The sequence below is a fragment of the Nocardioides sp. CER19 genome, assembly GCF_029846275.1.
Lineage (GTDB): Bacteria > Actinomycetota > Actinomycetes > Propionibacteriales > Nocardioidaceae > Nocardioides.
The window spans coordinates 844,223-897,492 of record NZ_JARVWS010000002.1 but is presented as its reverse complement, the minus strand read 5'-3'; the positions used below and the strand labels follow the sequence as shown (position 1 = coordinate 897,492).

At 72.1% G+C, this 53,270-nt stretch carries 64 protein-coding genes (1 of these 64 cut by a window edge); 30 read left to right on the top strand and 34 right to left on the bottom strand.

The features are described 5' to 3' along the window. Positions 1-17 precede the first annotated feature (17 nt). Positions 18-170 carry a hypothetical protein gene (locus QDS12_RS12825; protein WP_279879434.1) on the bottom strand — a complete coding sequence of 51 codons (153 nt, stop codon included), beginning with the start codon at positions 168-170 and terminating at the stop codon, positions 18-20. 32 nt (positions 171-202) lie between these two features. Continuing rightward, positions 203-898: a GNAT family N-acetyltransferase gene (locus QDS12_RS12820; RefSeq protein ID WP_279879432.1), complete on the bottom strand. Its 696-nt coding sequence runs from the start codon at positions 896-898 to the stop codon at positions 203-205. 84 nt (positions 899-982) lie between these two features. On the opposite strand from QDS12_RS12820, the gene QDS12_RS12815 reads away from it, so the two are divergent. The 5 genes from QDS12_RS12815 to QDS12_RS12795 are packed head-to-tail and all read left to right on the top strand — an operon-like array spanning position 983 to position 5,152. Next, positions 983-1,963, top strand: a complete 981-nt coding sequence (locus tag QDS12_RS12815) for a Ku protein (protein ID WP_279879431.1) — start codon at positions 983-985, stop codon at positions 1,961-1,963. Further along, complete coding sequence (gene kynB / locus QDS12_RS12810; RefSeq protein WP_279879430.1) at positions 1,964-2,593, top strand: arylformamidase; 630 nt, start codon at positions 1,964-1,966, stop codon at positions 2,591-2,593. Continuing rightward, positions 2,590-3,858 (top strand): kynureninase, encoded by a 1,269-nt coding sequence (gene kynU, locus QDS12_RS12805; RefSeq protein ID WP_279879429.1) that lies wholly within the window; start codon positions 2,590-2,592, stop codon positions 3,856-3,858. The genes kynB and kynU overlap by 4 nt, the downstream gene beginning before the upstream one ends. After that, positions 3,858-4,649: a tryptophan 2,3-dioxygenase gene (gene kynA, locus QDS12_RS12800; protein ID WP_279879428.1), complete on the top strand. Its 792-nt coding sequence runs from the start codon at positions 3,858-3,860 to the stop codon at positions 4,647-4,649. Before kynU ends, kynA begins: the two co-directional genes overlap by 1 nt. A gap of 23 nt (positions 4,650-4,672) precedes the next feature. Further along, positions 4,673-5,152 carry a DUF2505 domain-containing protein gene (locus tag QDS12_RS12795; protein WP_279879427.1) on the top strand — a complete coding sequence of 160 codons (480 nt, stop codon included), beginning with the start codon at positions 4,673-4,675 and terminating at the stop codon, positions 5,150-5,152. Here the strand turns inward: QDS12_RS12795 and QDS12_RS12790 are convergent. The 4 genes from QDS12_RS12790 to QDS12_RS12775 all read right to left on the bottom strand — a co-directional run bounded on the left by QDS12_RS12790 (position 5,109) and on the right by QDS12_RS12775 (position 7,981). After that, positions 5,109-5,324, bottom strand: coding sequence for a hypothetical protein (locus QDS12_RS12790; RefSeq protein ID WP_279879426.1), 216 nt, complete (start codon positions 5,322-5,324; stop codon positions 5,109-5,111). The two genes, QDS12_RS12795 and QDS12_RS12790, sit on opposite strands and share 44 nt — an antisense overlap. Positions 5,325-5,375: 51 nt before the next feature. After that, on the bottom strand, positions 5,376-6,092 hold the full coding sequence (locus QDS12_RS12785; protein ID WP_279879425.1) for a hypothetical protein: 717 nt from the start codon (positions 6,090-6,092) through the stop codon (positions 5,376-5,378). A gap of 81 nt (positions 6,093-6,173) precedes the next feature. Continuing rightward, the gene (locus tag QDS12_RS12780) at positions 6,174-6,521 is read right to left on the bottom strand and encodes a hypothetical protein (protein WP_279879424.1); all 348 of its coding nucleotides are present in this window, start codon (positions 6,519-6,521) and stop codon (positions 6,174-6,176) included. Continuing rightward, complete coding sequence (locus QDS12_RS12775; protein WP_279879422.1) at positions 6,521-7,981, bottom strand: wax ester/triacylglycerol synthase family O-acyltransferase; 1,461 nt, start codon at positions 7,979-7,981, stop codon at positions 6,521-6,523. Before QDS12_RS12775 ends, QDS12_RS12780 begins: the two co-directional genes overlap by 1 nt. A 134-nt stretch (positions 7,982-8,115) precedes the next feature. Here QDS12_RS12775 and QDS12_RS12770 point away from each other — a divergent pair, with 134 nt between their 5' ends. Together QDS12_RS12770 and QDS12_RS12765 are read left to right on the top strand one after the other, a co-directional pair. Continuing rightward, positions 8,116-8,487 carry a hypothetical protein gene (locus QDS12_RS12770; RefSeq protein WP_279879421.1) on the top strand — a complete coding sequence of 124 codons (372 nt, stop codon included), beginning with the start codon at positions 8,116-8,118 and terminating at the stop codon, positions 8,485-8,487. Next, positions 8,484-9,815, top strand: coding sequence for a hypothetical protein (locus QDS12_RS12765; RefSeq protein WP_279879420.1), 1,332 nt, complete (start codon positions 8,484-8,486; stop codon positions 9,813-9,815). Before QDS12_RS12770 ends, QDS12_RS12765 begins: the two co-directional genes overlap by 4 nt. 13 nt (positions 9,816-9,828) lie before the next feature. Here the strand turns inward: QDS12_RS12765 and QDS12_RS12760 are convergent, their stop codons facing one another. Genes QDS12_RS12760 through QDS12_RS12750 form a run of 3 tightly spaced genes read right to left on the bottom strand, consistent with a single transcriptional unit; the run spans position 9,829 to position 12,798 of the window. Continuing rightward, entirely contained in the window at positions 9,829-10,821 is a 993-nt protein-coding gene (locus QDS12_RS12760) for an NAD-dependent epimerase/dehydratase family protein (protein ID WP_279879418.1), read from the bottom strand. A 40-nt stretch (positions 10,822-10,861) separates the two neighbouring features. Beyond that, a complete protein-coding gene (locus QDS12_RS12755) occupies positions 10,862-12,106 on the bottom strand; it encodes a hypothetical protein (protein ID WP_279879417.1) in 1,245 nt (414 codons plus the stop codon). Next, the gene (locus tag QDS12_RS12750; protein ID WP_279879415.1) at positions 12,103-12,798 is read right to left on the bottom strand and encodes a hypothetical protein; all 696 of its coding nucleotides are present in this window, start codon (positions 12,796-12,798) and stop codon (positions 12,103-12,105) included. Before QDS12_RS12750 ends, QDS12_RS12755 begins: the two co-directional genes overlap by 4 nt. Before the next feature lie 127 nt (positions 12,799-12,925). Between QDS12_RS12750 and QDS12_RS12745 the strand changes: the two genes are divergently transcribed. Continuing rightward, the gene (locus QDS12_RS12745) at positions 12,926-13,165 is read left to right on the top strand and encodes a helix-turn-helix domain-containing protein (protein WP_279879414.1); all 240 of its coding nucleotides are present in this window, start codon (positions 12,926-12,928) and stop codon (positions 13,163-13,165) included. Positions 13,166-13,199: 34 nt separating this feature from the next. Here QDS12_RS12745 and QDS12_RS12740 read toward each other — a convergent pair whose 3' ends face one another. The 3 genes from QDS12_RS12740 to sigE form a co-directional block, all read right to left on the bottom strand. Further along, positions 13,200-14,471, bottom strand: a complete 1,272-nt coding sequence (locus QDS12_RS12740; protein ID WP_279879413.1) for a trypsin-like peptidase domain-containing protein — start codon at positions 14,469-14,471, stop codon at positions 13,200-13,202. An 80-nt stretch (positions 14,472-14,551) separates the two neighbouring features. Next, complete coding sequence (locus QDS12_RS12735; RefSeq protein ID WP_279879412.1) at positions 14,552-15,016, bottom strand: hypothetical protein; 465 nt, start codon at positions 15,014-15,016, stop codon at positions 14,552-14,554. After that, entirely contained in the window at positions 15,013-15,606 is a 594-nt protein-coding gene (sigE, locus tag QDS12_RS12730; protein WP_279879411.1) for an RNA polymerase sigma factor SigE, read from the bottom strand. The genes QDS12_RS12735 and sigE overlap by 4 nt, the downstream gene beginning before the upstream one ends. Before the next feature lie 138 nt (positions 15,607-15,744). Here sigE and QDS12_RS12725 point away from each other — a divergent pair, with 138 nt between their 5' ends. The 8 genes from QDS12_RS12725 (at position 15,745) to QDS12_RS12690 (ending at position 21,578) form a co-directional block, all read left to right on the top strand. Then, complete coding sequence (locus QDS12_RS12725) at positions 15,745-16,398, top strand: O-methyltransferase (RefSeq protein WP_279879410.1); 654 nt, start codon at positions 15,745-15,747, stop codon at positions 16,396-16,398. A gap of 36 nt (positions 16,399-16,434) precedes the next feature. Further along, a complete protein-coding gene (gene dapE, locus QDS12_RS12720) occupies positions 16,435-17,499 on the top strand; it encodes a succinyl-diaminopimelate desuccinylase (protein ID WP_279879409.1) in 1,065 nt (354 codons plus the stop codon). A 12-nt stretch (positions 17,500-17,511) separates the two neighbouring features. Beyond that, complete coding sequence (locus QDS12_RS12715) at positions 17,512-18,237, top strand: TIGR00730 family Rossman fold protein (RefSeq protein ID WP_279879408.1); 726 nt, start codon at positions 17,512-17,514, stop codon at positions 18,235-18,237. Then, complete coding sequence (locus QDS12_RS12710; protein ID WP_279880440.1) at positions 18,237-18,572, top strand: DivIVA domain-containing protein; 336 nt, start codon at positions 18,237-18,239, stop codon at positions 18,570-18,572. The genes QDS12_RS12715 and QDS12_RS12710 overlap by 1 nt, the downstream gene beginning before the upstream one ends. Positions 18,573-18,586: 14 nt before the next feature. After that, positions 18,587-18,997, top strand: a complete 411-nt coding sequence (locus QDS12_RS12705) for a hypothetical protein (protein WP_279879407.1) — start codon at positions 18,587-18,589, stop codon at positions 18,995-18,997. Between the two features lie 22 nt (positions 18,998-19,019). Then, positions 19,020-19,769, top strand: a complete 750-nt coding sequence (locus QDS12_RS12700) for a M14 family zinc carboxypeptidase (RefSeq protein WP_279879406.1) — start codon at positions 19,020-19,022, stop codon at positions 19,767-19,769. 101 nt (positions 19,770-19,870) lie between these two features. Then, positions 19,871-20,038, top strand: a complete 168-nt coding sequence (locus QDS12_RS12695; protein ID WP_082599809.1) for a DUF3117 domain-containing protein — start codon at positions 19,871-19,873, stop codon at positions 20,036-20,038. Next, positions 20,031-21,578, top strand: coding sequence for a leucyl aminopeptidase family protein (locus tag QDS12_RS12690; RefSeq protein ID WP_279879403.1), 1,548 nt, complete (start codon positions 20,031-20,033; stop codon positions 21,576-21,578). The genes QDS12_RS12695 and QDS12_RS12690 overlap by 8 nt, the downstream gene beginning before the upstream one ends. 141 nt (positions 21,579-21,719) lie before the next feature. On the opposite strand, the gene QDS12_RS12685 is transcribed toward QDS12_RS12690, so the two are convergent. From QDS12_RS12685 to QDS12_RS12670, 4 genes are all read right to left on the bottom strand, one after another. After that, the gene (locus QDS12_RS12685; protein ID WP_279879402.1) at positions 21,720-22,019 is read right to left on the bottom strand and encodes an AzlD domain-containing protein; all 300 of its coding nucleotides are present in this window, start codon (positions 22,017-22,019) and stop codon (positions 21,720-21,722) included. Further along, positions 22,016-22,741, bottom strand: a complete 726-nt coding sequence (locus tag QDS12_RS12680; protein ID WP_279879401.1) for an AzlC family ABC transporter permease — start codon at positions 22,739-22,741, stop codon at positions 22,016-22,018. The genes QDS12_RS12685 and QDS12_RS12680 overlap by 4 nt, the downstream gene beginning before the upstream one ends. Beyond that, on the bottom strand, positions 22,741-26,031 hold the full coding sequence (gene ileS, locus QDS12_RS12675; protein ID WP_279879400.1) for an isoleucine--tRNA ligase: 3,291 nt from the start codon (positions 26,029-26,031) through the stop codon (positions 22,741-22,743). The genes QDS12_RS12680 and ileS overlap by 1 nt, the downstream gene beginning before the upstream one ends. Before the next feature lie 246 nt (positions 26,032-26,277). After that, positions 26,278-26,574, bottom strand: coding sequence for a hypothetical protein (locus QDS12_RS12670; protein ID WP_279879399.1), 297 nt, complete (start codon positions 26,572-26,574; stop codon positions 26,278-26,280). A 26-nt stretch (positions 26,575-26,600) separates the two neighbouring features. On the opposite strand from QDS12_RS12670, the gene QDS12_RS12665 reads away from it, so the two are divergent. From QDS12_RS12665 to QDS12_RS12655, 3 genes are read left to right on the top strand one after another with little or no spacing between them, the layout of a single operon-like run. Further along, positions 26,601-27,164 (top strand): DinB family protein, encoded by a 564-nt coding sequence (locus tag QDS12_RS12665; RefSeq protein WP_279879398.1) that lies wholly within the window; start codon positions 26,601-26,603, stop codon positions 27,162-27,164. Between the two features lie 26 nt (positions 27,165-27,190). Further along, positions 27,191-28,129 (top strand): 2,3,4,5-tetrahydropyridine-2,6-dicarboxylate N-succinyltransferase, encoded by a 939-nt coding sequence (dapD, locus tag QDS12_RS12660; protein ID WP_279879397.1) that lies wholly within the window; start codon positions 27,191-27,193, stop codon positions 28,127-28,129. Between the two features lie 38 nt (positions 28,130-28,167). Beyond that, positions 28,168-28,983, top strand: a complete 816-nt coding sequence (locus tag QDS12_RS12655; protein ID WP_279879396.1) for a hypothetical protein — start codon at positions 28,168-28,170, stop codon at positions 28,981-28,983. A gap of 34 nt (positions 28,984-29,017) precedes the next feature. Here QDS12_RS12655 and QDS12_RS12650 read toward each other — a convergent pair whose 3' ends face one another. Next, entirely contained in the window at positions 29,018-29,476 is a 459-nt protein-coding gene (locus QDS12_RS12650) for an aromatic ring-opening dioxygenase LigA (protein ID WP_279879395.1), read from the bottom strand. Positions 29,477-29,596: 120 nt separating this feature from the next. Between QDS12_RS12650 and QDS12_RS12645 the strand changes: the two genes are divergently transcribed. Continuing rightward, positions 29,597-30,352 carry a hypothetical protein gene (locus tag QDS12_RS12645; RefSeq protein WP_279879394.1) on the top strand — a complete coding sequence of 252 codons (756 nt, stop codon included), beginning with the start codon at positions 29,597-29,599 and terminating at the stop codon, positions 30,350-30,352. Here the strand turns inward: QDS12_RS12645 and dapC are convergent. Further along, positions 30,349-31,470 carry a succinyldiaminopimelate transaminase gene (gene dapC, locus QDS12_RS12640; protein WP_279879392.1) on the bottom strand — a complete coding sequence of 374 codons (1,122 nt, stop codon included), beginning with the start codon at positions 31,468-31,470 and terminating at the stop codon, positions 30,349-30,351. The two genes, QDS12_RS12645 and dapC, sit on opposite strands and share 4 nt — an antisense overlap. Before the next feature lie 8 nt (positions 31,471-31,478). Beyond that, positions 31,479-31,805 carry a ferredoxin gene (gene fdxA, locus QDS12_RS12635; RefSeq protein WP_091119636.1) on the bottom strand — a complete coding sequence of 109 codons (327 nt, stop codon included), beginning with the start codon at positions 31,803-31,805 and terminating at the stop codon, positions 31,479-31,481. A gap of 55 nt (positions 31,806-31,860) precedes the next feature. Between fdxA and QDS12_RS12630 the strand changes: the two genes are divergently transcribed. Next, on the top strand, positions 31,861-32,760 hold the full coding sequence (locus QDS12_RS12630; RefSeq protein ID WP_279879391.1) for a GNAT family N-acetyltransferase: 900 nt from the start codon (positions 31,861-31,863) through the stop codon (positions 32,758-32,760). Between the two features lie 3 nt (positions 32,761-32,763). On the opposite strand, the gene QDS12_RS12625 is transcribed toward QDS12_RS12630, so the two are convergent. Genes QDS12_RS12625 through QDS12_RS12610 form a run of 4 tightly spaced genes read right to left on the bottom strand, consistent with a single transcriptional unit; the run spans position 32,764 to position 36,542 of the window. Further along, positions 32,764-34,569, bottom strand: coding sequence for a VanW family protein (locus QDS12_RS12625; RefSeq protein ID WP_279879390.1), 1,806 nt, complete (start codon positions 34,567-34,569; stop codon positions 32,764-32,766). 10 nt (positions 34,570-34,579) lie between these two features. Then, positions 34,580-34,903, bottom strand: coding sequence for a DUF6113 family protein (locus tag QDS12_RS12620; RefSeq protein WP_279879389.1), 324 nt, complete (start codon positions 34,901-34,903; stop codon positions 34,580-34,582). A gap of 28 nt (positions 34,904-34,931) precedes the next feature. Further along, on the bottom strand, positions 34,932-35,834 hold the full coding sequence (gene mshB, locus QDS12_RS12615; protein WP_279879387.1) for an N-acetyl-1-D-myo-inositol-2-amino-2-deoxy-alpha-D-glucopyranoside deacetylase: 903 nt from the start codon (positions 35,832-35,834) through the stop codon (positions 34,932-34,934). A gap of 9 nt (positions 35,835-35,843) precedes the next feature. Next, on the bottom strand, positions 35,844-36,542 hold the full coding sequence (locus QDS12_RS12610) for a (deoxy)nucleoside triphosphate pyrophosphohydrolase (RefSeq protein ID WP_279879386.1): 699 nt from the start codon (positions 36,540-36,542) through the stop codon (positions 35,844-35,846). A gap of 34 nt (positions 36,543-36,576) precedes the next feature. Between QDS12_RS12610 and QDS12_RS12605 the strand changes: the two genes are divergently transcribed. Then, positions 36,577-37,569 (top strand): hypothetical protein, encoded by a 993-nt coding sequence (locus tag QDS12_RS12605; protein WP_279879385.1) that lies wholly within the window; start codon positions 36,577-36,579, stop codon positions 37,567-37,569. Here the strand turns inward: QDS12_RS12605 and QDS12_RS12600 are convergent. Continuing rightward, positions 37,566-38,375, bottom strand: coding sequence for a thioesterase family protein (locus QDS12_RS12600; RefSeq protein WP_279879383.1), 810 nt, complete (start codon positions 38,373-38,375; stop codon positions 37,566-37,568). The two genes, QDS12_RS12605 and QDS12_RS12600, sit on opposite strands and share 4 nt — an antisense overlap. Between QDS12_RS12600 and QDS12_RS12595 the strand changes: the two genes are divergently transcribed. The 4 genes from QDS12_RS12595 to QDS12_RS12580 all read left to right on the top strand — a co-directional run bounded on the left by QDS12_RS12595 (position 38,374) and on the right by QDS12_RS12580 (position 44,215). Beyond that, positions 38,374-38,790 (top strand): DUF202 domain-containing protein, encoded by a 417-nt coding sequence (locus QDS12_RS12595; protein WP_279879382.1) that lies wholly within the window; start codon positions 38,374-38,376, stop codon positions 38,788-38,790. The genes QDS12_RS12600 and QDS12_RS12595 overlap by 2 nt on opposite strands. A gap of 479 nt (positions 38,791-39,269) precedes the next feature. Continuing rightward, positions 39,270-40,616: a hypothetical protein gene (locus tag QDS12_RS12590; RefSeq protein ID WP_279879381.1), complete on the top strand. Its 1,347-nt coding sequence runs from the start codon at positions 39,270-39,272 to the stop codon at positions 40,614-40,616. A gap of 43 nt (positions 40,617-40,659) precedes the next feature. Continuing rightward, entirely contained in the window at positions 40,660-42,162 is a 1,503-nt protein-coding gene (locus QDS12_RS12585) for an AtzH-like domain-containing protein (protein ID WP_279879380.1), read from the top strand. Positions 42,163-42,265: 103 nt separating this feature from the next. Then, the gene (locus QDS12_RS12580) at positions 42,266-44,215 is read left to right on the top strand and encodes a S53 family peptidase (protein ID WP_279879379.1); all 1,950 of its coding nucleotides are present in this window, start codon (positions 42,266-42,268) and stop codon (positions 44,213-44,215) included. A gap of 7 nt (positions 44,216-44,222) precedes the next feature. Here QDS12_RS12580 and QDS12_RS12575 read toward each other — a convergent pair whose 3' ends face one another. Together QDS12_RS12575 and QDS12_RS12570 are read right to left on the bottom strand one after the other, a co-directional pair. Beyond that, complete coding sequence (locus QDS12_RS12575; RefSeq protein WP_279879378.1) at positions 44,223-44,945, bottom strand: YoaK family protein; 723 nt, start codon at positions 44,943-44,945, stop codon at positions 44,223-44,225. Then, entirely contained in the window at positions 44,942-45,514 is a 573-nt protein-coding gene (locus tag QDS12_RS12570; protein WP_279879377.1) for a TetR/AcrR family transcriptional regulator, read from the bottom strand. The genes QDS12_RS12575 and QDS12_RS12570 overlap by 4 nt, the downstream gene beginning before the upstream one ends. Positions 45,515-45,587: 73 nt before the next feature. Between QDS12_RS12570 and QDS12_RS12565 the strand changes: the two genes are divergently transcribed. After that, the gene (locus QDS12_RS12565; protein ID WP_279879376.1) at positions 45,588-45,914 is read left to right on the top strand and encodes a multidrug efflux SMR transporter; all 327 of its coding nucleotides are present in this window, start codon (positions 45,588-45,590) and stop codon (positions 45,912-45,914) included. Between the two features lie 4 nt (positions 45,915-45,918). Here the strand turns inward: QDS12_RS12565 and QDS12_RS12560 are convergent, their stop codons facing one another. The 3 genes from QDS12_RS12560 to QDS12_RS12550 are packed head-to-tail and all read right to left on the bottom strand — an operon-like array spanning position 45,919 to position 48,660. Next, positions 45,919-47,574 (bottom strand): FAD-binding dehydrogenase, encoded by a 1,656-nt coding sequence (locus QDS12_RS12560; RefSeq protein WP_279879375.1) that lies wholly within the window; start codon positions 47,572-47,574, stop codon positions 45,919-45,921. Beyond that, positions 47,571-48,071, bottom strand: a complete 501-nt coding sequence (locus QDS12_RS12555) for a GNAT family protein (protein ID WP_279879374.1) — start codon at positions 48,069-48,071, stop codon at positions 47,571-47,573. The genes QDS12_RS12560 and QDS12_RS12555 overlap by 4 nt, the downstream gene beginning before the upstream one ends. 10 nt (positions 48,072-48,081) lie before the next feature. Then, on the bottom strand, positions 48,082-48,660 hold the full coding sequence (locus QDS12_RS12550) for a TetR/AcrR family transcriptional regulator (protein WP_279879373.1): 579 nt from the start codon (positions 48,658-48,660) through the stop codon (positions 48,082-48,084). Positions 48,661-48,743: 83 nt separating this feature from the next. Here QDS12_RS12550 and QDS12_RS12545 point away from each other — a divergent pair, with 83 nt between their 5' ends. Further along, positions 48,744-49,184: a hotdog domain-containing protein gene (locus QDS12_RS12545; protein WP_279879372.1), complete on the top strand. Its 441-nt coding sequence runs from the start codon at positions 48,744-48,746 to the stop codon at positions 49,182-49,184. On the opposite strand, the gene QDS12_RS12540 is transcribed toward QDS12_RS12545, so the two are convergent. Both QDS12_RS12540 and rnhA read right to left on the bottom strand, forming a co-directional pair. Then, positions 49,171-49,587, bottom strand: coding sequence for an oxidoreductase (locus tag QDS12_RS12540; RefSeq protein WP_279879371.1), 417 nt, complete (start codon positions 49,585-49,587; stop codon positions 49,171-49,173). The two genes, QDS12_RS12545 and QDS12_RS12540, sit on opposite strands and share 14 nt — an antisense overlap. 7 nt (positions 49,588-49,594) lie before the next feature. Beyond that, positions 49,595-50,068: a ribonuclease HI gene (gene rnhA / locus QDS12_RS12535; protein WP_279879370.1), complete on the bottom strand. Its 474-nt coding sequence runs from the start codon at positions 50,066-50,068 to the stop codon at positions 49,595-49,597. Between the two features lie 34 nt (positions 50,069-50,102). Between rnhA and QDS12_RS12530 the strand changes: the two genes are divergently transcribed. Then, positions 50,103-50,576 carry a DinB family protein gene (locus QDS12_RS12530; protein ID WP_279879369.1) on the top strand — a complete coding sequence of 158 codons (474 nt, stop codon included), beginning with the start codon at positions 50,103-50,105 and terminating at the stop codon, positions 50,574-50,576. 35 nt (positions 50,577-50,611) lie between these two features. Here the strand turns inward: QDS12_RS12530 and QDS12_RS12525 are convergent, their stop codons facing one another. After that, positions 50,612-50,980, bottom strand: coding sequence for a hypothetical protein (locus QDS12_RS12525; protein ID WP_279879367.1), 369 nt, complete (start codon positions 50,978-50,980; stop codon positions 50,612-50,614). Positions 50,981-51,085: 105 nt separating this feature from the next. On the opposite strand from QDS12_RS12525, the gene QDS12_RS12520 reads away from it, so the two are divergent. Continuing rightward, positions 51,086-52,348 carry an HDOD domain-containing protein gene (locus tag QDS12_RS12520; RefSeq protein WP_279879366.1) on the top strand — a complete coding sequence of 421 codons (1,263 nt, stop codon included), beginning with the start codon at positions 51,086-51,088 and terminating at the stop codon, positions 52,346-52,348. A 39-nt stretch (positions 52,349-52,387) separates the two neighbouring features. On the opposite strand, the gene QDS12_RS12515 is transcribed toward QDS12_RS12520, so the two are convergent. Together QDS12_RS12515 and QDS12_RS12510 are read right to left on the bottom strand one after the other, a co-directional pair. Continuing rightward, on the bottom strand, positions 52,388-53,131 hold the full coding sequence (locus QDS12_RS12515; RefSeq protein ID WP_279879365.1) for a hypothetical protein: 744 nt from the start codon (positions 53,129-53,131) through the stop codon (positions 52,388-52,390). After that, a protein-coding gene (locus tag QDS12_RS12510) for a class I SAM-dependent methyltransferase (RefSeq protein WP_279879364.1) crosses the window boundary here: on the bottom strand, positions 53,124-53,270 show its 3' end. The gene runs 606 nt beyond the window's last position; 147 of the gene's 753 nt are visible here — the last part of the coding sequence; the start codon falls outside the window, past its right edge — the gene reads right to left on this strand; it ends in the stop codon at positions 53,124-53,126. The genes QDS12_RS12515 and QDS12_RS12510 overlap by 8 nt, the downstream gene beginning before the upstream one ends.

Below are 53,270 nucleotides of genomic sequence, written 5' to 3'. Positions count from 1 at the left end.
CCATCGATATCGGAACGCTACTCCGGCGGGCGTTCTCCCACGGCTGCCTCGTCGGCGACCCCGCCCTCCTCGTCCGCGACGGCGAGCCGGCGGTGCTCCACGGCCCGCTCCGCCGCCTGCTCACCCCGCGTCAGGGTGATGGCCCCCAGTGTCCCACCTCGGGCGGACACGCGGGGCGCCTGTTTTCGAGGGACCGGCCAGGTCAGGCCGGCGGCGTGCGGTAGCCGCGGAACGTCACGTCCCGGCGGACCGAGAAACCGAGGCGTCGATAGAGCTCGAAGGCTCCGGCGTTCTCGACGACGACGTGGAGGAACGGCCGCTCGCCGCGACCGATGATGCGGGCCGCCGCCGCCCGCACCAGCCGTGCCCCGAGGCCGCGGCCACGCGCCGCAGGAGCGGTGCACACGGCACTGATCTCGGTCCATCCAGGGGGTCGCAGCCGCTCGCCGGCCATCGCCACGAGCTCGCCGGCCTCCCGGATGCCGAGATAGGTGCCCAGGCGATGGGTCTCCGGCCGGAACGGCCCCGGCCGCGTCCGAGCGACCAGGTCCAGCATGTCGGCCACGTCAGCCTCGCCCAGCTCGACGACGTCCGGGTCCGGCCCCGCAGCCGCGAGGCGGTCGGGGTCGCCGACCATCTGCACACCGTCCACGGCGAAGGCGGGCGCCCAGTCGGGGGGCGGCGCGGCCGGCGAGCTGAACATGTCCGCGAAGCCGTCAGGTCCGAGGAGCGCCGCGAGGTCCGCCCAGTCGTCGGCCCCCGGCTGGAGCGGCACTGCCGAGAACGTGGCGACGGCGGACCGATAGCTGAGCGCCCGCCCGTGGCGGCGGGCGAGGTGGGCGTGCCGTCCCCGCAGCGACTCGCCCACGGGGTCGTCGAGCACCGCTGCGTCATCCATGGCGAGGCGAAACGTACGCCGTCTCGTGGGTCTCCCGCCAAAGTACGGAGGCACGTGTGGGCCCTGAGCGGGATACTGGGCGGCATGCGAGCGATCTGGAAGGGCGCGGTCTCCTTCGGCCTGGTGAGCGTGCCGGTCAAGCTCTACGCGGCGACAGAGTCGCACGACGTGTCGTTCCGGCAGGTCCACGTGGAGGACGGTGGGCGGATCCGCTACCAGCGGGTCTGCTCGATCGACGGCGAGGAGGTGCCCTACTCCGACATCGCGAAGGGCTACGAGACCGAGGACGGCGAGATGGTCATCCTCACCGAGGACGACATGGCGGCGCTGCCGTCGACGTCGAGCCGGGAGATCTCCGTCGAGAAGTTCGTGCCGAGCGAGCAGATCGACCCGCTGCTCTTCGAGAAGTCCTACTACCTCGAGCCCGAGAACACCGGGAAGAAGCCGTACGCGCTGCTGCGCGAGGCGCTGCGCGAGGCCGACCGGATGGCGGTCGTCACGGTCGCGCTGCGCAACCGCACGACCACCGCTGTGCTCCGGGTCCGGGAGACCGAGCGTGGCGACGTCATCGTGCTGCAGACGCTGATGTGGCCCGACGAGGTCCGCGTCCCCGACTTCTCCGTCGACGTCGACGGCGAGGTGAAGCCGGCCGAGGTGAAGATGGCACGGATGCTCGTCGACACGCTTGCCGGCGACTTCGACCCGAGCGAGTTCGAGGACGACTACGCCGAGGCTGTCGAGACGCTCGTCAAGACCAAGATCGAGGGCGGCGACATCACTCGGACGGAGACGTCCACGAAGTCCGCGGGCGAGGTCGTCGACCTGCTGGCCGCGCTGCAGCGGTCGGTCACCGCGGCGAAGAAGGGCCGCGGCGAGGACGTGCCCGAGGAGGCCGAGGAGGCGGAGGAGGCCGACGAGAAGCCGGCCGAGAAGACCGCGAAGAAGGGCGCCGCCAAGAAGTCCAGCACCACGAAGACGGCTGCCAAGAAGACGACGGCGAAGAAGACCACCGCCAAGAAGGCCGCCGCCAAGAAGGCCACCGCCGCGAAGAAGAAGGCCAGCTGATTGGCCGGCCTCTGGGACATCACGCCGCCCGTCGACGTGACCACGCCCGTCTTCCCCGGCGACCAGGCCTACGACGCCGGCTGGACGTTCCGGATCGGCCCCGGCTGTCCGGTCAACGTCGCCCGGCTGACGCTCTCCCCGCACACGGGAGCGCACGCGGACGCTCCGCTGCACTACGCGAGCGGCGGTACGCCGGCCGGCGCACTCGACCTGGCGGCGTACCTCGGTCCCTGCCGCGTCGTCCACGCGACCGGCGCCCGGCCGCTCGTCACGCGCGACCACGTCGCCCAGGCGCTCGACGAGGGGCTGCCACCGAGGCTGCTCGTCAGGACCTACGATCGTCAGCCCACGACCTGGGACGAGGCGTTCGCCGGCCTCCACCCCGACCTGGTCGACGAGCTCGGCGGACGGGGCGCCGTGCTGGTCGGCACCGACGCCGCGAGCCTCGACCCGACCGACAGCAAGACGCTCGACGCCCACCACGCCGCCGACCGCCACGACCTACGGATCCTGGAGAACCTCTTGCTCGACGACGTGCCCGAGGGTGACTACGAGCTCATCGCCCTGCCCCTCAAGCTGGCCACCGCCGACGCGGCCCCGGTCCGCGCCGTCCTCCGGGAGCTGGCGTGACGACCCGCGAGGAGACCGAGAAGCTCGACGAGCAGGACCCGCTCGCGCCCCTACGGGACCTCTTCGACCTGCCCGTCGGGACGATCTACCTCGACGGGAACTCGCTCGGCGCCCTCCCCCGCGCCACCGCCGCGCGCGTCCAGCAGGTCGTCGCCGAGGAGTGGGGCCGCGACCTGATCGGTAGCTGGAACAGCGCGGGCTGGATCGACCTGCCCCACCGCGTCGGCGACAAGATCGCCCGCCTGGTCGGCGCGGGTCCCGGCGAGCTCGTCGTCGCCGACTCCACGAGCGTGAACGTCTACAAGGTCCTCAAGGCGGCCCTCGCCATCGCCGCCGAGGAGGCGCCCGAGCGCACCGTCATCGTCAGCGAGCGCACCAACTTCCCCACCGACCTCTACGTCGCGCAGTCGGTCGCCCGCGAGCACGGCTGCGAGCTCGTCCTCATCGACCCGGGCGAGGATCCGGCAGACCGGCTGGACGAGCGGGTGGCCGTCCTCCTGCTCACCCACGTCAACTACCGCACCGGCGCGATGTGGGACCTGGCAGCGGTCACCGAGCAGGCGCACGCCCGCGGTGTCCTCACCGTCTGGGACCTGTGCCACTCGGCCGGCGCGGTCCCTGTCGACCTGACCGGCGCCGGAGCCGACTTCGCGATCGGCTGCGGCTACAAGTTCCTCAACGGCGGACCGGGCGCGCCGGCGTACGTCTGGGTGAGCCCGCGGCACGCCGACCGGTTCGCGCAGCCGCTGTCCGGCTGGATGGGCCACGCGGCACCGTTCGCGTTCACGACCGACTACGAGCCGGCGCCGGGCATCGGCCGCTACGTCTCCGGCACGCCGGGCGTCCTGGCGACGGCCGCGCTGGAGTGCGGGGTCGACACCCTCCTCGCCGCCGAGCCGTACGGCGGCCTCGCGGCCCTCCGCCGCAAGTCGCTGGAGCTGACGCGGCTCTTCGCCGACCTGGTCGAGGACCGTGTCGGCGGCTTCGACCTCGAGTCGCCCCGCGACGACGACGCGCGGGGCAGCCAGGTCTGCCTGACCCGCACCGAGGGTGCCTACGAGATCGTGCAGGCCCTCATCGCCCGGGGCGTGATCGGCGACTTCCGAGCCGGGCAGGACGGACTGCCCGACATCCTCCGGTTCGGGGTGACACCGCTCTACACCCGCTTCGTCGACGTGTGGGACGCCGTCGAGCACCTGCGCCAGGTGATGGAGAGCGACGAGTGGCGCGACGAGCGCTGGGCCCAGCGACTGGCGGTGACCTGATGGACTACGGCGACTACCTCCATCTCGACGAGGTGCTCGCGGCACAGCACCCGCTGTCCGGCGAGCACGACGAGATGCTGTTCATCGTCCAGCACCAGACCAGCGAGCTGTGGATGCGGCTCCTCCTCCACGAGCTGGGGTCGGCGACGAGGGCGGTGGCCGAGGACGAGCTGCCGTTCGCGTTCAAGACGACCGCGCGGGCGTCGAAGATCATGGAGCAGCTCGTCCACGCGTGGGACGTGCTCGCGACCATGACACCGACCGACTACGGCAGGTTCCGCGACGTGCTCGGGTTCGGCAGCGGCTTCCAGTCGTGGCAGTACCGCTGCGTCGAGTTCACCCTCGGCAACAAGAACCCGCGCTGGGCCGACGCCGTCTCCGGTCCGCACGCCGCCCAGGCCGCGCGGCTGCAGCCGGTGCGGGAGGCGCTCGAGCGGCCGTCCCTCTACGACGAGGCGCTGCGGCTGCTCGCCCGCCGTGGACTCTCGGTGCCCGAGGCCAAGCTCGACCGGGACTGGACCCAGCCTTACGAGGCCGACGCCCAGGTCGAGCAGGCGTGGCTCGAGGTCTACCGCGACCCGCAGAGCCACTGGGACCTCTACCAGCTCGGCGAGGAGCTGACCGACCTCGAGGACGCCTTCCGGCTGTGGCGTTTCCGGCACGTCACCACGGTGCAGCGGATCATCGGCTCCAAGGCCGGGACCGGCGGCACGAGCGGCGTCGGCTACCTGCGGACCCGCCTCGACGTCGTGCTGTTCCCGGAGCTGTGGCGCCTGCGCACCGACCTGTAGGCCGCCCCGGCAGAATGGCGCCCATGAGCACGCCCCTCCGCCACGACCTGACCTACGACGCCCCGCTGGCTGAGGTGGCCGCGATGCTCGCCGATCCCGCGTTCCGCGAGGCGGTCTGCGACGCCCAGCACGCCCTGTCCCGGACGGTGACGATCACGGGCACCACGGAGAGCGGCAGCGTCGCCGTCGACTACGCGCAGGCCGCGAACGGCGTGCCGTCGTTCGCGAAGAAGCTCGTCGGCGAGCGCATCGAGATCGCCCAGCGCGAGCAGTGGAGCGGCAACCACGCGGCGCTCGAGATCACCATCCCCGGCAAGCCGGGCGAGATGAAGGGCACGATCACGCTCACCGAGTCCGGCGGCACGACGGTTCAGCGGGTCGCCGCGGACATCCGGGTGAACATGCCGCTGGTCGGCGGCAAGGCCGAGCGGGTGATCGAGGAGATCCTCCTCAAGGCCCTCAGGAAGGAGAACCAGGTCGGCCGGGAGTGGCTCGCCCGCTGAGCTCCTGCTCGGCCGCCACCTCCTCGGCCCGCTCCTCCGCCAGGTCCTGCCGCCGGCGTACGGCGATCACGAGGCCCAGCACCACGAACGGCCCGAACGCCAGCAGCAGCGTCAGCACCTTCTCGTAGGGATGCAGCGCGCCCATGTGCAGCGCCACGATCTCCAGGAACATGCGTCCAGGGTAGATCGCCACGCTCGCACACGGGCGCGCAGGGTTGGTGGGTCAGAGGCGCTTGACCCAGAACGGCACCGCGAGTGCCGGGAAGCCGCCGGCGGCCGGGACGACGATCCGGTAGGTCGTCTTGCCGCGGCGCGGGTAGCCGACCTTGAGCTTCAGGTGGCCGCTCCGCATCTGGGGCTTGCGGACCTTCTTCCACTTCTTGCCCTTCTTCACCTGCAGGAGGACCTTGCCGGAGAAGGCGGGCGAGACCTTGATGTTGAAGACGGCCTTGCCGTGCGCGTTGCGCGAGGTGCTGCCCGCGTAGGACCGGTAGACGGTGCCGGTCGAGACGGCGGCGGACGCGGTCGGCGTGATGGTCTCGCCGTAGGTGTTGGTGCCGCCCGTGTAGGTGATCCGGTAGGCGGCCTTCGCGGCGTAGCTGGTGCTCAGGTAGGGGTAGCCGTTGGAGAACGACCCGATGCGGACCCAGCCCGTGCCGGTGTTGCGCTCGATGGCGACCGTGCCGACGTTGACGTGGTAGGCGTACGTCGGGTCGGACGGGCAGACGTAGGTGACGTCGCCGTCGAGGTAGAGCGCCTGACCGTAGTAAGGCGCCGGCGAGTACGACGCGTAGCCCGCCTTCAGCGTGATGGTGGCCTTGCTCGTGCAGGTCTCGGCCGCGCTCGCGGGCGCCGCCGCGCCCAGCGTGGCGAGCGTCGTGGTGCCCAGGACCAGAGCGACGATCGCGCCGCTGAGCCTGGACAGGAGAGATCGATTCATGTGTCCCCCTGGATCAGTGCCGGATTCCGACGACCCGGCCCAGCGCTTTGTACCCCAAGGCAAAGCCCTGGAACAGCGAATTCACGCGATCAGATCGGGGATCTCCTGCGTCGCGAACCAGCCGAGGTCCTCGTCGGGGTCCGCGCCCTCGGGCCGGTCGACCAGGTCGGCGTGCACCGCCTGCCAGTCCCGGGAGCGAGCCGGGTCGCTCGGTGACCGCGTCTCGACGACGAGGACCACGCGGCGGCCGTGACCGGCGAGCAGCTCGGCCGAGGCGTCGGCCGCGGACATGAGTGCGGCGTACTCCCCCTCCTCGGTGTCGTCGGGCGCCTCGAAGGCGCCGAGCACGCCGGGATCCGCCGCCGGGACCTCGCCGGCCTCGTGCCAGCGTCCGAGCAGGTCGAGCGTGGCCGGGACGTAGAGCCGCATCAGGCGTTCCCCTTCGCCTTCGCGGTGGCCCGACGCCGGCCGCGCGGAGCCCGGGGCCGGTCGCCGTTGACGGTGTCGAGCAGCTCGACGAGGGCGTCGGCGAAGCACTGGCCCAGGATGTCGGCGTCGGGGATGAGGTCGCGATCGGTCGTGATCCCAAAGGACACCCCACCGTGGTAGGACGTCACACCGATCGCCAGCGCGTGGCCGGGCACGAGCGGAGGCACCGGATAGCTGGCCACCATCTCGGCCCCCGCCGCGTAGCGGGCCGACTGCGGACCAGGGACGTTCGTGACGGTCAGGTGATAGCTGCGCCCCGGCTGGGCGGCGGCGGCCCGCGACCCCACGGCGTGGAACGTCGTCGGCGCGAACCCGGCGATCCCCGCGAGCCGGCTCGCGGCGACGCCGCGACCGGTCGCCTTGTGGGACTCGAACGAGTAGGAGACCTGGTGCAGCCGTACGACGGGGCTGGGCTCGCTGACGGGCAGGTCGACGAAGTGCACGGCGATCTGGGACCCGAGCGAGGTCGCCTCCTCGTTCTCGTCGATGACCGAGATCGGGACCACCGCGCGCACCTGGCGCATGCCGGCCAACGATTCGGGCCGCGTCATGAGCCAGGCACGCAACCCGCCGGCGACGATCGCGAGGACGACGTCGTTGATCGTGCCGCCGTGCACGGCGCGGATCGCGCGCAGGTCGTCGAGCCGCGCCTCGAGCGTGACGAAGCGGCGCTGCTGCGAGAGGCGGCCGTTGAGCGGGGTCATCCAGTCGGGCCGACCGCGGACGACCAGCTCGGCCGTACCGACGCCGCGCCGCACGAGGCGCCGCCCGCGGCGCGCCAGCCGGGCGGTCGTGCTGCGCGCGGCGTCGAGCGCGATCTCGGGCTCGGCGAGCACGTCGCGGACCGCGTCGACCAGCAGGCCGACCGGCGTCGCCGCCCGGCCGGGTCGCCAGTCGTCGTACTCCGGGTCGAGGAGCTTGGTGTCAGGGCTGACGTCGAGCAGCAGCTGCCCGAGGTCGACGGTGTGCACGCCGTCGACGAGCGCCTGGTGGGCCTTGGTGAGGATCGCGACGCGGCCACCCTCGAGTCCCTCGACGAGATACATCTCCCACAGCGGCCGGTGCCGGTCGAGCGGCCGCGAGACGATGCGGGCGACCAGGTCGCGGAGCTGGTCGGCGTTGCCGGGGCGCGGCAGCGCGGAGCGCCGCACGTGGTACTCGAGCTCGAACGTCGGGTCGTCGACCCAGACCGGGTTGGCCAGCCGGCCCGGGAGGAACTGGACCCGCTGCCGGTAGCGCGGGACGAACGAGATGCGGTCGGCGATGAGCGCCAGCAGCGCGTCGTAGTCGAAACCCTCCGGCCCGGGCTCGAAGATCTCGACCGTGGCGTTCTGCCGGGGTGCCGTGGCGCTCTCCTCGGTCAGGAACGACAGGTCCCGGGGCGTGAGGCGGTCCCCCATGCGACGGCCCCTTTCCGGGGCCCTCTTGGCCCCCTCTCAGATTCCCGTGCGATTCTTCCAGAGGTACGACGGGCCTTCGCCGCCCGTCGTCTTTCCGTGTGTCGAACCCAGCCGACCCCACCAGAGAGGCAACGATGCGCCAGCTGCGCCACCTCATCGCCGTGATCGCCGTCCTCGCCGGCGCCGTGAGCCTCACTGCGTGCGGGAGCGACGACGACGCGGCGCCTGCCTCGAGCCAGACCACGAAGCGGATCGACATCAAGTTCGAGGGCAACAGCGTCAGCCCGAGCGGTGAGCGCGTCGACGTCGCCATCGGCCAGCCGATCGAGTTCGTCGTCACCGCCGACGCGCCCGGCGAGGTCCACGTCCACTCCGACCCGGAGAAGGAGCTGGAGTACGAGAAGGGGACGACGATCCTCGACCTCGGCCCCTTCGACAAGGCCGGCATCATCGAGGTCGAGTCGCACCACCTCGAGAAGACCATCGTCCAGCTCGAAGTCAAGTGATCTCCGCTCACGGGATCGGGGGTGCTCGCGACCTCCCGATCTCGCCCGAGCTCGCCATCGCCGGCGCCGTCGCCGCGCTGACCGTCTCCTTCACCGTCCTCGCGGTCGCGTGGCGCACGCCGCGCTACGACGAGGCGACGTCGGGTCGCCCCGCGCCGCGGTGGATCGCACGGGTCGTCGACGCGCGCTGGTGGCCGGTCCTCTGGCGCGTCGTCGGGTTCGTGCTGTTCCTCTACACCGTGATGGTCGCGGTGTTCGGCAAGGACCTCCTCACGAACCCGCTGTTCGGCATCTTCTACGTGTGGTGGTGGGTCGCCCTCGTCCCGCTGTCGGTCCTCTTCGGCCCGGTGTGGAAGGCGATCAGCCCGGTCCGGACCATCAACCTGCTCTTCGCCAAGCTCTCCGGCGGCGACCCCGAGACGGGCGTCTACCGCTACCCCGAACGGCTCGGCCACTGGCCGGCCGCGATCGGCCTCTATGCGTTCGTCTGGATGGAGCTCGTCTACCCGCACAACGCCGACCTCGGGCCGGTCCGGCTCTGGGGTGCCGTCTACGTCGCGGTGATGCTCGTCGGCGGCGCGCTGTTCGGCAACGTCTTCTACGCGCGCGCCGACCCGTTCGAGGTCTACAGCTCGCTCGTGGCCAAGCTCTCGATCTGGGGCCGCCGCGACGGCGTGCTCCTCGTGCGCAGCCCGCTGGCCAACCTCGACACGGTGACGCCGCGCGCCGGCCTGGTCGCGGTCACGGCGGTGCTGTTCGGGTCCACGGCGTTCGACTCGTTCAAGGACTCCTCGCACTGGATCCTGTTCTTCCAGAACACCGCGTTCATCAACGAGCACACCTGGGCGCCGACCCTCGTCAACAACCTCGCGCTGCTCGGGTTCTGCCTCGCGGTCGGCGTGATCTTCTCGGTCGGGACGATGCTGACCGGCGTGGAGCCGGGCTTCCGGCGCCGGACGCTCCCTCGGCTCTTCGCGCACTCGATCGTGCCGATCATCGTCGCCTACATCATGGCCCACTACCTCTCCTACCTGCTCGAGGCCGGACAGGCGACGCTCATCAAGGCCAGCGACCCCTTCTCCAACGGGTCGAACTGGTTCGGCACCGCGAACTGGAACGTCGACTACTACTTCTCCTACCACCCGACGTTCCTGGCGAACCTCAAGGTGCTGCTGGTCGTCGTCGGGCACGTGCTCGGCGTCATCGCGGCGCACGACCGGGCGATCAAGCTGCTGCCGCGGCGCCACCAGCTCACGGGCCAGCTGCCGCTGCTGTTCGCGATGGTCGCGTTCACGATCGGCGGCCTCTGGCTGCTGTTCTCCGCCTGAGCCAGGCGATCGGTCAGGACGCGAGCGGCGGGGTGTCCAGCTCCTGCGGGTGGGCCAGGCCCTCGCGCAGCGCGCTGAGCGCCTCGACCGAGGTCCGCTCCGGCCGCCAGCCGAGCTCGTGGTTCGCCCGCTCGCACGACATCAGCGGCATCTGCAGCAGGTAGTCGAGCAGCTGCGGCGGAGCCGGCACGATCCGCGCGTGCCAGGCCGCGGCCGCGAGCTCCCGCACCGGCCGGGCCGGGACCGGCAGCGGCCGACCGCCGAACACCTCCCCCAGCACGGACGCGTCGACGAGCGGGTCGGCGGCCAGGTTGAACGGACCGCGCGCGTCGCCGAGCACGCCCTGCGCGAAGGCGCGCGCGGCGTCGTCGGTGTGCAGCACCTGGAAGACGAGCCCGGGCAGCGCCGGCACCAGCGGTACGCCGACCCGGCCGAGGAGCCGTGTCGGCAGCATCCGGCCGCCGAAGATCCGCTTCTGCTCCGGCGAGGACGGGGCCTTGAACATGAAGGCCGGTCGCATCCGCACCACCCGGATCTCCGGTCGGGCCTGCTCGAAGCCGTCCAGCAGCCGCTCGACGTAGGCCTTCTCGCGGCAGTAGGCGGCGGGCGACCAGCCGTGCGTGGGCCAGGACTCGTCGACCAGGTCGGTCTTGTTGCCGGTCGAGTAGGCGCCCACGGACGAGGCGACCACGACGGCCGAGACCCGGGCCTGCGCGGCGGCGTCGAGCACCCGCGTGGTGCCGTGGACGTTGACGCCCCACGTCACGTCCGGGCGGTGGCTGGGCTGGAACGCCCAGCCCAGGTGGACGACCGCGTCGACGCCCGTGAACACGTCGACCAGGTCGTCGTGCCTCACGTCGGCGTTCCGCCACGCCACGCCGTCGATGTGCCAGTCCGGCCGCCGGCGGGCGAGGCCGACGACCTCGTCGACCTCGGGTCTCCGGGCGAGCTCGGCCACCACACTGGTCCCGACGTTGCCGGTCGCCCCGGTCACCACGATGCGCATCCTTCGCACGTACCCGAGCCGTGGGGGCGCATGCGGCGGCTCAGCCCGCTGCGGCCCGCCCGCGGGACCGTCGCCGCGACCGGTCGGCCCGGCGACCGGCGACCGGGGGCGCGATCTCGTCCACCAGCCCGCCGACCGCCCGCGGGAGCGGGGCGTCGGGTGCGGTCTCGAGCAGCGACCGGGCGGACACCGCCGCCCGGTCGACAGTGGTCTGGTCGTCGGGCAGGAAACGGACGGCCGCGGTCCGCACCACTCCGGCGAGCATGGCCGCGACCTCCCGCTCGGTCCAGCCGAGGCTGGGCCGCATCCGGTTGACGACGACGTAGGGCGGCACCGTCGTGTGCTCGCGCAGGTCTACGAGCGCGCGAGCCAGCCGCGCCAGACCGACCGGGTCCGGCGACCCGACCACGACCACCACGTCGGCGGCCTCGAGCGCGTCGAGCGTGAGCTGGTTGCGGCCGGTCCGGCCCGGCGTGGGTCCGCCGTCGTCCTCCAGGCTGAACCCGGTGTCGACCACGACGTGGCCGCTCCCGCGCCCGCACTCGGCGATCTCGCCGACCAGGCCCGGCCGCAGCTCCGGCCAGCGGTCGGCGCGCGGGAGGCCCGTCACCACACCGAGGTGCGACCCGTAGGTGCGCAGCACGGTCGGGAACCGCACCGCGAGCTCACCGGCCGCGGACAGCCGGGCGGCCGACAGCAGCCCGGAGACCTCGTCGAGCACGCCGAGGAGCGGGGCGACGGCACCGCCGTAGGGGTCGGCGTCGACGAGGACGGTGGGCACTCGCCGGTGCGCGAGCTCGGCAGCGACGGCGGTCGCGACCGTCGTACGGCCAGGGGCTCCGGCGGGCCCCCAGACCGCGACCACCCGGCCACGGAGCGCCGCGCGTGGGAGCTCGACGGAGTCGGCGCGAACCGGCACCTCCTCGGGCTCCTCCGGCGAGGTGAGCGCGCCGGGCAGCTCGGCGAGCGCGTCCTCGGGCACGACGCGGGTCAGTCCCGACCGCGCGGCCCGGGCCCGGACGGGATCGGCGGTCGGACCCGGCGGGGCGACCGCCACGACGCGCACGCCGTGCTGGCGCAGCTGGTCGACGGCGGTGGCGTCGAGACCGGGCAGCTCGGCGGCGACCACCGCGGCGTCGGCCTGGCCCGAGGCGGCCGCTGCGAGCAGGTCGTCGAGGTCCACGCAGCGCTTGAGGACGACCACCCCCGGCGCCCGCTCGAGCGTCGTGAGCCCGGCCGGCTCCCAGCTCGCACCGGCGGCGGCGAGCAGGACGATCGTGGTCATGACCGGCGTACGACGGTGAGGGTCGGCGAGTCGCTCGCCCCGAGCAGGCCGAAGAACCGCCGGGCGTCGTCCTCCGGCACCGCCAGCACCAGCTGCCGCTTGCCGGACACGACGAAGCTGTCCTCGACGTCGGGCGCGTCGACGACCCCCACTGCCGCGAGGGCCGGCTCCGCGTCGCCCGGCGGGTCCGTGTCGCGGGTGCCGGCGCGACCGAGCAGGTAGACGTCGACGACGCTGCCCGCTCCGACCGAGGGCGGCACCTGCTCCGGGTCGACCGAGAGCGGCACCTGGACCGTCCCGTTCTGGCCGGCGGCACCGACGGCCGCGCGTGGCACGAGCTCACCGGAGCCGACGCCGCGGAGGAGCACGCCGACCGGCGGCGGGTCGCTCGCGCGGAAGTAGCCGTCGAGGTCGTCGCCGTCGGCGAACCGCACCTGGTGCCGCTCGAGGTCGCCCGCCGTGAGCGGGGCGCCGGCGGCGAGGTCACCGGAGGCCACCCAGACCGCGACGGTGTCGTCGGCCGCCGCGAGGAGCCGTGCGCCCGCCACGACCGAGACGGCGACGATGGCGGCACCGACCCACAGTCGTGGGTCGCGCCAGCCGGCACGTGGCAGGCGCTGGGCGGCGGGCGCACCCGACAGCCCGTCACCCGGGGGTCGGCTCACTGTCGAGGTGTCGAGCCCGAGATTCACGAGGACATCATGTGACCGGCCCGGCGTGCGCGTCACCTGTCTCTCCACAGGATCCCCCAGACAGGGGTTGTCCACAGGACCCGGGTGCCGATCGGCGGCGCGACCACGGGGGTGGGATCATGTCGGCATGCCAGAGACCCCCCGGTTCCTGACGCTGGCCGATGTCGCGGAGCTGCTCAACACCTCGAGCGCGCAGGTCTACGCCCTGGTGCGGCGCGGCGAGCTGCCCGCCATCAAGCTCGGCGGTCGCGGTCAGTGGCGGGTCGAGGCGAGCAGGCTCGAGGAGTTCATCCAGCAGCTCTACAAGGAGACCGAGGAGTTCGTCTCCGAGCACCCGTTCGTCGACACGGAGACCGACAGCCAGTAGGCCTCTGGTAGGCCCCCCGTAGGCCGCCAGTAGGTCAGCCGACCTGGCCGCCGAGCGTGATCCGGACCTGGTGGTCCTTGCCGGCGTGGTTGACCGTGAACGTCACCTTCTCGCCCGGCTGGTGGGTGCGGATGGCGACGATCAGGCCGATCCCGTCGGTGACCCGCTGACCGTCGACGGACGTGACGATGTCGCCCTTCTCCAGTCCCGCCTTCGCGGCCGGCGTGCCGTCGTCGACCGAGCTGATCTCCGCGCCGTCGCCCGACTGGTCGGCGGTCTGCACCTTCGCGCCGATCACCGGGTAGCGCGCCTGGCCGGTGGCGAGGATCTGCGCGGCCGTCGTACGGACCTGCTCGATGGGGATCGCGAACCCGACGCCGATGCTGCCCGCCTCGTCCTGGATGCCGCCGGTCGTGGCGATCGCCGAGTTCACGCCGACGACCTGGCCGAGCAGGTTGACGAGCGGGCCGCCGGAGTTGCCCGGGTTGATCGCCGCGTCGGTCTGCACTGCGTTGATGTAGGAGGTGTCGTCGGCCGTGTCGCCGGTCGTCACCGGCCGGTCGAGGGCGCTCACGATGCCCGACGTGACCGTCGAGCTGAGCCCGAGCGGCGAGCCGATCGCGACGACCTGCTCGCCCACGCGCAGCGCCTTGGCGGCGCCCAGCGAGGCTGGCTTGAGCCCCTTCGCGTTCGGCGCGCTGATGACCGCGAGGTCGTAGACCGGGCTGCGGCCCACGACGGTCGCCTTCGTACGCCGGCCGTCGGTGTCGACGACCCAGATCGGCCCGTCGTCCTTCGCGGCGTCCGCGACGACGTGGTTGTTGGTGACGATGTCGCCCTTGGCGTCGAGGACGAAGCCCGACCCGGTCGCGCCGTTCTCCTTGCCTTGGTACTCGGCCTGGATCTGCACCGTCGACGGCAGCAGCGCGTCGGCGACGGCGACGACGCTGGCATCACCGGGCTTGATCGGAGCCTGGCTGACGGTCGTGCTACCGAGCGCGCCGATCGTGGTGTAGGACGGGCGACTGTCGTCGTCGTAGTGGTTCCACAGCGCGGCACCGCCGACGCCGCTCGCGGCGCCGACGACAAGCGCGAGCAGGGCGACCGCCGGCCACGTCCAGCGGCTGGGCCGAGCGCGCGGCGGAGCCACCGGTTGGGGGCTCGTCTGCGGCAGCGGGCTCGTGGGAGGAAGCCACGACGCACCGGCGGGGCGGTCCGGCCGGGCCGGCGGCGGAGCCGAGGGTGGGGGCGGCTGGTTCCAGCCGAGGGGCTGCGTGGGCTCGCCGTCCGGCTGCTCGTCACTCACCCGGACATTGTGGCGGCGAGCGCCAAGCGGCCGCACACCGCCGCGCCCGCGCGGTCAGGTGCGAGAGCTCGGTGAGGGGCTCAGGGCGCGTGCCGTCGGAGCTGCCGGTGGACGCCCACGGGGATGGTCGCGCCCCCGGATACCGCGCCGACCGACACGACCGGCTGGGGCCGCTCGGTCGTCGGCGCGGAGGCGGGTCCGGCACCGAGGGCCAGCACGCTCATCACGGCCGCCCCGACGGCACCGCCGCCGACGGCGGCGAGGGCGACGTTGCGGCGGTGGTGGTCGACACCGACGAAGCACTCGCCGGGGGTCAGCTCGGAGGCGCCGAGCAACGATCCCTTGAGCCGGTCGGAGGCAGTCGCCCCGGCGTCGTAGGACAGGCCGGCGAGGCGGCGCTTGACCCAGCCCTCGCGCTCGACCCGGTCACGGCAGGTGTGGCACTGCTGGACGTGTGCCCAGGCCCGCTCCGCATCGTCGGCGGGCAGCTGACCGTCGAGCAGCGCGCTCGTGCGGTTGCCGAGGTGGCCGCTCCGGAGGCTCATGCTCTGGATCCGAATCCGAGGACCTTGGGGCCCGAGTAGCGCAGCCGCCCGGACTTGGGCGCGCGGTGCGCGAGGGCCTCGCGCAGCATCGCCCGGCCGCGATGGATGCGCGAGCGGACGGTGCCGAGCTTGGCGCCGAGGATGCCCGCGATCTCCTCGTAGGTCAGGCCCTCGACGTCGCACAGCACGACCGCGGCGCGGAAGTCCGGCGGCAGGGCCTGGAGGGCGCGCTCGACGTCGTCGTCGAAGCGCTGGTCGGTGTAGACGAGGTCAGGCGTCGGCTGGGTGCTGCTCAGCCGGTCGGCCCGCTCGTCGGAGAGCGCGTCGAAGCGGATCCGCTGCTTGCGGCGGGCCTGGTCGAGGAAGAGGTTCGTCGTGATGCGGTGGAGCCAGCCCTCGAAGGTCCCGGGCGTGTAGGAGTCCAGCGACCGGAACACCCGCACGAAGACCTCCTGCGTGAGGTCCTCGGCGTCGTGCGGGTTGCCGGTCAGACGGTAGGCCAGCCGGAACACGCGGTCGGAGTGCTGCTCGACGATCTCGTCCCAGGTCGGCACGCCGGCCGGCCGTTCGGTCGTCGTCTCGTTCCCCATGCGGGTCGCTCCCTCTTGTCGCGGAGACCTCAGGCTAGGCACGCATCCTGAGCGCAGCCTGAGGTCGTCGACTGTTCAAACGCCGCGCGGCCGGGTTTCGTTCCGCGCCCGTCCGGCGGATCGCGTTAGGTTTCTCCCGTGACCACGGAGCCGATCAACGCCGCGAGCTGGACCTACGCCGAGGAATTCGTGTCCGAGGACGAGATCCTGGCCGCGGCCCGGGCGCGCGCGGCCGAGGTCGGTGTCGTCCCCATCGGCCCCGGCGGGGGCGCCGCGCTGCGCTTCCTCGCCGCCGTCCTCGACGCCCGCGCCGTGGTCGAGGTCGGCACGGGCACCGGTGTCTCCGGGCTGTGGCTGCTCCGCGGCATGCGCGCCGACGGCGTGCTCACCACCGTCGACATCGAGACCGAGCACCAGCGGCTCGCGCGGCAGACGTTCACCGAGGCCGGCATCCCGACCCAGCGCGCCCGCACCATCTCCGGCTCCGCGCTCGACGTCCTGCCCCGCCTCACGGACGGCCACTACGACCTGGTGTTCGTCGACGCCGACAAGCGGGAGTACGGCGACTACCTCACCGAGGCGCTGCGGCTGCTGCGCCCCGGCGGCGTCGTCGCGTTCGACAACGCCCTGTGGCACGACCGGGTCGCCGACCCGTCGCGCCGCGACGAGGAGACCACGGTCATCCGCGACCTCGGCCGCGCCATCGCCAACCACGACGGGCTGCTCCCGCTCCTGCTCCCAGTCGGCGACGGGCTGCTCGTCGCCAAGAAGGAGTGGACCCCCGAGGGCTGACGCCGCTCCGCCATGGCGCTTTGGGAGACTGGCCGCATGGCCCCTCTCGACCTGACGACCGACGTCGTCACCCTCACCCAGCGACTCGTCGACATCGAGTCGGTGAGCGGAGACGAGGGACCGATCGCCGACGCCGTCGAGGGCGCGCTGCGGGCGCTCCCCCACCTGACGGTCGAGCGGTTCGGCCACACGATCGTCGCCCGGACGACGTACGGGCTGAGCGAGCGGGTCGTGCTCGCCGGCCACCTCGACACGGTGCCGGTCAACGAAAACCTGCCGGGCCGGCTGGAGGACGGCATCCTGCACGGCCTCGGCAGCTGCGACATGAAGGGCGGCGACGCCGTCATCCTGCGGCTCGCCGCGACCCTGGAGCGGCCCGTGCGCGACGTGACCTACGTGCTCTACGAGGCGGAGGAGGTCGACGCCGCGCGCAACGGGCTCAACAAGCTCTCCCAGTCGAACCCCGAGCTGCTGGCGGCCGACTTCGCGATCCTCATGGAGCCCTCGAACGCCGGCGTGGAGGCCGGCTGCCAGGGCACGCTCCGCGTCGAGGTCAGGACCTCCGGCGAGCGGGCGCACTCGGCCCGCAGCTGGATGGGTGTCAACGCGATCCACGCCGCCGGCGAGGTGCTCCGCCGCCTCGAGGCCTACGAGGCACGAGAGCCGGTCATCGACGGGCTGACCTACCACGAGGGACTCAACGCCGTCCTCGTCTCCGGCGGCGTCGCCGGCAACGTCATCCCCGACGAGTGCGTCGTGACGGTCAACTACCGCTTCGCACCTGACCGCAGCGAGGAGGAGGCGCTCGCGTTCGTGCGGGAGTTCTTCGACGGCTACGACGTGACGGTGACCGACTCGGCGCCCGGCGCCCTGCCGGGGCTCGACCGGCCCGCGGCGAAGGAGTTCGTCGAGGCCGTCGGCGGGCAGGTCGGGCCGAAGTTCGGCTGGACCGACGTCGCCCGGTTCACGACGCTGGGCGTGCCGGCGGTCAACTTCGGGCCCGGCGACCCGACCTTCGCCCACAAGCAGGACGAGCACGTGGCAGTCTCGGAGATCGAGCACTGTGAGCGGGTCCTCCGAGAGTGGCTCGCCCGCGACTAGGACAGGACACCCATGACGCGACGCACCGGAAGCGGCCCCCGACCGACGGAGAACCGCCCCGAGGGAAGCACCAACGACCAGCGGCTGCTCGACAGCCGCGGCACCGGCGACTGGGTGCACACGGATCCCTGGCGGGTGCTCAAGATCCAGGCCGAGTTCGTCGAGGGCTTCAACGACCTCGCCGAGATCGGCCCGGCGATCTCGGTGTTCGGGTCGGCCCGGACGCCGGTCGACAACCCGGCGTACGAGATGGGCGTGAAGGTGGGCGCCGCCCTCGCCGACGCCGGCTTCGCCGTCATCACCGGAGGTGGCCCGGGCGCCATGGAGGCCGCCAACAAGGGCGCCGCCGAGGCGGGCGGCCAGAGCATCGGGCTCGGCATCGAGCTGCCGTGGGAGGCGAGCCTCAACCCCTACATCACCTTCGGCCTCAACTTCCGCTACTTCTTCGTCCGCAAGACGATGTTCGTGAAGTACGCCCAGGGCTACGTCGTGCTGCCCGGCGGTCTGGGCACCCTCGACGAGCTCTTCGAGGCGATGACGCTCGTCCAGACGCAGAAGATCACCCAGTTCCCGATCGTCCTCATGGGCGTCGAACACTGGCGCGGGCTGATCGACTGGATGAGCCAGTCGATGCTCTCCGACGCGCGCATCAAGGAGAGCGACATCGCCATGCTGACGCTCACCGACGACGTCGACGAGATGGTCGAGCTCATGGTGAAGGCCCGGGACGCCCGATGATGTGGGTGTTCGCGATCGTCGTCGTGATCGTTCTCGGCGGCGTCGCGGTCGTGGCCGCCGGGCGCGGCGAGCCGATGGAGCCGGCGTACGACGACCGCCCCGACGCCCTGGTGCCGGCCGACCGTCCGCTCACAGCCGCCGATCTCCGGAAGGTGCGCTTCTCGGTGGCCCTGCGCGGCTACCGGATGTCCGAGGTCGACGCCCTGCTCACCCGCCTGGGCGCCGAGCTCGAGTCGTCGGGAACCGCGTCCGCGGAGGGCTCCGACGAGACGGAGACCGGCTCCACGCACGGGATCTCGGACGCCGCGCACCTTGTCGACCCGCCGTCGACATAGGAACATGACGCCTCGTGTCTGTGATCGTCGCGTACGTCCTGACTGCTCTGGGCGCGCTTGCCGTGCTCCTCACCCGGCTGCGCCTGCGGCGCAGCCACGCCGGCTGGCCGCTCGCGGTGCACACCGCCGCCGGCACGATCGCCGTGGTGCTCTGGCTGCTGTTCCTCGTCTTCCCGGAGGACTCGTTCCTCGGCGGGGCACTGGTCGGAGTGATCGCGCTCGCCTTCTGGTGGATGATGACCGCCACCGGGCTCATGCTCCTGTTCCGCTGGTTGCCCAGCCGCAGCCGCGGCAAGCGCGCCGCCGACACCGTGGACGCCGCCGACACGTGGACCGGCTCGCCCTGGCTGTCGGTCCTCGCCCACGTCGGGACGCTCCTGGGCGTCCTCTGGCTCACCTGGGCCTACGCGTTCAGCCTCGTTTGATCACCGATCCGGAGTCGATGCCATGCGCCGTGCCGCCCTCGCCCTCCTCCTCCCCCTCGGTCTTGCCCTCGGTCTCTCCCTCGGTCTGCTCGGCGTCGGCGCGCCGGCTCACGCCAGCGCACGTCGACCCGGCGTGCTCGGCGTCAGCGTGATCGGCCATTCCGCGCAGGGGCGGCCGATCCGCGCCTGGCACCTCGGCACTCCGGGCGCCACGAAGGTCGTGCTGATCTCGACCATGCACGGCGACGAGTCGAAGGTCGCCAACATCCTCACCTCGCTGCGCGACGGCCGGCCCGTGCGCGGGGTCGACCTGTGGGTGGTGCCGACCTACAACCCCGACGGGAAGGCGCACGGCACCCGCCAGAACGGCCACGGCGTCGACCTCAACCGCAACTACCCCACGGGGTGGCGCCGCGTCGGCGGCCGCTACAACTCAGGCAGCGCGCCCGCCTCCGAGCCGGAGACGCGGGCGATGATGGGCTTCCTCGGCAAGGTGCGCCCCGCCTACGTCGTCAGCTTCCACCAGCCGCTGCACGGCGTCGACACGCTGACCAAGCACCCGGCGTTCTCCCGCCGGCTGGCCACCGCGCTGCGCCTGCCGGTGAAGCGCTTCAGCTGCAACGGCGGCTGCCACGGGACCATGACCATGTGGTTCAACAAGCACTTCGCGGGCCAGGCCGTGACCGCCGAGTTCGGCCGGAATCCGTCCCGGCGGGAGCTCCGCGGGCCGGTCGTCCGTCGCCTGCTGCGGCTCTTCCACGCGCACCGCTGAGGAGCCTGTGGATTGGCAACCCGTTCGATGGGGGATAATGACTCCCGCAACCAGTGGGACCGTGAGGATCCACGTGACGCCACAGAGGGAAGAGGTGCCGCATGGCGGCGATGAAGCCGCGGACGGGAGACGGTCCGCTGGAGGTCACCAAGGAAGGGCGCGGCATCGTGATGCGCGTTCCTCTGGAAGGCGGTGGCCGCTTGGTGGTCGAGCTGAACGCCGACGAGGCGGGCGCCCTCGGTGACGCACTCAAGGATGTCGTTGGCTGACGCCCTCACCCTCCCACCGCAGGTCGCCGCGCCTGCCGTCACGCTGGACGAGCGGAATCCGCACGCCGTCTCAGATGCCGAGGTCATCGCGCTGCCCGTGCTGCCCGGCGACTCGCTCGTCCTCGGGCCGGGCGCAGCGGCGCTCGGCGACGCGCTGACCGAGCTCGACCTGCTCGGCGTGCTCGAGGCCGAGAAGGCCACGGGCAAGGCGGGCCAGGTCGTCTCGCACGTCGTCCCCGGCGGAGTGCGGGGCAACAAGTCGCTGCGACGCATCCTCCTCGTCGGGGTCGGCGCCCAGCGACCGATCGACTTCCGGCGCGCCGGTGTGGCTGTCGCGCGGGCGACGCGTGACGTCGCGACGGTGGCCACCACGATCCCCGCGCTCGAGCCCGACGTCGCGATCGAGCCGTTCGTCGTCGGCGTCACGCTCGCCTCCTTCTCCTTCGACTGGCGCGCGTCCGGGCCAGCATCCCGCCCGGTCGGGTCGGTCGTGCTCGCCGAGCTCGGGTCGTCGTACGACGGCCAGGTGGCGCGCGCGAACGCCGTCGCCGCGGCCGGCTGGCGCTCGCGGTTCCTCGCGACCGTGCCGTCGAACGTCAAGAACCCCGCCTGGCTCGCCGAGCAGGCCGTCACGGTCGCCGACGAGGCCGGCCTGAAGGTCAAGGTCTGGGACGAGGAGCAGCTCGCCAAGGAGGGCTTCGGCGGCATCCTCGGCGTGGGCAGCGGCTCGGCCACGCCGCCACGGCTGATCCGACTCGACTTCGCCCCGCGGAAGGCGTCGCGCAAGACGCCGACCGTCGTGTTGGTCGGCAAGGGCATCACGTTCGACACCGGCGGTCTCAACCTCAAGCCCGGCGACGCGATGACCAGCATGAAGCGCGACATGACCGGCGGCGCCATCGTGCTCTCGACGATGGCCGCCCTGGCCGCGGTCGACTGCCCGGTCCGCGTGGTCGGCCTCATCGCCGCGGCGGAGAACGCCGTCTCCGGCTCCTCGATGCGGCCCGGCGACGTACTCCGCCACTACCCCGGCGACAAGACCGGCCGTACCTCCGAGGTCACCAACACCGACGCCGAGGGACGCCTCGTCCTCGCCGATGCGATGGCGTACGCCGTCACCCAGGTCAAGCCCGACGTGCTCGTCGACGTCGCCACCCTCACCGGTGGCATCAAGGTCGCGCTGGGCCAGCAGCTCGGCGGCCTGTTCGCCAACCACGACCTGCTCGCCGCCGCGCTCGAGGCTGCGGGCGAGGCCACCGGCGAGCCGCTGTGGCGGATGCCGCTGAGCGCGACCTACGAGGACAAGCTCGCCTCCTCGATCGCCGACGCCGACAACGGCCCGGGTGGTCCGCAGGCGATCACGGCGGCACTGTTCCTCCAGCACTTCGCCGGGGGACTGCCGTGGGCGCACCTCGACCTCGCCTCCGTCGGCGACGTCCCCGCGGACCGCGACGAGTGGACCAAGGGGCCCAGCGGCTGGGGCGCGCGCACCCTGCTCACCTGGCTCGGCTCTCCCGAGCCGCTCGCCGGCATCGTCTGAGCTGCTGCGCGCCTGGCCGGTGGTCGGCGCGGGCTCTGCATGTTCGTCGAGGTATGCAGCCGAGTGGTCACTTCCCGTGCGGAGCTCCGCGCGGGAAGTGCGCATTTCCCTGCATACCTCGATGAACCGGCAGAAGGCCCGCTACAGCAGCCGGAGCACCGCCGCGGTGAGCGCGGCACCAGCGACGACGACGAGGAACGGCGCCCGGAGCAGCAGCAGTACGACGGCCGCGCCGAGGCCGGCCAGGCGGGCGTCGATCACCAGCCGCTGACCGTCCGCGAGCACCTGCACCGCGATGAGCGCACCGAGCAGCGCCGGCGGGATGAGCAGCGCGACCCGCTGGGTGAGCGGTCGGGTGAGCACACGGTCGGGCACCGACAGCCCGCCCAGCTTGAGCGCGTAGCAGCCGACCGCCGTCACGATGATCCCCACCCAGATCACGGGCGCTCCTCCTTGCGGCCTACCTGACCTTCCGCACGCTCCGCCGGCGTGGCGCGGTGCGACGCGTCGGGTGCGCGCAGGAGCAGGCCGACGCAGACCGCCACGGCGCCGCCGAGGATGATCGGGAGGCCGGCCGCCGTGAACGGGACGAGGCCGGTCGCGACGGCTGCGCCCACGACCGCGACGACCCGCTGCGGCACGGCCGTGAGCCGCGGCCACAGCAGGGCCAGGAACGCTCCGCCCACGGCCGCGTCCAGACCGAACGTGCGCGGGTCGCCGATGGCGGTGCCGGCGAGCGCACCGGCGAGCGTCATCAGGTTCCACAGCACGAAGATCGACCACCCGGTGAGCCGGAACGCCAGCCGCGCGTCGTCACGGTCGCGCTGGCCCAGTGCCATCGCCGTCGACTCGTCGATGACGATCTGCGCGCCGACCACGCGCCGCCAGCCGCGCAGCCGCAGCACCGGCGCCAGGCCGATGCCGTAGAACAGGTTGCGGCTGCCCAGCAGGATCGACGTCGCGGCCCCGGCCAGCGGCGCGCCGCCGGCTGCGATCACCCCGACGAACGCGAACTGCGACGCCCCGGTGAACACCAGCAGCGACAGGGCGCACGCCTGCCAGACGTCGAGGCCCGACGTGGTCGCGAGAGCGCCGAAGGAGACGCCGTACGCACCCGTCGCGACCCCGACGCCGAGCGAGTCCGCGACGACGGAACGAGGCATCAGACGCGGGACAGGCTGATCGACGCCACCTCGCCGTCGCTGAGCAACACCTCGGTCGCGGACGGTGACACCGCACCGCCGTCCACGAGCGAGTACGACGTCGCGAGGGTCTCCCGAGCGATGAGCTGCTCGTGCTCGCGGGCCGCGGCCAGCGCGCCGGCCGAGCCGCCGAGGGTCAGCGAGATCCGGTCGGAGACGTCCAGGCCGGCGTCCTTGCGCGCCTGCTGGACCGCACGGACCAGGTCGCGCGCCAGTCCCTCGGCGGCCAACTCCGGCGTGACGACGGTGTCGAGCACGACGAACCCGCCGCCCGGCAGCATGCCGACCGCGACGTCGTCCGAGGCGGCGCCCGCGACGGTCTCGAGGGTGTACTCCCCCTCGACCAGCGCCAACCCGCCGGACGTGACCGTGCCGTCGGCGGCCACGGACCAGTCGCCCGACTTCGAGCCCTTGATCGCCAGCTGCACGTCACGGCCGAGCCGCGGGCCGGCGGCACGGGCGTTGACGGTGAGCTTCTGCGCGACGCCGTACGTCGCCGCCTCCTCGCTGTCGGCGTCGAGCAGGCGGACCTGCTTGACGTTGACCTCGTCGGCCACGAGCGACTCGAAGCCACCGATGCTCGCGCCCACGACCGTGAGCGTCGAGAGCGGCAGCCGGTTGCGCAGCTGGCGGGCCTTGCGCAGCGCGGACGTCGCCGAGCAGGCCTCCCGGACGGCGTCCATCGCCTCGACGAGCGCGTGGTCCTCCGGGAGCTCGTCGGCCGACGGCCAGTCGGCCAGGTGCACCGAGCGCCCGCCGGTCAGCCCGCGCCAGACCTCCTCGGTGGTCAGCGGCAGCAGCGGCGCCACGACCCGGCAGGTCGTCTCGAGGACCGTGTAGAGGGTGTCGAACGCGGCCCGGTCGTCGGCCCAGAACCGGTCCCGCGAGCGGCGGATGTACCAGTTCGTCAGCACATCGAGGAACCGCTGGGTCGTCTCGCAGGCGTCGGCGATGTGGTAGCCGTCCATCGCCTCGGTCATCGAGGCGACGTACTCACGCGTCTTGGCGAGGACGTAGCGGTCCAGCGGGTCTTCCGAACCCGTGGACCACGACGCGTCGATCCCCGCGGCGTTGGCGTAGAGCTGGAAGAAGTACCAGCTGTTCCAGAGCGGGATCATCACCTGGCGAACCGAGTCGCGGATGCCCGGCTCGGTGACGACCAGGTTGCCGCCGCGCAGGATCGGCGACGACATGAGGAACCAGCGCATCGCGTCGGCGCCGTCACGGTCGAACACCTCGGAGACGTCCGGGTAGTTGCGCAGCGACTTCGACATCTTGTTGCCGTCGCTGCCCAGCACGATGCCGTGGCTGATGCAGCTCTGGAACGCGGGCCGGTCGAAGAGCGAGGTGGCCAGGATGTGCAGCGTGTAGAACCAGCCGCGGGTCTGACCGATGTACTCGACGATGAAGTCGGCCGGGAAGTGGTGCTCGAACCAGTCGGCGTTCTCGAACGGCACGTGGTTCTGCGCGAAGCTCATGGAGCCGCTGTCGAACCACACGTCGAGCACGTCGGCGACGCGACGCATCGTGCTCTTGCCGGTCGGGTCGTCGGGGTTGGGCCGGGTCAGCTCGTCGACGAACGGCCGGTGCAGGTCGGGGTTGCCGTCCTTGTCGCGCGGCAGCCGCCCGAAGTCACGCTCGAGCTCCTCGAAGGAGCCGTAGACGTCGATGCGCGGGTACGTCGGGTCGTCGCTCTTCCACACCGGGACGGGGCTCCCCCAGAACCGGTTGCGGGTGATCGACCAGTCGCGCGCGTTCTCCAGCCACTTGCCGAACTGGCCGTGCTTGATGTGGTCGGGCGTCCAGCTGATCTCCTCGTTCAGCTCGAGCATCCGGTCCTTGAACTTCGTCACCTCGACGAACCACGACGAGACGCCCTTGTAGATCAGGGGCTCGCGGCAGCGCCAGCAGTGCGGGTAGGAGTGCTCGTAGGACTCGCGGCGGAGCAGGATCGTGCCTGGGGTGACGGAGCCGGCGGTCTCGATACGCTCGCTGGCGCTCGCTGCTCGACCAGCGAACGCGCGCGTCGCGGCCTTGAGGTCGTCGATGATGTGCAGGTTGGCGTCGAAGACCAGCATCCCGGCGTACTCGTCGACGGGGTGCGTGAACCGGCCGTCCTTGCCGACCGGCATGACCGCCTCGATGTTCTCCCGGTCGGTGACCTCCTTGTCGACCTCACCGAACGCACCGGCGGTGTGCACGACGCCCGTGCCGTCGGTGGTCGTGACCGCGTCGTCGGCGGCGACCACGCGGAAGGCGTTCTCGTGGCCCGCGTAGTAGGAGAAGGGCGGCGTGTAGGTGCGGCCGACCAGGTCGGCGCCGCTGTAACGGCCGAGGATCGTGAACTCCCCGTCGGCGTCCGCCAGCTCCCGGGCGTACGCCGACAGCCGGGCCTCGGCGAGGAGGTAGCGCGCCTTCCGATCGGTCCCGGGGACCGGCCCCTCCACGACGACGTAGTCGATCGCCGAACCGACCATGACGGCGAGGTTCGACGGCAGCGTCCACGGGGTCGTGGTCCAGATCAGGATGTGCGCGCCGTCGAGGACGGGGTCCGTGCCGAGGTCGTCCAGCGCGTAGCCGACGGTCACCGCCGGGTCCTGGCGCTGCTGGTAGACGTCGTCGTCCATCCGCAGCTCGTGGTTGGACAGCGGCGTCTCGTCGTTCCAGCAGTAGGGCAGGACGCGGAAGCCTTCGTAGACGAGGCCCTTGTCGTAGAGGCTCTTGAAGGCCCAGATGACCGACTCCATGAACGTCGGGTTCATGGTCCTGTAGTCGTTGTCGAAGTCGACCCAGCGCGCCTGGCGGGTGACGTAGTCGCGCCACTCACCGGTGTACTTCAGCACCGACGCCCGGCAGGCCTCGTTGAACCTGTCGATCCCCATCTCGAGGATCTCGTCGGTGGTCTTGATGCCGTTGAGGCGCATCGCCTCCAGCTCCGCCGGCAGGCCGTGGGTGTCCCACCCGAAGCGCCGCTCGACGCGCTTGCCCCGCATGGTCTGGTAGCGCGGGACGATGTCCTTGACGTATCCGGTCAGCAGGTGGCCGTAGTGCGGCAGGCCGTTGGCGAACGGCGGGCCGTCGTAGAAGACGAACTCGTTGTCGCCGTTCGCGCCCGCATCGCGGTTGTCGATGCTGGCCTGGAACGTCCCGTCCTCCGCCCAGTAGGCGAGGATCCGCTCCTCGATGCCCGGGAAGCGCGGGCTCGCCGGCACGGTGTCGGTCGGGTCGGTGGTGACCTTGGGATAGGTCATCGTCAGGCTCCTGGCTGTCGTCGCGGTTCGTCGGTCGAGCTTGTCGAAACCACGAGGACGACCCCTGTTGCCAGTGGACCGCGGTACCACCCCGCTTGCGTCGCCCCGTCGGTCGAGCCCGTCGAGACCACACCACTCGTTCACGGCTGTGACGGGCCTACCCGCCGGGTTCTACTTCCCTCGACCAGCGAGGGTTTCTTCCCGGGGCTCGCCGCTGATGACGGCTCGAACGCCTGTGCTCCTAGCCTACGGCGTCTTCCGGTCGTCGGCGAACGCGGCCTCCAGCCACGCGTAGACCTGGGAGTCGCCGCGGGTCACCAGGAGGACGACCTGCTGCTCGACGGGGGTGACGGGCTTGCCGGCGATCCAGCGCCGCACGATGTCGCCGGCCGCGCGACGTACGCTCTCCACCGCCTTGGCCATCGCCCACTCGGGCGACGGGTGGCCCTCGGTCTTCGTGACGCCGGGCACCTCGAGGCTCCAGGTGCCGTCGTCGGCTTGCGAGATCAGCGGCGTGGGCAGCGAAAAGGGCTTCTTCGGCACCTGCTCATGCTGTCACGCTGTGCACCATGACCTCTCCCACCGGGTACGACGGCAACTGGCTCCCGGCCGACCAGGACCCGCGCTTCGACAGCAAGCCTGTGGGCGAGCTGGCGACCTACCGCGACTACCTGCGCAACTACCGGCTGACCCTCGAGCTCAAGTGTGCCGACCTGACGCCCGAGCAGCTCGCGACGGCGGCCGTCCCCCCGAGCAACCTGAGCCTGCTCGGGCTCGTGCGCCACATGGCCCAGGTGGAGCACAGCTGGTTCCAGCGGGCCCTGCAGGGCAACCTCGACGAGCCCCGGCCGTTCAGCGACCCCGACGACCCCGACATCGAGTTCACCGGCGCCGTCGGCACGCAGGAGTGCGTCGACGACGCGTTCGACCAGTGGAAGCGGCAGATCGCCCGCGCCGAGGACTGGCTCCACGAGCAGAGCGACCAGTCGATGGCGACCGAGCTGGTCTACAACTCCGGCGGCGACACGACCACTGTCCGCGACATCCTCGTCCACATGGTCGAGGAGTACGCGCGCCACTGCGGGCACGCCGACCTGCTCCGCGAGTGCGTCGACGGGCGCACGGGCCAGTAACCCGGGGTCCTCTAAGATTCTCCCCCGTGACTGCTGCCTGGGGTTATGGCCTGACGACGTACGCCGCCGATGCTGCTCAGAATTCGGGCGCTGTGCTCGACGTGTGGTTCCCGGCCCCCGCGCTGGGCGAGCGTCCCGGTGACGCCGCACCCGCGCCCGAGCTCAAGGCGCTCGAGGGCAGCGACGCCCTGCGGCGCGTTGAGAAGCGGGTCGAGCTGGTCGAGATCGACCTCGACGCCGCGCCGGCCACCACCCAGGACGTCTGGCTCCGGCTGCACCTGCTCTCCCACCGCCTGGTGCAACCGCACGGGCAGAACCTCGACGGCGTCTTCGGCCTGCTCACCAACGTCGTGTGGACCTCCGAGGGCCCCTGCGCCGTGGAGGGCTTCGAGCTCACCCGCGCTCGCCTGAAGGCCGCCGGCCGGCCGGTCGCGGTCTACGGCGTGGACAAGTTCCCACGCATGACCGACTACGTCCTCCCGACCGGCGTGCGGATCGCCGACGCCGACCGCGTGCGCCTCGGCGCCCACCTGGCCGAGGGCACCACGGTCATGCACGAGGGCTTCGTGAACTTCAACGCCGGCACGCTCGGCTCGAGCATGGTGGAGGGCCGCATCTCCGGCGGCGTCCTGGTCGGCAACGGCTCCGACGTCGGCGGCGGTGCCTCGATCATGGGCACCCTCTCGGGCGGCGGGAAGCAGGTCATCTCGGTCGGCGAGCGCTGCCTGCTCGGCGCCAACTCCGGGCTGGGCATCTCGCTCGGTGACGACTGCGTCGTCGAGGCCGGCCTCTACGTGACCGCCGGAACGAAGGTGACCCTGCAGGACGGCAGCACGCGCAAGGCGCACGAGCTGAGCGGCGCCTCCCACGTCCTGTTCCGCCGCAACAGCACCACAGGCGCCGTCGAGGCGGTGCCGTGGCACGGTGAGGGCATCGTCCTCAACGAGGCGCTCCACGCCAACTAGCCACGACAGCTCGTTCGGCGAACATGAAGAGGCTCGGGGTGACCCTGGTCGCCCTGGTGCTCATCGGGGCGGTGGCGACGATCGGCTGGCGGCACTTCACCGACAAGGTGAAGACCCTGCTGCCGGACGAGTGCGTCGCCACGGTCGGCGCGCTCCACGCGAGCCTCGACGTCGACCAGGCCCAGAACGCGGGGGTCATCGCCGCGATCGGCGTACGTCGTGGGCTGCCGGCGCGCGCCGTGACGATCGCGCTGGCCACGGCGATGCAGGAGTCGAAGCTGCACAACCTCGACTACGGCGACCGCGACTCCGTCGGCCTGTTCCAGCAGCGACCGTCGCAGGGCTGGGGCACCCGCAAGCAGCTCAAGGACCCGGTCTACGCGATCGGCCGGTTCTACGACGCGCTGGTGCGCGTCGACGGCTACGAGTCGATGCGGATCACCGAGGCGGCGCAGAAGGTGCAGCGCAGCGGCTTCCCCGAGGCGTACGCCGACCACGAGCCGGCAGCCCGCGCGCTCGCGTCGTCCCTGACCGGGCAGACGGGGCACGCCTTCTCGTGCCGGTTCGGCTCGGTCGAGGCGGGCCGCCCCGCGGTCGTCCGTGACGAGGTGACCGGCGTCTTCGGCGAGCTGGTCTCGCGTCCGGCCGTCACGGGACGCACGATCACCGTCGGCGTGCCGAGTCGGGCGGCGGGCTGGGCGCTGGCGCACTACCTCGTCGCCCAGGGCGACCGGCTCGGCATCCGGCGGGTGACGTACGCCGGCCAGGCGTGGTCGGGCGACACCGAGTGGGCGCCGGTGGGGGCCCGCACGGCCGGACGGGTCAAGATCGACCTCGCCGGGCCGGCGGGCTGACGACCCGCTGACGGCGGTGTCGGACTGCCGCCGGCTAGGTCTCGACCACCGGCTCAGGTCCGGGTTCGGCCGCCACCGCCGTCCTCCGCGCCGGCATCAGGGCCCAACCGACCAGGATCAGCACGACGCCGAGGCCGATCGCCATGGCCGCCACGCCGAACGCCACGACCGAGGTGAACAGCGAGGCCCGCAGGAACGAGGCCTGCATGGCGGTCTGTCGCAGTGGGTCGTCCTGGGCGAGCTCGGCGTAGGTCTTGCCGCCGGTCGCCTTGAGCGCGTGCTTCTGGATGACCTCGGCCTGCGCATAGGCGGAGAACGGGCCGTCGACCTTGTCGCCGGCCAGGAAGTCGGCGTCGTCGGACACGGTGATCTTCTCGTCGGCCAGCTGGCTGTGGACGACGTAGTAGGTGACTCCCCCAGCGACGATCATGACAGCGCCGACGATGGCGATGATCGTTGCCAGGACCTTGGTGGTGCCAGTTCCTCGAGCCATGGGGGCTCCTCACCGGCCCGGGCGCGCCCGAGCCTGGACGGACGGATGATCGAGGCCGTGCAAGGGAATGCTAGTGCGATCACTCGTCGGCGAGCTGTCACCGTCGGGCAGGATGTCGCCGTGCGGAGACGACCCTGGCTGATCGGGCTGCTCGCCCTGGGGGTCGTCGCGGTGCTGGTCACCGGGTTCGTGGTCGTCCGCTCCCTCGGGCTGCCGTGGCTCGACCGGAGCGAGTGCACCGCCCGTTCGGGGGGCCGCAGCGTCACCCTGAGCGTTGCGGAGGCGCAGCGGGCGGGCCGCATCGCCGCGCAGGTCGTGGCCGACGGTCGCCGGGCCCGCGCGGCCACCGAGGCCCTGCGGACCGGCGTACCCGGCCGGGGGCTGAGCCGCGCGGACGCCGGTGTCCTAGCGTCGGCGCTGACCGGCAACTCCCCCGACGGCTTCAGCTGCGTCCTGCCGGGCGGCACGGACGCTGCCAGCGACACGCTGGGCGCCGACGGTCTGGTGCCCCGGGCGGAGCGGGTGCTCGCGGACCTGCGCGAGGTCTTCGGCGACCACCTGCCCGTCGGCGGGTTCGCTCCCGGCGGGGTCAGGACCGGTCACATGCCCGGCTCGGCTCACTACGAGGGACGCGCGGTCGACGTCTTCGTCCGTCCGATCAACCCGACGGACCGGCGGCACGGGTGGGCGATCGCGTCGTACCTGCTCTCCCAGGCCGACCGGCTCGCCATCCGCACGCTCATCTTCGACGACCGGATCTGGACGCGCCCCCGGTCGGCGGCGGGCTGGCGCGACTACGACGTGCCTGCGGGCAGCCGGGGCGACCGCGCGATCCTCGAGCACCGCGACCACGTCCACGTCGACGTGTTCGGCTAGGCGGTCAGGGTCAGCCGCGCGACCGCCGCGTCGATCCGCTCGTCGGTCGCGGTGAACGCGACGCGCACGTGGGAGCGTCCGGCCCGGCCGTAGAACTCACCGGGAGCCGCGAGGATGCCGCGCTCCGCCAGCCACGCGACGCTCGCCCAGCAGTCCTCGCCGCGGGTCGCCCAGAGGTAGAGCGACGCCTCGGAGTGGTCGATCGCGAAGCCGGCCGACTGCAGCGCCTCGCGGAGCTTGGCGCGGCGGGCGGCGTAGCGGGCGTGCTGCTCGCGGGCGTGCACGTCGTCGTCGAGCGCGGCCACCATGGCCACCTGCTGCGGGCCCGGCATCATCAGGCCGAGGTTCTTGCGGACCGCGAGCAGCTCGCCGACGATGCGCGGGTCGCCGGCGACGAACGAGCAGCGGTAGCCGGCGAGGTTGGAGCGCTTCGAGAGCGAGTGGACGGCGAGGATGCCGTCGACGGAGCCACCGCTCACCGAGGGGTGCAGCACGGAGACGGGCTTCTCGCCCTCCCAGAAGCACTCGATGTAGCACTCGTCGGACACCAGGATCGTGCCCCGCTCACGGCACCACTCGACGACCTTGCGCAGGTGCTCCACGGGGAGCACGCGCCCGGTCGGGTTCGAGGGGCTGTTGAGCCAGAGCAGCTTCGGGACCTCGGGGCCGAGCGCGGTGAGCGAGTCGGTCGCCCGGCCGCGGGCGCCGACCAGCGCTGCGGAGACCTCGTACGTCGGGTAGGCGAGCTCCGGGTAGACGACCAGATCACCCTTCCCCACACCGAGGTGCAGCGGCAGCGAGGCGACCAGCTCCTTGGAGCCGATCGTGGGGATCACCCCGTCGACACCGAGCCCCTCGACGCCGTGGCAGCGCGCCAGCCAGTCGACGGCCGCCTGCCGGGTCGACGGGAGGCCGACGGTGACCGGGTAGCCCGGTGAGTCGGCAGCCTCGCGCAGCGCCTCCTGCACGACCTCGGGCGTCGGGTCCACCGGCGTGCCGACCGAGAGATCGACGATCCCGTCGGGGTGAGCGCGCGCCGTCGCGGCGTACGCCGTCAGCTTGTCCCACGGGAAGTCGGGCAGCTGTTGGGAGACCCTGGTCTCGACAGGCTCGACCACCGGGATGCTCAGTGGTCCTGGTTCTGCGGCGGCAACGCGGCGATCGAGGGCTCGTCCTTGTCGATGACACCCATCTTCGCGGCGCCACCGGGCGAGCCCAGGTCGTCGAAGAACTTCACGTTGGCGTCGTAGTAGCTCTTCCACTGCTCGGGCGTGTCGTCCTCGTAGAAGATCGCCTCGACCGGGCAGACCGGCTCGCAGGCACCACAGTCGACGCACTCGTCCGGGTGGATGTAGAGCATCCGCTTGCCCTCGTAGATGCAGTCGACCGGACACTCGTCGACGCACGCGCGGTCCTTGACGTCGACACACGGCTGGGCGATGACGTAGGTCATCCGGATCCTCCTGGTGAGCAAGGGATTTAGACGTGGGTCAGCCTAGTATCTGCCGGTGCCCGCCCATTCCCTAGGTCCGCATGTCGTCGGCGAGCGCGTGGTGGTGCGCCGACTCGTTCCCGGCGAGACGGGACCGACGGGCGGACCTGCGTTCACCGACGTGCTCGGGACGTGCACGACCTGGGCGGACGGCGTCTGCGTCGTGCAGCCGGAGGCCGGGGACCCCGTGAGCATCCCCCTCGCGCTCATCGTGTCCGGCAAGCCGGTGCCGCCGCGAGCCTCGCCACGCCTGCGCGTGTCGGTGCGCGACGCCGAGCTGCACACCGCCGCCCTGGTCGGCATCGAGACGACGCCTCTCGGCGAGTGGCAGCTGCGCTTCGAGCCGGCGCCGGTCGGGCGGGTGCGCAACCGCTTCAACTCCTGCCTCGGTCTCGGCGACCCGGGCGTCCCACTGGCGGACGCCGCCGCGCGGGTCGAGGCGTTCTACACCGCCCGCGACCGCCCGCCGCGGATCCAGCTCGAGCTCGGCTCACCGGACGAGCACGCGCTACGCCGGCTGGGTTGGGAGCCGGTGCCGGGGCGCGACTCGCACTTCCTGCTGGCGTCGCTGGCCCGGGTACGCCGCATCCTGGGAGCGCCAGGCGCGCCTAATGCGCCTCAGGCTCCCCGGATCGAGTTCGACGGACCTCGGGTGGCCGTCGCGATCGGTGACGCGGCGCGCGGCGAGGCGGGCATCGACAGGGACTGGCTCGGCATCCACAACCTCAGTGTCGAGCCGGCGTACCGCCGCCGCGGCCTCGCGACGGCGGTGCTGCGCGAGCTGCTCGAGTGGGGTGCCGAGCGGGGGGCCAGCACGGTGTGGCTCCACGTGCAGACCGACAACGAGCCCGCGCTCGCGCTCTACGACCGCTTGGGGTTCACGACCCACCACTCGTGCCGCTACCTGACCCGCTGACGCTCACTGCTTCGGCGGCTTGCAGGTGACCTCGTCCTGCGGGATGTAGTGGGTGTGGAACTTCTCGGACTTCTCGACCGCCGACGAGCCGGGCTTGTGGAAGTAGCGCCACACGTCGATGTCGAAGCCGGGAGCGCCCACCGTCTCCTCGCAGTTGGTGTCGCGGATGACCCGCTTCTTGAAGGGCGCCGCGTTGTAGCGGCTGCCGGTCTTCGTCGTGATGTCCCAGGTCTTGGTCGACCACATCGAGACCGTCACCGAGCCCGACGACGACGGCGTCGAGGGCTTGAAGAGGGTGTGGACGAGGACGCCGTACGGCGTGTCGTTCTTGAACTTCAGGTCGACCGTGGGCCACGCGACCGTCGCCTCGCGGCCCACCGGGTAGCGGCTGATGTAGAGCGAGTGCGGCTTGTGCTGGATGTCCTGCAGGCCCGCGAAGAACATGGCGTTGAAGGTCGTCGTCGCCATCTGGGAGACGCCGCCTCCGAGGTCGGAGTAGAAGACGCCGTTCTGGATCGTCCAGCCCTCGGTGAAGCCGTTCTCCCTGGTCCGCTCCCCCACCGTGCCGTTGAGCGAGAACGTGTCGCCCGGCTTGAGGATCGTGCCGTTGACCAGCTCAGCGGCGCGGCCGATGTTGGTGTTGCGGTAGGGCGCGTAGGGGAACGCGGTCGTGAAGGTCGAGACCTTCTGCGTGATCTTCCAGGACTGCGCCTCCGCCGTGGAGATCTTCGGGTTCGCGACCGTCGCCTTCACCGCCTCCTGACGCTGACCCTCGGGTCGCGTGACCAGCGCCAGGAACGTGCTGGCGACCTGCTGCTGGTCGAAGCTGACGCCCGGCTTGGCGGCGATCACCTTCGGCTTGCCGCCGACCAGCTTCACGGTCGCGTCGACCGGGGCGTCGGCGTGCTCGGCGATGCCCGCCTGGATGAGCGCGTCGAGCCGCTTGGTGTCCAGCGTCGGCTGCAGTGCGCCGTCCTTCGGTGCCAGGGTGATGGTCGGCCCGAACTCCGTCGGGCGCAGCACGACCGGCGACTTGCCGAACAACAGCGTCACCGGACCCGACATGGCCGGGTTGGCGAACGTGTCGACCGCCTTCTGGACGTCGGCGTCGTCGATCGTGGGCGCCAGCGGGTGCAGGGTCAGGTCCACCGTGCGCGTGGTGCTCGCGACCGCTGACACGAGCCGCTGACGGAGCTGGTCGGCGTCGAGCTCGGCTCCGACGACGGCCGCTGTCGTGTGCACGCCGTCCCTGCCGAGCGTGACGGCGCCGTCCTTGGCCGGCGCGCCCAGCTTCTGGTCCAGGGTCGCCTTCGCCTTCCGGAACGCCGCCTCGTCCACCTCGACGACCGGCTCGACGGAGCCGCCGCCGGTGTAGTGGTTCCACAGGTCGCGCGGGTCCCAGCTACGGGCAGCGCCGGCGGCGGCGACGCTCGCGGCGTAGTCGACGGTCACGCCGGCGTCGGCCGGGACGACCTGGGCGGTCTTCCCGTCCGCCGTGACGGTGACCGGGCGCGCGACCCGGGCGGCGAGCCGCGCACGGAGCCGCTCGCGCGCCTCCTGCGGGGTCAGGGTGCCGACCTTCACGCCGGCGACGGTGGTGCCGTTGGGCAGCTTGTCGCCGGCCATCGCGTACGCCGCCGCCCACCCGCCGCCCACCAGGAGGGCGAGCACCACGAGGACCACGAGGACCACGCCGAAGCCGGCGCGCTCCCGCTTCACCTTGCCCTTGCGGCCCACCGGGGCGGGCGTGCCGGTCGTGACGGCGGGGCGCTCCGCGGTGTCATCGGGAAGGCCGTGCTGGCTGTTCACGCCCGCGAGCCTATGTGCTGGCCCCAGGTCCGCCGGGGAGCCGCGCGCGATGCGGGATCGTGACGACCGCGAGCACCAGGACGACGAGGCCGAGCCCGAGGAAGGTGTATCCGATCGCGTCGGACCCGACGACGAAGTCGCCCTCGGGTCGCGCGAGGAGGAAGTACGCCGACGCGGCGACCCAGCCGCCGGCGTACGCGACCCGGAGCAGACCGGGCGGCACCGCCAGCTCGCTGACGAGCGTGGCGGCGGCGCCCAGCGCGAGGGCCCACCAGCGGTTGTGCGTCCAGGTCGCGGCGAGACCGACGGCCGCGCCCAGCAGCACGAGGACCACGACCGCCAATCCCCTCAAGAGCGTGCTCTCACAGGCCGGCGAAGAGGTCGGTCTCGAGACCGTCCTCGCCGGCCGGCCCGCGGACGCCCTTGGCGATCCGGTAGTACTCCACGCCCCACACCTGGTTGCCCAGGTTGTTGGAGAGCGCGAAGAACGGGCCGTCGGTGCTGATCTGGGTCGCGTGGGCGCGCATCGCGTCCAGCTTCTGCTCGACGTGCTCGTTGCCGTCGACCACCGCGGCGAGGTCCTCGTCCGGGGTCGTCATCGGCAGCGGCCCCTCGGGGTCCATGCCCTCGAACGCGGTCTGCTCGCCCGCCTCGCGCAGCCGTCGCAGCCCCTCGCGCATCCGGCTCTCCGACATCGCGCTCCAGTAGATCTTCGCGATGTCCCACGGCTCGCCGAGGTCCTTGCGGTAGGACGGCACGGCGGCCAGCGCAGCGGCGTACGTCGCCACCCGGTGGGCCTGGATGTGGTCGGGGTGGCCGTAGTTGCCGAACTGGTCGTAGGTCACCAGCACCTGCGGACGGACCTCGCGGATGATCGCGACGAGGTGGTCGGCCGCCTCGGTCAGGTCGGCGTTCCAGAAGGCGTTGTCGTGGATCGTGTCGTCGGGGATCGCGTAGCCGTCCGGGTGCCACTTCATGCCGGAGTCGCGGTAGGTGCCGAAGCCGCCGAGGTAGCGGTGGTCGCTGACGCCGAGCGCCTTCATCGCCGCCTCGAGCTCGCCGCGGCGTTGCTCGCCGAGGCCGTCCTCGCGGTCGGCGGCGAGGTGCTCCAGCTCGGGGACGAGGATCTCGCCCATCTCGCCGGCGGTACAGGTGACCAGGGTGACGCCCCTGCCCTCGGCGACGTACTTCGCCATGGTGGCGCCGTTCTGGATCGTCTCGTCGTCGGGGTGGGCGTGGACCAGGAGGAGTCGCTCGTCAGGCACGGGGTCAGCCTACTGAGGCGGCCGCTTGACGCGCCGGGGCGCGGTCGGCAGGTCCAGCGGCGGGGTGCTGCCGGGCAGCGGTGGGTCGCCGCCATCGAGCCAGCCGTCGTGCTCGTCCACCAGCAGCTCCATCACGGCTTCGGGCGCGTCGCTCACGACCGCCCACGGGTGGTCCTCGTCGTCGTCCTCGCCGTGGTAGCGCTCGCGCAGGACCTCGACGTCCCAGCCGTCGGCCCGCAACCGGCCCGCGACGGCCGCCGCCGCGTCCTCGTCGAAGAAGATGCCGCGCAGGCGACGGCCGAGCTCGGCGAGCAGCGCGTCGAGCTCGGGGAGGAACGGGCGGTCGGCGTCGAGCCACGCCACCTCGTCGAGCTCGTCGACGCGCAGCCAGCGGACGGCGTCGTGGGAGGGGTCCTGCTCGACCGGCGCGGGCTCCCCGCGGACGAGCCTCGCGGTCGCGACCCGCAGCGTCAGGCTCTCGCTGATCGGCACGGTGAGGGTCAGCCAGCCGGTCACCTCGACCGTGCAGCCCAGCTCCTCGGCGACCTCGCGGACGACCGCCGCGTCGGGGTCCTCCCCCGGCTCGACCTTGCCGCCCGGGAACTCCCAGCCGCCGGCCGCCGCGGGCGGCCTGGTGCGCCGCGCGGCGAGCACGGAGCCGCCACGGATCAGGGCGGCGCCGACGACGAGCTGATCGGTCTCCTCCATGACCGGTGACCCTAGTCGCGGCAGGATCGGAGTCGTGAGCCTGCAGCTGACCCGCACCGAGGAGAACGCCGCCGAGATCGACGCGCTGACCACCGCCCTGTCGTCGTACGGCGGCGGGCGGGTCGGGCTCGCGCCCCTGCTCGCCGACCTGCCGCAGCGCCTGCGCCGCTCGTTCGCGCCGGGCCGGGCGGTGGCGCGCGCGCTGTCGTGGGAGCGCGCGGACGGCGACGACCAGACCTGGTTCCCGCAAGGGGTCACGAACTCCTACCGCACCGAGGTGACCCGCGACCTGCTCCTGGTGTCGTGGTACTCCAAGACCAGGCTCGGCGCGCGGATCTCGGTGCTCGACCTCGCCACCCGGCGCTACCGGCACGTGCTGCTCGTCGCGCCGACCGAGTCGGGCGACGTCGTCCCGGTGCAGGCGCACGCGGGCGGGATCGTGTGGCAGGGCTCGTTCCTGCACGTCGCCGCGACGGCGCGCGGCCTGCTCACCTTCCGGCTCGACGACCTGCTGCTCGACCCCCGCGAGACGCACGGCTACCGCTACCTGCTGCCGGTCAGGTACTCCTACCGGGCAGAGGCGCTCGAGGGCACCGAGCGGCTGCGCTACTCGTTCCTGTCGCTCGACCGGACGGGGCCGGACCCGGCGCTGGTGGTCGGCGAGTACGGCTCCGCCACGCAGACCCAGCGGCTGGCCCGCTTCGGGCTGGACACGGTGACCGGCGCGCTCAGCGCCGGTGCGGACGGCATCACGCGGCCGCTCCGGATCGACGAGTCGGGCCAGGCGCGGATGCAGGGGGCGTCGGTCGTCGACGGGCGCTACTTCGTGACCGTCTCGCACGGTCCGTGGGGCCTCGGCTCGGTGATGACGGGCCTCCCCGGGTCGTTCCAGCAGCACCGCTGGGCGACCCCGATGGGCCCCGAGGACCTCTGCTACCACTCGCCGTCCGGGATGTTCTGGTCGGTCAGCGAGCACCCCGGCCGGCGGTGGGTCTACGCCATGGAGCGGTCGACCTTCAGCCTCTAGCCACGCGGCAGGCGGGCCAGCTGCCGGCTCTGCGCGACGAGGCGGCCGGCGGAGTCCCAGATCTCGCAGTCCTCCTCGAACATGCCGCCGGCCACGTTGCGGGTCGCGTGCCGCACCTTGAGCCAGCCCTCGGCCGGCTTCGCGCGCACATGGGCGGTCAGCTCGAGCGTCGGCGCCCAGCCGGGACGACCGAGGTCGAACGTCACCGGCGGCAGCAGGTCGACCACCGTGAGCAGGCTGATCGGGTCGGGCTCGCGACCGTCCTTGAGCCGGAACCACGCGCTGATGACGCCCTTGCCCGACGGCTGCCCGACCGCCCAGCCGACGTGCTCAGGGTGGAAGAGCATCTCGAACCGCTCCATCATCGGCGCGAGCCGCTGCACCTCCTCCGGCGCCATCGTGTTGGGCACGCACCGGTCGCGCGGCGGCAGGTCAGGCTCCTCGGCGGTCGTCTCCACGCCGGCGGGGAGGCCGGCCAGGTCGCCGTACGTCGCGAGGGCGGTGATCTTCGTCTGGTCGCCCTGCCACAGCTCGGCCGCCACCGTCGCGACGGAGCCGCCGTCGCGCTTGACCTCGGTCGTGACGCGCGCCGGTCCGGGGACGCTGGCGCTGAGGTAGTAGCCGCTGATCGACAGCGGGTCGGGCTTGTCGGGGACGGTCGCGCGGATCGCGTTGCCGAGCGTTGCCAGCAGGTAGCCGCCGTTGACCCCGCCGCCGACGACCCAGCCCGCGTCGAGGTCGGCCGCGAAGTCGCCCGGCGCCGTCTGGGTGACGGCGATGTGGGCGTCGTACTCGCTGGTAGCCATGGCCCGCAACCTATCGGCCGCCATCCTGCGCCATGCTGCGGGTATGCACGACGACCGGCCACCCCGTCGACCGCACGCCGTCTACGACGTCGGCCAGGAGCCCGACCCCCGCTTCAGCCTGGCCAACGAGCGGACGTTCCTCGCCTGGGTCCGGACCTCGCTCGCGATCGTGGCGGGCGCCGTCGCGCTGCACTCGCTGAAGGTGCCCGAGACCGTCTGGGTGCGCCAGGTGCTGGTCATCGCGCTGCTCGCCATCGCCTGCGTGGTCGCCGTCACCGCCTCCACGCGCTGGGCGCGCACCGAGCGGGCGATGCGGCTGCGGGAGCCACTGCCGGGGTTCGGGTTCGTCGGGGTGTTCTCCGGCGGGATCGTGGTCGTCGCGGTGCTGCTGGCGCTCGCGTTCGTGGTGTTCTGAGCGGCCGATGCACGGACGTGGCGTGCTGCTGGGGCGCCGGCGGGATCTGGTTGGAGATCGTGACCAGCGCGTCAAACCCCTGGTCCGGACGATGTCGAGGTAGGCCTCGAGCTGCTCCGTGACCAGCTCGTCCTTCCCCGTCTCGACCTCGACGAGCGCTGTCCAGAGGCGACTTCCCCGCGAGACGCGGATGATGCCGTCCGGCCGGGAACCGGGCTCACCGAGCTTGAACGAGACCTCGATGTCGTGGCCCGTCTTTCCTGCTCATCCGTTCCCGGAATGCCCGATCTGGGGAATGAGGCGTGCCTCGTATCACTCTCTCCGCCATTCCGACCTCGAGTTTTCGACGACGTTGTGGTCAAGCACCCGAGCGATGGCAAGCCCGACAGATAACGAGAGCGCGGGCCAGTTCGATACCGAATTCACAGGTCTGCGAGAACTCCTGCAGGAATGTCGGTGCCCGGTGCTTGAGTCGGTTCATGGCCGGTCTGCCGTCGATCGATGAGCTGGTCGAGCTCCCTGAGGGAGCGTTCCTCGACGAGGCGTCGAGCGTGGAGACGACCTGCCGACGCCACGAGCTGCAGAAGCTGCGGATGGCCTACGTGTGGGCGGTCCGACATCCGAAGGAGCGACTCGACCCTCGCGAGATCGAGTGGCCCGGCCGGGAGCAGGCGAAGCGCTACGGCGGACCCGGGACTCCGCTGGTCGGCGAGTTCGCGGCCGCCTCGCTGGGCGCGCGGCTGGGCCTGTCGCCCGCTGCGGCGAGGGTGCTGATGGGTGACGCCCTCGATCTCGTCCACCGGATGCCGCTGCTGTGGGCGCGGGTGGACGCGCTGGAGGTCAAGGCCTCCTATGCGCGGTTCGTGACGAAACGGTGCCGGGAACTCACCGCGGAGCAGGCCCGCTCTGTCGACCGGCGCGTGGTGGAGTCGGCGGACGGACGCATCTCGTGGTCGCGGTTCGAGGCGTTGGTCGAGGCGGCGGTGGTCGCCTCCGACCTCGACGCCGCCCGCGAGGCCGAACAGCACGCCGCGAAGACGACCTTCGCCAAGCGGACGCGTGCTGACCGGCACGGCATGGCGACCTTCGTCATCCGCGCCGACGCCGCCACCATCGAGGTCATCGACCAGACCGTCGCCGCGGTCGCGAAGCGACTCGACGATTCCGCCGGCGAGACCGTGGACCAGCGGCGGGTGAGCGCGGTGCTGTTGCTGGCGCGCGGCCGCGACGGACTGGACGAGCAGGGCGAAGCTGCGCCGGTCGACGTCGCCGGCCTGCTGCCCACGGTGACGCTGTTCGTGCATGCCTACCGCGGCACCCTGGACGCACCGGGCGAGGGGATCGTGCGCATCCAGCGCCCGGACGGCACCGACCACGCCGTCACCGAGGACTGGCTGCGCCGCTTCCTCGGACCTCGCGCCAGGTTCGCCGTCCAGCCGGTCCTCGACATCGAGGGCCAGGCACCGGTGGATGCCTACGAAATCCCCGACCGACATCGACGGGCCGTGCGCCTGATGACGCCGGCCGACACCTTCCCGTTCGCCTCCTGCCGCAGCGGCAGGATGCAGGTCGACCACACCATCGCCTGGGACGAGCACGGTCCGAGCGCGATCGGGAACTACGGACCGATGACGACTTTCCACCACCGGCTGAAGACCCACGCCGGCTGGCAGGTGCAGCAGCCCTTCCCCGGCATCTTTGTGTGGCGCGACCCGCACGGCCAGGCCTACCTCGTCGACCACACCGGCACCCGCGCGCTCCGCAAGCCCCGGCAGCCCAGCGCCGGCGAGGCCCGCTGGCGACGGCTGCTCGACCTCGCCGCCTGACGATCGCCGACCCTGGGATCCGCCCGTTCCGTAGGGTCGGCCCATGACCGCGCGGAACCCGCAGCCCCCGGCCGGCCTCGTCGAGGCGTTCCGTGCCTACGAGCAGGCCGTCGCCGCGGGCGACACCACCGCCGTCGGACGCCTGTTCGCGAGCGGCGAGACGACCCTGCGGGGGGACGCTGACGGGCTGGTCGTCGGCCACGAGGCCATCACGAGCACGGTGGGCGCCGAAGCGCCCCGCCGGCGGCTCGTGCAGACGCACGTCCAGACCATCGACGACGACCACGCGCTGGTCGTCGCCGTCACTGAGACGACCACCGGTGGTCGCGGCCAGCAGACCCAGCTCTGGGCCCGGGTCGACGGCGCCTGGCTGATCACCGCCGCGCACGAGTCGTCGCCCACCCCCGCGCTGGACGGCAGCATCTGGCGCATCGTCGGCGACCCGCTCGTCGCCTGCACCGACCCCGACGGCGCGCTGGCCGGCGAGACCGTCGCGGTCAAGGACGTCTTCGCGGTCGCCGGTCAGCGGATCGGCGCCGGCAACCCCGAGTGGCTGCGGCACGCTCCGGAGGAGCGCGAGCACGCGGCCGCCGTACGGCTCCTGCTCGACGCCGGCGCCGAGATCCGCGGCATCGCCCGCATGGTCGAGCTCGCCTACGGCCTCGACGGCACCAACCCGCACTACGGCACCCCGCCCAACCCGCGCGCGCCGCACCGCCTCCCCGGCGGCTCGAGCAGCGGCTCCGCGAGCGCCGTCAGCCTCGGCCACGCGACCATCGGGCTCGGGACCGACACCGTCGGCTCGATCCGGGTGCCGGCCGCCTACCAGGGTCTCTACGGCATCCGTACGACGCACGGCGCCGTCCCGATGACCGGCGTGCTCCCCCTCGCACCCTCCTACGACGCCGTCGGCTGGCTGACCCGCTCCGCGTTCCTCCTCCGGGCGGTCGGCGACGTCCTCCTCCCCGACCAGGCGACCGGCGGCGACCAGTCGTTCGTCGTCGTCCCCGAGCTCGTCGACCTGGCTACGGCGGACGTGGCCGACGCGATCCGTGCCTGGCTCCCCGACGGCGTGCGCGAGGAGCACTGGCCGCTGCACCGGCTCGACGACTGGGTGGCGGCGCTGAGGGTCCACCAGGGCGCCCAGGCCTGGCGGGCCCACGGCGAGTGGCTCGGGCCCCGGATGGACACCCTCGGCTCGGAGGTGAGGAAGCGGTTCGAGGACGCCTCCCTCATCACCGCCGAGCAGGCTCGGGAGGCCGAGGAGGCGACCGGGGCCGCCGGCCGGATGATCCGCGACCTCGTCGGCGACAGGATCCTGGTGCTGCCGAGCACCCCCTCCGTCGCCCCGGTGCCGAGCGACCGCGTCCGGAGTGCGACCCCCCGGCTGACCTTCCTCGCCGCCCTTGGCGGCCTGCCGGCGGTGACCATCCCGCTCCCGACCCGCGGCCTGCCGATCGGGGTCGGCCTGGTCGCGGCGCCCGGCCGCGACCGGGACCTGCTCGACCTGGCGACCCGGCTGACCGAGGGCTCCACGCCCGCGTGAGAAGCGCGCGAGAACTGCCTCTTTACGTCGTCCGATCCATAGGCATACGTTGCATCTGCCCTGCATCGGGCCGGGCGCACCTACATGGGACTGGAGTTCCAACGTGACACGTTTGACCACCTCGGCCGCCGCGATCGCGGCGGCCGTTGTTCTCGGTACCGGCACCAGCCTGGTCACCTCCACGGCTGCCGATGCCGCCAGCACCCGCACGCTGCCCGGCAGCGTGCCGTCCTGGGCCAACGCCTCCCACAAGGTGGGCAGCGTCCCGGGCTCGACAGCCGTCGACTTCCGCGTCTACCTCGGGCTGCGCGGCGGCGATGCGGCCCAGCAGCTCGCGATGTCCGTCTCCACACCGGGCAGCGCGAGCTATGGCAAGTTCCTGACACCGGCACAGTTCCGGGCGCAGTTCTCGCCCAGCAGCGCCGACGTCAACGCCGTCAAGAAGTGGCTGAGCGGCCAGGGCTTCAAGGTCACCGGCGTGCCGGCGAACCAGAAGTACGTCGAGGCGACCGGCACCGCCGCCCAGGCCGCCACCGCGTTCTCGACCTCCTTCGCCGAGTACTCGGTCGCCGGCAAGCAGCTGCGCAGCAACACGACCGCTCTCTCCCTGCCGAGCAGCCTGCCCGCCGTCGAGGCGGTCGTCGGCCTCGACGAGTCGCAGACCCTCGCGCAGACCCACAAGACCACGCCCGGCCCGGCGGTCTACCACAACGCGCAGCCGTGCTCGGCGTACTGGGGCGAGAAGACGCCGCAGAACACTCCCACGCCGGACGGCACCATCCTGCCCGCCGGCTCCCCCGCGTTCGCGCCCTGCGGGTACGCCGGCGCCCAGCTGCAGAGCGCCTACGGCATGTCCAGCGCGATCGGGTCCGGCAACGACGGCCGCGGCGTCACCGTCGCCGTCATCGACGCCTACGCGTCCCCGACGATCGAGTCCGACGTCGAGACCTACTCGGCCCGGCACGGACTCCCCTCGATCAAGGGCCACTTCCGCCAGGTCGTGCCGCCGGGCGTCTACAACAAGCCCGAGTCCAAGAAGCAGGACCCGCAGGGCTGGGCCGGTGAGGAGACGCTCGACATCGAGGCCGTCCACACCATGGCGCCGGGCGCGGACATCGTCTACTACGGCGCGCCCAACAACTTCCAGGACCTCGACGCCGTCCTCAACAAGGTCGTCGACGACCGCGCCGCCGACATCGTGACCAACTCCTACGGGTGGGACTCGGAGGCTCTGCCCAACGGCTTCATCAAGCCCTACCTCGACATCCAGGCGCAGGCGGCGGCCGAGGGCATGTCGCTGCTCTACTCGAGCGGAGACAACGGTGACGAGACCGGCGGCCTCGCCGGCGCGACGCCCACCCCGGACTGGCCGGCCACGAGCCCGCTGGTCACTGCGGTCGGCGGCACCGCGCTCGGCATCGGCGCCGACGGCCGCCGTGTCTTCGAGCTGGGCTGGGAGTCAGGGACGTCGACGCTCGCCGACGGCGCGTTCCCGACCCCGTCCTACCTCTACGGCTCCGGCGGCGGCACCAGCCGGCTGTTCACGCAGCCGTCCTACCAGGTCGGCGTCGTCCCGTCCGCCATCTCCCAGACGTACGGCGGCGGCGCGATGCGGTCGATCCCGGACGTCAGCGCGCTGGGTGACCCCAACACGGGTCTGCTGGTCGGTGAGACGCAGACGATGCCCGACGGGACGCAGGCCTACGACGAGTACCGCATCGGTGGCACCAGCCTCTCCTCGCCGCTCTACGCCGGCATGCTGGCGCTCGCCGCGCAGCGGGCCGGGCACTCGTTCGGTCTCGCCAACCCGGCTCTCTACGCCGCCCGCTCCGCCTCGGTCGACATCACCAAGGCGCAGCGCGCGGCCCACCCGGGCACGGTGCGGGTCAACTTCGTCAACGGCTTCGACGCCGCCGACGGCTACGCCTACATCGAGCGCACCTTCGACCAGGACGAGCCGCTGACGATCCACGTCCGCGACGGCTACGACGACGTGACGGGCCTCGGTGTCCCGAACGGTCAGGCCTGGCTGCAGGCGATCGCCGGCAAGTAGCTCACCGTCACACGGCGCGCCCACCGGCGCGGGCTTCGGCTCCGCCCCGGTGGGCGCGCTCGTGCCAGGCGCCGAGCGCCGTGGCGGCGGCGATGACGACTCCCGCGAGCAGCAGCGCCCAGCCGAGGTGCACCTTCAGCAGGAGGACGCCGATCCCGGCGCCGACCAGGATCAGCGCGACCGCCGCGAACCGGCGGATCGTGCCCCCGCCCTTCCCGCTGCCGAACGGCGAGTCCGCGGCGAGCCCCGTGATCGTCGAGGTGACGACGACCGTCGTCACGTCCTTCACCGCCACGTGCCGGGCCGCTGCGGCCTGCACGCCCATCGCCAGCGCGGCGAGGGTCGTCACGGTGACCTGGACCGGCCGGGCCGGCTCGTCACCGGCCGCGAACAGCACCGCGGCCAGCGCCAGCATCACCACGGCGACGCTCGCGAACAGCGCGGTCGTGCGGGGGCTCCACGCCGGGCCGGCATACCGGAGCGTGCGGCCGCCGACCGCCGCGCCGGCCATGAAGCCGACCAGCGCGAGCGCCGGGCCGAGGACCGGCAGCCCGGAGCCGCCGGCCAGCGCCATGCCGAGCACGACCACATTTCCGGTCATGTTGCCGGTGAAGACCTTGTCGAGACCGAGGTAGCCCACGGCGTCGTTGATGCCGGTGGTGAACGTGAGCACCAGCATCAGCCACAGGTGCATGGTCGCGGGAGGGACGGCTTGGAGTCGCTCGGTCACGACCGCATTGTCTCGGACCCGAGCGCCTGCGCCGCGGCCGCCAGGTCGTCGACGCCGCGGGCGAGCTCGCCGGGCCGGTCGGTGGCCAGGTCGAGCTGGAAGCCGAACAGGCTCGAGTCGACGAGCATGACGATCCGCCCCACCCGGTCCGCGGGCGCGCCGCAGCGCACCAGATAGTCCCGCAGCGCGCGCACCCAGCGCTCGTTGGCCTCGAGGACGGCGGAGCGGTAGGGCTCCTGCCCGATGAGGCCCGTCGCCGCTGCCTGCACGTAGACGTCGAGGCACCCGTGCATCGGGTCCCGTTGGTAGGCCTCCCACAGCCGGTTGACGCCCGCTCGTACGCCGTCCGCCGGCGGCAGGGCGTCGACCGCGGCGATGGCGCGCTCCTCGGTGCGGGTCACCACCGCGGTGACGAGATCGTCCCGGCTGCCGAAGTGGTAGAGCAGCATCCGGTCGCTCGTACCGATGGCGGCCGCGACCGGCCGCAGGGTGAGGCCGATGAGGCCGTGCTCGAGGACGTGGTCGGTGACCAGGTCGAGCAGCTCGTCGCGGCGTGACACGGAACTCATTGTGCCCTGCGGTGTAGCGAGTGCTACATTTGGCGATGTAGCGACTGCTACACAACCCTCTTCCGGAGTTCACATGTACGCCGTCCTGCTGCTGCTCAGCGCGATCGGGCTCGAGGTCGGAGCGACCGCGTCGCTCCCCCGCACCCGCGGGTTCCACGACCCCGGCTGGTCGCTCGCCGTGGTGGCCGGCTACGCCGTCTCGATCTGGCTGCTCTCCGTCGTCGTCAAGACGGTGCCCGTCTCAATCGCCTACGCCGTGTGGTCGGGCGTGGGCACCGCCGCCGTCGCCACCATCGGCTACCTCTGGCTCGGCGAGTCGATGAACCCGGTCAAGGCGCTCTGCCTCGTCCTCATCGTCGTCGGTGTCGTCGGCCTCAACCTGGCCGGCGCGGGCGCCTGACCGGTCAGACCGCGGCCGCGGCCGCCCGCCCGGCGACCCGGCCGGAGAAGAGGCAGCCGCCGAGGAACGTGCCCTCCAGCGCGTTGTAGCCCATCATCCCGCCGCCCCCGAAGCCGCTGACCTCGCCGGCTGCATAGAGGCCCGGCAGCGGTACGCCGGCGCTCGTCAGGCAGCGTCCCGACAGGTCGGTCTCGAGCCCGCCGAGCGTCTTGCGGGACAGGATGTGCAGCTTCACGGCGATCAGCGGTCCGTGCTCCGGGTCGAGGATCCGGTGCGGCTTCGCGACGCGGGACAGCTTGTCACCGCGGTAGTGGCGGGCGGCGTAGACCGCGGTGAGCTGGGCATCCTTGGTGAAGGAGTTGGCGATCTCGCGGTCGCGCCGCTCGATGATCGTGCGCAGCTCCGCCTCGTCGACCTTCGGCCCGCTCGGTTCCACGTCGGCGAGCCGGTTCATGCCCGCTACGAGCTCGGCGAGCGTGTCGGCGACGACGAAGTCCTCGCCGTGCTCCATGAACGCGTGCACCGGGCCGGGGCCCTTGCGCGCACGGTCGATGACGCCGCGCACCGACTTGCCGGTCATGTCGGGGTTCTGCTCGGAGCCGGAGAGCGCGAACTCCTTGTCGATGATCGACTGAGTCAGCACGAACCAGGAATAGTCGTAGCCGGTCGTGCGCAGGTGCTTGAGCGTGCCGAGGGTGTCGAAGCCGGGGAACAGCGGCGCCGGCAGGCGCCGCCCGGTCGCGTCGAGCCAGACCGAGGAGGGTCCGGGCAGGATCCGGATGCCGTGGTTGGCCCAGATCGGGTCCCAGTTGCGGATGCCCTCCACGTAGTGCCACATGCGGTCGTCGTTGATGATCCGCGCACCGGCGTCCCGGGTGATCTGGATCATCCGGCCGTCGACGTGGGCGGGCACGCCGCTGACCATGCTCTGCGGCGGCTCGCCCAGGCGCGCCGGCCACGCCTTGCGGACCAGGTCGTGGTTGCCCCCGATGCCGCCGCTGGTGACGATCACCGCCTGCGCCCGCAGGTCGAAGTCACCGACCTCCACCCGCGAGGACGCCTGCCCGCGGGCGATGTCGCTCGGCTCGAGCACCTTGCCGCGTACGCCGACCGCGACGCCCTGCTCCACGACGACCTCGTCGACACGGTGCCGGAACGCGAACTCGATCCGACCGGTCGCCGCGTGCTCGCGCACCCGGCGCTCGAACGGCTCGACGACGCCGGGGCCGGTGCCCCACGTCAGGTGGAAGCGCGGGACCGAGTTGCCGTGGCCGTCGGCCCGGCCGTCGCCGCGCTCGGCCCAGCCCACGATCGGGAACACCCGGTGGCCCATCTCGCGGAGCCAGGCGCGCTTCTCACCGGCTGCGAAGTCGACGTACGCCTCGGCCCAGCGGCGCGGCCAGAGGTCCTCGTCGCGGTCGAACTGAGCGCTGCCCATCCAGTCCTGGAGGGCGAGCTCGTGAGAGTCCTTGATCCCCATCCGGCGCTGCTCCGGGCTGTCGACGAAGAACAGTCCGCCGAGGCTCCAGAACGCCTGGCCGCCCAGGCTCTGCTCGGGCTCCTGGTCGACCAGGAGCACCCGCTTGCCGGCGTCGGCCGCCTCGGCCGCGGCGACCAGGCCCGCCAGTCCGTGCCCGACGACGATGATGTCGGCGCTCATCGCTGCCCCTCCCACTCGGAACGAAGGATCGAGAAGATGTGGCTGTCGTGGTAGGCACCCTCGCGCCACTGGGCGCCGCGCGTCACGCCCTCCCGGCGAAAGCCCGCCTTCTCGAGCGCGCGCTGCTCGGCGAGGTTCTGCGCGTCGGTGTGCGCCTCGACGCGGTTGACCGTGGTGTGCAGGAAGAACAGGTCGGCCAGCTGCCGCTGCGTCTCCGTGCCGGCGCCTCGGCCGCGGACCGCGACGGCGAGCCAGATGCCGATCATCGGGTTGCGCGACTGCGGGTTCGGCCCCCAGCGCTGCCAGACCCAGCTGACGCTGCCGAGGACGGCGCCGCCATCGTCGTCCACGACCGTCAGCCCCCCGGCGTCGGCGGTCAGCGACGGGTCGAGTGGAGCGGTGCGCGGCCCGCGCGGCCCGAAGTTCTCGTACGGCGACTCGGCGTTGGTCAGCTGCGGGAGGTCCGCCTCGGTCATGGGTCGCAGGCGTACGGGCATGGCGCACAACCTAGCGTCGATCGAGGACGTCCTCCGCGAGGCGTCGCGCACGGTCGAGCGCGGTGTCGTCGCCGAACAGCTGCAGGTGCGTGTTCGCCGCGTCGAAGTAGGCGTCGATCCGGAACGCCGCCTCCTGCGGGTCCGGCACTCCGGCCCTGGCGAGCTCGCGCTCGAGCAGCTCGATCCACTCCCGCTTGAGTGCTCGCACCGCATCGGCGACCGGCCCCTCGCGGTGGCCGAACTCCACCGAGGTGTTCGCCAGGAAGCACCCACCCGGGAACGTCTCGGCCTTGACGTACGCGACCCACCGGTCGAACAGCGCCAGCAGCCGCTCGCGGCCACGCTCGGCCCCCCACGCCGGCCGGATGACCGTCTCGATGTAGATCTCTCGCGCCTCGGCGACCGCTGCGAGCTGGATCGCCTCCCGGTTCGGGAAGACGGTGAGGATGCCGCTCTTGCTCAGCCCGGTGTCGGCCGCGAGCCCGCCGACCGTGATGCCGTCGAGCCCCGACACGGTCGCGGTCATCGCCGCGTGCCGGGCCGCCGTACGGCGGGTGAGGTCTCCGCGCGCCCGCCTGCCGTCCGTCATGGAAACAGACTAGACGACCGATCGGTCGCCTACTAGGCTCTCAGTTGTTAACGACCGATCGGACGTATTTCTTGGAGGACACCATGACGGCTCTGATCGACGGTCTCGACGGCGTGGTGCAGCGCCGCCGGGTCTACCTCGACGACCTCGACGGGTACGGGATGCTCCACCACGCGGCCTATCCGCTGCTCTTCGACCACGCGGTGATCGACTTCTGGGCGGAGGCGGGCTGGCGGCTCGACGCCACGTCGTCGGTGCTGGTGATCCGGGAGCTCACCATGACCTACCACGCGCCGATCACGACGGTCGGCGACGTCGACGTGCACTTCTGGATCTCGCGGGCAGGCCGCACCAGCGTCACCTACGCGTTCCGGATCCTGTCGACGGACGGCGCGGTGGTGCATGCCGACGGGACCCGCACCGTCGTCAACCTGGACCCGATGAGCCTGCGGCCGGCGGTGTTCACGGACGAGATGTGGCAGATCGCGGCGCCGCTCCTCGGCGAGGGCGTCACGCGTAGTTGAACGGGAGCCGGTCCGGCACCTGGTCGACGCTCTCGCTGTAGGCGTGCATGGCCGTCGTGGCCGCGCGGAAGTAGGCCGAGATCTCCTCCGCGGCGGGCTGCGGGACGCCGACGTCGCTCAGCGCGCGGTCGAACCGCACCAGGCACGCCTCGTAGAGGTCGGGGTGGTCGCCGTTGCCGGCGTGCAGCCGCTGCATGAACGTCTCGTCGCCGTAGCCGGCCGTGTAGAGCGGCGGCCCACCGAGGGCCTCCGAGAGGTACGCCGCGAGGCGCTCGTCGTGGTTCGGCAGCGTGATGTGCTCGAACGGGTGCCCGGCCAGCGGGTCGGCGGAGCACAGCGCGTGCCAGTGTCGGCACAACGCCAGGATCGCGTCGAAGCCTCCGGCTCGCTCGTAGAGCGTCACCCAGCCATCATGCGTCCACGGCGCCCGGCAGCGCGAGGCCCATCGCCTCGCGCATGCCGCGGGTCGCGAGCTGGTCGGCGAGCTCGTTGTCGGCGACGCCCGCGTGGCCCTTCACCCAGAACCACTGCACCTCGTGCCGGGCGCAGGCCTCCTCGAGCCGCACCCAGAGGTCGGCGTTCTTGACCGGCTGCTTGGCGGCGGTCTTCCAGCCGTTGCGCTTCCAGCCGGCCAGCCAGGACGTGATGCCGTTCCGGACGTAGGTGCTGTCGGTGTAGACGTGCACGGTCGCCGGCCGGTTGAGGAGCTCGAGCGCCTCGATGGGAGCGGTCAGCTCCATCCGGTTGTTGGTCGTCGACGCGGCGTCGCCGCCGTAGAGCTCGCGGACGTGGTCGCCGTACCGCAGCACGGCGCCCCAGCCGCCCGGGCCGGGGTTCGGCGTGCAGCCGCCGTCGGTGTGGATGATGACAGCCTGGTCCGACACGGGGGCCAGCCTAGGACGTCGGTACCTTTCCCCCATGACCATCCACCTGGCCGGCGAGCGCGAGCTGCTCGAGGGAATGCTCGATGCCCAACGTGAGGAGATCGCGGGGCTGCTCGACGGGCTCGACGACGAGGAGGCACGGCGACGCCTCGTGCCGTCGCTGACCACGCCGCTCGCGCTCGTCAAGCACGCGACGTTCGTGGAGAAGGTGTGGTTCCACTCCCGGGTCGCAGGAGTGCCGAGGGTCGAGGTCGGTCTGCCCGACACGGTCGACGAGAGCTTCGTGCCGGACCCGTCGGACACCGTCGCCTCGGTGCGGGAGGGCTTCGTCGCGGCCTGCGAGCACTCACGCCAGATCGCCGCGACGGCCGACCTCGCCGACGAGTACCCCTGGCACCACGGGCCGGTCACGCTGCGCTACATCTACGCCCACATGATCCAGGAGCTGGCCCGGCACGCGGGCCACGGCGACATCCTCGTCGAGCAGATCGTGGCGCAGCGGGGCTAGACGCCTGGCGCCGGGGCGTGGGGGGCCGGCGCCCCCTACGCCGGCCGGAACCGCAACGCCGACCAGACCGCGTCGATCGCCACCTGCCGGACCGGCTGTGCGCCGCGCTCGGTGGCGAGCGCCGCGAGCACGTCGCGGTTGAGGTCGGTGCCGAGCTGGCGGTTCTTGGGATAGAGGATCCACGCGAGCCGGTCCTGCCGGGCCGCCTCGAGGGCCGGGCGACCCAGGCCGTCGAGGTCGTCGGCGCGTACGACGAACGCGAGGACCGCGTCCGCGGTGGCGGCGTCGGCCGGGTCGCTGACGACGAGGCAGTCGGCGGGGATCTCCAGGTCCACCGCCGACGGCTGCCCCAGCACCACCACGTTCGTCGCCGGACGGATCTGCAGCTTCCTCGCGATCGTCATCGGTCTCCCTCACCTGTCGGAGCGGATCCACTCCGCTGGTCGGTCGTCATCATCGAGCATGGACCTTTTCCTCAGGTCCGGCCCTCCGCTGCCGAAGCACGCGTTGTGACAGCTGCAGCAGCCGGCGACCGCGGCGCGGCGACCGATGTGCACATCGGGCGCCAGCCGATCTATGACGGCGACCGGGTCTTCGGCTACGAGCTCCTCTTCCGGTCGGACGCCGACGCCCGGGTCGCGTCGGCCCGCGGCGCCTCCGCCACCGGCACGATCATCCACAACGCCTTCGCGGAGTTCGGTCTCACGAGCCTGGTCGGCAACCGGCGTTGCTTCATCAACGTGACCCGCGAGTACCTCACCGGCCAGCTGCCGCTCCCCTTCGCGCCCGGGCAGGTCGTCCTCGAGGTGCTCGAGAACGTCGACGTCGACGACGAGGTGGCCGCGTTCGTGGTCAGGCTGGCCGGGGCCGGCTATGACATCGCCCTCGACGACTTCGTGGTGGGCAGCGACCACGAGCGCCTGCTCGACGTCGCGTCGTACGTGAAGATGGACCTGGCCTCTTCGGAGGAGTCCGTGCTGCGTCCCGAGGTCGCCCGCCTGCGTGGTCGCGGTCTGACGCTGGTCGCCGAGCGGGTCGAGACGGACGAGGACATCGCCTACGCCCGTGACCTGGGCTTCCACCTGCTGCAGGGCTACGCCGTGGGCCGGGCGCAGACCCTGTCGATGCGCACGCTGAGCCTCTCGCAGACCCGGCGTCTGGAGCTCTTCGGCGCCCTCAGCGCCACTGACCTCGACCTGCCGAGCGTGGTCTCGCTCATCTCGGCCGACCCGGCGCTGGCCCTGCGCGTGCTGCAGGCCACCAACTCCGCGCAGACGGGCCTCACGCGTCGGGTGTCGTCCCTGCACGAGGCCGTCACGCTGATCGGGGTGAACCGGATCCGGCAGTGGGTCTCGCTGATGGTCCTCACCGAGGTCACCGGCGTCGACGACGAGACGCTCCTCGGACTCGTCACCCGCGCCCGGATGTGCCACACCGTCACGGAGTGGATGGGCGGACCCGGCGACTCCGGCTTCGTGGTCGGGCTCGTCGCGGGGATCGCCGAGCTGATGGAGGAGGACATCCACGACGTCGTCCGCCGGCTCCCGCTCGACCTGTCGATCGCCGCGGCCGTCGTCGAGCACGACGGGCTGCTCGGGCAGGCCCTCGACAGCGTCCTGGCCTACGAGGACTGGAGCTCGACGCCGTACCTCAGCGGCCGCAGGAACGGTCTCGCCGAGGCCCACCTCGCCGCCATGGTCTGGTCCAACCGGCTGGTCGCCGAGCAGGGCGGGGCGAGCCGACCTGCGCGACCGCAGCGACCCACGCGCTGACGCGGACGTGCGCCAAGCGCGGGGTGGCCGCGGCCGCGCTCACAGGTGGGCCAGCAGGGCCGCGAGGGCCAGGAGCGGTACGCCGCACGACAGCGCCCGCAGCGCACGCTCGAGCGGCACGAGCAGCAGCGGTCGGTCGACGGCGAGGACGTCGCCCTCGGTCGTCGTCATGGTGCCGCTGACCTCGACGGTCCGGCGGCGCAGCTGGCGGGCCGGCGTGCTCAGGAAGCGCTGGGCGTAGGTGGTGGCGATCCCGGCGCCGGTCGCCGCGGCGACCGCGAGCAGGCTCCGCCAGCTTGCCCCCGGTGACTGCGCGACATAGCCGACCACGACGGGGAAGCCGCCCCACCCGAGCGCGAAGACCAGGTCGCTGTGCATCATCCCGTGGAACAGCTCGGCGTTGTAGCCGACCACGAGGCATGCGCCCACCGGGATGGCGACGAGCAGCGCCCAGTTCGTCCCGTCCCACCAGAAGACGCCGAAGAGGCCGAGCAGCACCGCGCCGGCCAGCGCGGCCGTGGCGAGCCTCATCAGCGCGCGGTCGGTGAACGCCGTGCCGAGGGGGTGGCCGGCGCGCTCGTCGTACGCGTGCGCGGCGATGCCGACGGCGAGGAAGAACGCGAGCACGCTGAGGACGAGCGCGACGCCGTCGATCCGCGGCGCCATCGCCGCGCCGAGCACGACGTAGCTCAGGTGCCAGACGGTGTAGGGCGGGTGCAGCAGGGTCCACCAGTCGGCCCGTCGGCCGCCGCGGCGGGCGTAGAAGGCAGGCGCCTCAGCCACCGGTACGCCGACCGTGCATGACCAGCCCGCCCCCGAGGCTCATCGTCCGCACCCGCACGTCCTCGAGCCCCGCCTCCTGCCACATCGTGACGTGCCGCTCGACCGGGTAGCGGCGGTAGTGCTCCTCGATCGACGGCCC

Excerpts from the sequence above, each read along its gene's own strand:
- QDS12_RS12650 (WP_279879395.1), bottom strand. The coding sequence starts at position 29,476 with ATGGCTCGAGGAACTGGCACCACCAAGGTCCTGGCAACGATCATCGCC.
- QDS12_RS12790 (WP_279879426.1), bottom strand. The coding sequence starts at position 5,324 with ATGTTCCTGGAGATCGTGGCGCTGCACATGGGCGCGCTGCATCCCTAC.
- QDS12_RS12760 (WP_279879418.1), bottom strand. The coding sequence starts at position 10,821 with ATGCGCATCGTGGTGACCGGGGCGACCGGCAACGTCGGGACCAGTGTG.
- QDS12_RS12600 (WP_279879383.1), bottom strand. The coding sequence starts at position 38,375 with ATGGCTACCAGCGAGTACGACGCCCACATCGCCGTCACCCAGACGGCG.
- QDS12_RS12665 (WP_279879398.1), top strand. The coding sequence starts at position 26,601 with ATGACCTCTCCCACCGGGTACGACGGCAACTGGCTCCCGGCCGACCAG.
- QDS12_RS12530 (WP_279879369.1), top strand. The coding sequence starts at position 50,103 with ATGACCATCCACCTGGCCGGCGAGCGCGAGCTGCTCGAGGGAATGCTC.
- QDS12_RS12560 (WP_279879375.1), bottom strand. The coding sequence starts at position 47,574 with ATGAGCGCCGACATCATCGTCGTCGGGCACGGACTGGCGGGCCTGGTC.
- kynA (WP_279879428.1), top strand. The coding sequence starts at position 3,858 with ATGGACTACGGCGACTACCTCCATCTCGACGAGGTGCTCGCGGCACAG.
- QDS12_RS12590 (WP_279879381.1), top strand. The coding sequence starts at position 39,270 with ATGGCCGGTCTGCCGTCGATCGATGAGCTGGTCGAGCTCCCTGAGGGA.
- QDS12_RS12585 (WP_279879380.1), top strand. The coding sequence starts at position 40,660 with ATGACCGCGCGGAACCCGCAGCCCCCGGCCGGCCTCGTCGAGGCGTTC.
- QDS12_RS12555 (WP_279879374.1), bottom strand. The coding sequence starts at position 48,071 with ATGCCCGTACGCCTGCGACCCATGACCGAGGCGGACCTCCCGCAGCTG.
- QDS12_RS12715 (WP_279879408.1), top strand. The coding sequence starts at position 17,512 with ATGACGCGACGCACCGGAAGCGGCCCCCGACCGACGGAGAACCGCCCC.
- QDS12_RS12755 (WP_279879417.1), bottom strand. The coding sequence starts at position 12,106 with ATGACCACGATCGTCCTGCTCGCCGCCGCCGGTGCGAGCTGGGAGCCG.
- QDS12_RS12770 (WP_279879421.1), top strand. The coding sequence starts at position 8,116 with ATGCGCCAGCTGCGCCACCTCATCGCCGTGATCGCCGTCCTCGCCGGC.
- QDS12_RS12700 (WP_279879406.1), top strand. The coding sequence starts at position 19,020 with ATGCGCCGTGCCGCCCTCGCCCTCCTCCTCCCCCTCGGTCTTGCCCTC.
- QDS12_RS12780 (WP_279879424.1), bottom strand. The coding sequence starts at position 6,521 with ATGCGGCTCTACGTCCCGGCCACGCTCGACCTGCTCGGACGCTGGCAC.
- QDS12_RS12595 (WP_279879382.1), top strand. The coding sequence starts at position 38,374 with ATGGCCCGCAACCTATCGGCCGCCATCCTGCGCCATGCTGCGGGTATG.
- fdxA (WP_091119636.1), bottom strand. The coding sequence starts at position 31,805 with ATGACCTACGTCATCGCCCAGCCGTGTGTCGACGTCAAGGACCGCGCG.
- sigE (WP_279879411.1), bottom strand. The coding sequence starts at position 15,606 with ATGGGGAACGAGACGACGACCGAACGGCCGGCCGGCGTGCCGACCTGG.
- ileS (WP_279879400.1), bottom strand. The coding sequence starts at position 26,031 with ATGACCTATCCCAAGGTCACCACCGACCCGACCGACACCGTGCCGGCG.
- dapE (WP_279879409.1), top strand. The coding sequence starts at position 16,435 with ATGGCCCCTCTCGACCTGACGACCGACGTCGTCACCCTCACCCAGCGA.
- QDS12_RS12550 (WP_279879373.1), bottom strand. The coding sequence starts at position 48,660 with ATGACGGACGGCAGGCGGGCGCGCGGAGACCTCACCCGCCGTACGGCG.
- QDS12_RS12795 (WP_279879427.1), top strand. The coding sequence starts at position 4,673 with ATGAGCACGCCCCTCCGCCACGACCTGACCTACGACGCCCCGCTGGCT.
- QDS12_RS12680 (WP_279879401.1), bottom strand. The coding sequence starts at position 22,741 with ATGCCTCGTTCCGTCGTCGCGGACTCGCTCGGCGTCGGGGTCGCGACG.
- QDS12_RS12785 (WP_279879425.1), bottom strand. The coding sequence starts at position 6,092 with ATGAATCGATCTCTCCTGTCCAGGCTCAGCGGCGCGATCGTCGCTCTG.
- QDS12_RS12710 (WP_279880440.1), top strand. The coding sequence starts at position 18,237 with ATGTGGGTGTTCGCGATCGTCGTCGTGATCGTTCTCGGCGGCGTCGCG.
- QDS12_RS12565 (WP_279879376.1), top strand. The coding sequence starts at position 45,588 with ATGTACGCCGTCCTGCTGCTGCTCAGCGCGATCGGGCTCGAGGTCGGA.
- QDS12_RS12735 (WP_279879412.1), bottom strand. The coding sequence starts at position 15,016 with ATGAGCCTCCGGAGCGGCCACCTCGGCAACCGCACGAGCGCGCTGCTC.
- QDS12_RS12570 (WP_279879377.1), bottom strand. The coding sequence starts at position 45,514 with ATGAGTTCCGTGTCACGCCGCGACGAGCTGCTCGACCTGGTCACCGAC.
- QDS12_RS12525 (WP_279879367.1), bottom strand. The coding sequence starts at position 50,980 with ATGACGATCGCGAGGAAGCTGCAGATCCGTCCGGCGACGAACGTGGTG.
- QDS12_RS12545 (WP_279879372.1), top strand. The coding sequence starts at position 48,744 with ATGACGGCTCTGATCGACGGTCTCGACGGCGTGGTGCAGCGCCGCCGG.
- QDS12_RS12745 (WP_279879414.1), top strand. The coding sequence starts at position 12,926 with ATGCCAGAGACCCCCCGGTTCCTGACGCTGGCCGATGTCGCGGAGCTG.
- QDS12_RS12610 (WP_279879386.1), bottom strand. The coding sequence starts at position 36,542 with ATGGAGGAGACCGATCAGCTCGTCGTCGGCGCCGCCCTGATCCGTGGC.
- QDS12_RS12695 (WP_082599809.1), top strand. The coding sequence starts at position 19,871 with ATGGCGGCGATGAAGCCGCGGACGGGAGACGGTCCGCTGGAGGTCACC.
- QDS12_RS12815 (WP_279879431.1), top strand. The coding sequence starts at position 983 with ATGCGAGCGATCTGGAAGGGCGCGGTCTCCTTCGGCCTGGTGAGCGTG.
- QDS12_RS12775 (WP_279879422.1), bottom strand. The coding sequence starts at position 7,981 with ATGGGGGACCGCCTCACGCCCCGGGACCTGTCGTTCCTGACCGAGGAG.
- QDS12_RS12820 (WP_279879432.1), bottom strand. The coding sequence starts at position 898 with ATGGATGACGCAGCGGTGCTCGACGACCCCGTGGGCGAGTCGCTGCGG.